This window comes from Raoultibacter massiliensis (assembly GCF_900199545.1).
GTDB lineage: Bacteria > Actinomycetota > Coriobacteriia > Coriobacteriales > Eggerthellaceae > Raoultibacter > Raoultibacter massiliensis.
The window spans coordinates 674,091-723,955 of record NZ_LT962670.1; the positions used below are offsets into that span (position 1 = coordinate 674,091).

At 58.8% G+C, this 49,865-nt stretch carries 39 protein-coding genes and 1 tRNA gene; 24 read left to right on the forward strand and 16 right to left on the reverse strand.

The window, feature by feature from the left end; translation table 11 throughout:
- The first annotated feature begins 559 nt into the window (after positions 1-559).
- A tRNA-Ala gene (locus C1719_RS02770) sits at positions 560-635 on the forward strand.
- A gap of 102 nt (positions 636-737) precedes the next feature.
- On the opposite strand, the gene C1719_RS02775 is transcribed toward C1719_RS02770, so the two are convergent.
- From C1719_RS02775 to C1719_RS02795, 5 genes are all read right to left on the reverse strand, one after another.
- Positions 738-1,838 (reverse strand): IS1249 family transposase, encoded by a 1,101-nt coding sequence (locus tag C1719_RS02775; protein ID WP_102373688.1) that lies wholly within the window; start codon positions 1,836-1,838, stop codon positions 738-740.
- 238 nt (positions 1,839-2,076) lie between these two features.
- Positions 2,077-3,417: a reverse transcriptase domain-containing protein gene (locus C1719_RS02780; protein ID WP_102373689.1), complete on the reverse strand. Its 1,341-nt coding sequence runs from the start codon at positions 3,415-3,417 to the stop codon at positions 2,077-2,079.
- On the reverse strand, positions 3,404-4,015 hold the full coding sequence (locus tag C1719_RS02785) for an SLATT domain-containing protein (RefSeq protein ID WP_102373690.1): 612 nt from the start codon (positions 4,013-4,015) through the stop codon (positions 3,404-3,406). Before C1719_RS02785 ends, C1719_RS02780 begins: the two co-directional genes overlap by 14 nt.
- Before the next feature lie 688 nt (positions 4,016-4,703).
- The gene (locus C1719_RS02790; RefSeq protein WP_102373691.1) at positions 4,704-5,321 is read right to left on the reverse strand and encodes a HEPN domain-containing protein; all 618 of its coding nucleotides are present in this window, start codon (positions 5,319-5,321) and stop codon (positions 4,704-4,706) included.
- Between the two features lie 237 nt (positions 5,322-5,558).
- Complete coding sequence (locus C1719_RS02795; protein ID WP_146007830.1) at positions 5,559-5,912, reverse strand: DUF6541 family protein; 354 nt, start codon at positions 5,910-5,912, stop codon at positions 5,559-5,561.
- A 144-nt stretch (positions 5,913-6,056) separates the two neighbouring features.
- On the opposite strand from C1719_RS02795, the gene C1719_RS02800 reads away from it, so the two are divergent.
- Positions 6,057-6,488 carry a DUF3795 domain-containing protein gene (locus tag C1719_RS02800; protein WP_180963435.1) on the forward strand — a complete coding sequence of 144 codons (432 nt, stop codon included), beginning with the start codon at positions 6,057-6,059 and terminating at the stop codon, positions 6,486-6,488.
- Positions 6,489-6,600: 112 nt separating this feature from the next.
- Here the strand turns inward: C1719_RS02800 and C1719_RS02805 are convergent, their stop codons facing one another.
- Complete coding sequence (locus C1719_RS02805; protein WP_102373694.1) at positions 6,601-8,229, reverse strand: helix-turn-helix transcriptional regulator; 1,629 nt, start codon at positions 8,227-8,229, stop codon at positions 6,601-6,603.
- A 160-nt stretch (positions 8,230-8,389) separates the two neighbouring features.
- Between C1719_RS02805 and C1719_RS02810 the strand changes: the two genes are divergently transcribed.
- The 3 genes from C1719_RS02810 to C1719_RS02820 all read left to right on the forward strand — a co-directional run bounded on the left by C1719_RS02810 (position 8,390) and on the right by C1719_RS02820 (position 15,956).
- Positions 8,390-10,669 (forward strand): molybdopterin-containing oxidoreductase family protein, encoded by a 2,280-nt coding sequence (locus tag C1719_RS02810; protein WP_180963436.1) that lies wholly within the window; start codon positions 8,390-8,392, stop codon positions 10,667-10,669.
- A 29-nt stretch (positions 10,670-10,698) separates the two neighbouring features.
- Positions 10,699-11,343 carry a 4Fe-4S dicluster domain-containing protein gene (locus tag C1719_RS02815; RefSeq protein ID WP_102373696.1) on the forward strand — a complete coding sequence of 215 codons (645 nt, stop codon included), beginning with the start codon at positions 10,699-10,701 and terminating at the stop codon, positions 11,341-11,343.
- Positions 11,344-11,555: 212 nt separating this feature from the next.
- Positions 11,556-15,956, forward strand: coding sequence for an SdrD B-like domain-containing protein (locus tag C1719_RS02820; protein WP_102373697.1), 4,401 nt, complete (start codon positions 11,556-11,558; stop codon positions 15,954-15,956).
- Positions 15,957-16,112: 156 nt separating this feature from the next.
- Here C1719_RS02820 and C1719_RS02825 read toward each other — a convergent pair whose 3' ends face one another.
- Positions 16,113-17,954, reverse strand: a complete 1,842-nt coding sequence (locus C1719_RS02825) for a flavocytochrome c (protein ID WP_245874289.1) — start codon at positions 17,952-17,954, stop codon at positions 16,113-16,115.
- A gap of 245 nt (positions 17,955-18,199) precedes the next feature.
- Here C1719_RS02825 and C1719_RS02830 point away from each other — a divergent pair, with 245 nt between their 5' ends.
- The 12 genes from C1719_RS02830 (at position 18,200) to C1719_RS02880 (ending at position 32,382) form a co-directional block, all read left to right on the forward strand.
- Complete coding sequence (locus C1719_RS02830; RefSeq protein ID WP_102373698.1) at positions 18,200-19,681, forward strand: helix-turn-helix transcriptional regulator; 1,482 nt, start codon at positions 18,200-18,202, stop codon at positions 19,679-19,681.
- Between the two features lie 371 nt (positions 19,682-20,052).
- Positions 20,053-23,178 (forward strand): InlB B-repeat-containing protein, encoded by a 3,126-nt coding sequence (locus C1719_RS02835; RefSeq protein ID WP_102373699.1) that lies wholly within the window; start codon positions 20,053-20,055, stop codon positions 23,176-23,178.
- A 195-nt stretch (positions 23,179-23,373) separates the two neighbouring features.
- Positions 23,374-24,651 carry an ammonia-forming cytochrome c nitrite reductase subunit c552 gene (locus C1719_RS02840; protein WP_102373700.1) on the forward strand — a complete coding sequence of 426 codons (1,278 nt, stop codon included), beginning with the start codon at positions 23,374-23,376 and terminating at the stop codon, positions 24,649-24,651.
- 280 nt (positions 24,652-24,931) lie between these two features.
- Positions 24,932-25,639, forward strand: coding sequence for a cytochrome c-type protein Cgr1 (gene cgr1, locus C1719_RS02845; RefSeq protein ID WP_102373701.1), 708 nt, complete (start codon positions 24,932-24,934; stop codon positions 25,637-25,639).
- A 294-nt stretch (positions 25,640-25,933) separates the two neighbouring features.
- On the forward strand, positions 25,934-26,599 hold the full coding sequence (locus C1719_RS02850) for a cytochrome c maturation protein CcmE domain-containing protein (protein ID WP_102373986.1): 666 nt from the start codon (positions 25,934-25,936) through the stop codon (positions 26,597-26,599).
- A 204-nt stretch (positions 26,600-26,803) separates the two neighbouring features.
- Positions 26,804-28,432 carry a heme lyase CcmF/NrfE family subunit gene (locus tag C1719_RS02855; protein ID WP_425439802.1) on the forward strand — a complete coding sequence of 543 codons (1,629 nt, stop codon included), beginning with the start codon at positions 26,804-26,806 and terminating at the stop codon, positions 28,430-28,432.
- Between the two features lie 43 nt (positions 28,433-28,475).
- Positions 28,476-28,922: a hypothetical protein gene (locus C1719_RS15965; protein WP_245874292.1), complete on the forward strand. Its 447-nt coding sequence runs from the start codon at positions 28,476-28,478 to the stop codon at positions 28,920-28,922.
- Positions 28,923-28,927: 5 nt separating this feature from the next.
- Positions 28,928-29,644 carry an ABC transporter ATP-binding protein gene (locus C1719_RS02860; RefSeq protein ID WP_102373702.1) on the forward strand — a complete coding sequence of 239 codons (717 nt, stop codon included), beginning with the start codon at positions 28,928-28,930 and terminating at the stop codon, positions 29,642-29,644.
- A gap of 1 nt (position 29,645) precedes the next feature.
- Positions 29,646-30,362 carry a heme exporter protein CcmB gene (locus C1719_RS02865; RefSeq protein WP_102373703.1) on the forward strand — a complete coding sequence of 239 codons (717 nt, stop codon included), beginning with the start codon at positions 29,646-29,648 and terminating at the stop codon, positions 30,360-30,362.
- Positions 30,363-30,446: 84 nt separating this feature from the next.
- A complete protein-coding gene (gene ccsA, locus C1719_RS02870; RefSeq protein WP_102373704.1) occupies positions 30,447-31,217 on the forward strand; it encodes a cytochrome c biogenesis protein CcsA in 771 nt (256 codons plus the stop codon).
- A 15-nt stretch (positions 31,218-31,232) separates the two neighbouring features.
- Entirely contained in the window at positions 31,233-31,421 is a 189-nt protein-coding gene (locus C1719_RS02875; RefSeq protein WP_102373705.1) for a hypothetical protein, read from the forward strand.
- Positions 31,422-31,569: 148 nt separating this feature from the next.
- On the forward strand, positions 31,570-32,382 hold the full coding sequence (locus C1719_RS02880) for a UTP--glucose-1-phosphate uridylyltransferase (RefSeq protein WP_102373706.1): 813 nt from the start codon (positions 31,570-31,572) through the stop codon (positions 32,380-32,382).
- 71 nt (positions 32,383-32,453) lie between these two features.
- On the opposite strand, the gene C1719_RS02885 is transcribed toward C1719_RS02880, so the two are convergent.
- Positions 32,454-33,416 carry a D-2-hydroxyacid dehydrogenase gene (locus C1719_RS02885; RefSeq protein WP_102373707.1) on the reverse strand — a complete coding sequence of 321 codons (963 nt, stop codon included), beginning with the start codon at positions 33,414-33,416 and terminating at the stop codon, positions 32,454-32,456.
- Positions 33,417-34,434: 1,018 nt separating this feature from the next.
- Here C1719_RS02885 and C1719_RS02890 point away from each other — a divergent pair.
- The 3 genes from C1719_RS02890 to C1719_RS02900 are packed head-to-tail and all read left to right on the forward strand — an operon-like array spanning position 34,435 to position 37,098.
- Complete coding sequence (locus tag C1719_RS02890; RefSeq protein WP_102373708.1) at positions 34,435-35,925, forward strand: APC family permease; 1,491 nt, start codon at positions 34,435-34,437, stop codon at positions 35,923-35,925.
- 22 nt (positions 35,926-35,947) lie between these two features.
- Positions 35,948-36,841 carry a homocysteine S-methyltransferase family protein gene (locus C1719_RS02895; protein ID WP_102373709.1) on the forward strand — a complete coding sequence of 298 codons (894 nt, stop codon included), beginning with the start codon at positions 35,948-35,950 and terminating at the stop codon, positions 36,839-36,841.
- 8 nt (positions 36,842-36,849) lie between these two features.
- Complete coding sequence (locus tag C1719_RS02900) at positions 36,850-37,098, forward strand: hypothetical protein (protein WP_102373710.1); 249 nt, start codon at positions 36,850-36,852, stop codon at positions 37,096-37,098.
- Positions 37,099-37,137: 39 nt separating this feature from the next.
- On the opposite strand, the gene C1719_RS02905 is transcribed toward C1719_RS02900, so the two are convergent.
- Positions 37,138-39,435: a bifunctional diguanylate cyclase/phosphodiesterase gene (locus C1719_RS02905; protein WP_102373711.1), complete on the reverse strand. Its 2,298-nt coding sequence runs from the start codon at positions 39,433-39,435 to the stop codon at positions 37,138-37,140.
- A 532-nt stretch (positions 39,436-39,967) separates the two neighbouring features.
- Between C1719_RS02905 and C1719_RS02910 the strand changes: the two genes are divergently transcribed.
- Genes C1719_RS02910 through C1719_RS02925 form a run of 4 tightly spaced genes read left to right on the forward strand, consistent with a single transcriptional unit; the run spans position 39,968 to position 44,808 of the window.
- Complete coding sequence (locus C1719_RS02910) at positions 39,968-42,289, forward strand: anaerobic ribonucleoside triphosphate reductase (protein WP_102373712.1); 2,322 nt, start codon at positions 39,968-39,970, stop codon at positions 42,287-42,289.
- An 8-nt stretch (positions 42,290-42,297) separates the two neighbouring features.
- Complete coding sequence (gene nrdG / locus C1719_RS02915) at positions 42,298-42,900, forward strand: anaerobic ribonucleoside-triphosphate reductase activating protein (RefSeq protein WP_245874294.1); 603 nt, start codon at positions 42,298-42,300, stop codon at positions 42,898-42,900.
- A gap of 9 nt (positions 42,901-42,909) precedes the next feature.
- On the forward strand, positions 42,910-43,698 hold the full coding sequence (locus tag C1719_RS02920) for a mechanosensitive ion channel family protein (RefSeq protein WP_102373714.1): 789 nt from the start codon (positions 42,910-42,912) through the stop codon (positions 43,696-43,698).
- Between the two features lie 27 nt (positions 43,699-43,725).
- Entirely contained in the window at positions 43,726-44,808 is a 1,083-nt protein-coding gene (locus C1719_RS02925) for a DUF2804 domain-containing protein (RefSeq protein ID WP_102373715.1), read from the forward strand.
- Between the two features lie 144 nt (positions 44,809-44,952).
- Here the strand turns inward: C1719_RS02925 and C1719_RS02930 are convergent, their stop codons facing one another.
- The 7 genes from C1719_RS02930 to C1719_RS02960 all read right to left on the reverse strand — a co-directional run.
- On the reverse strand, positions 44,953-46,026 hold the full coding sequence (locus tag C1719_RS02930; protein WP_102373716.1) for a type IV pilus twitching motility protein PilT: 1,074 nt from the start codon (positions 46,024-46,026) through the stop codon (positions 44,953-44,955).
- A gap of 17 nt (positions 46,027-46,043) precedes the next feature.
- Entirely contained in the window at positions 46,044-46,535 is a 492-nt protein-coding gene (locus C1719_RS02935) for a S4A5 electrogenic sodium bicarbonate cotransporter 4 (protein WP_102373717.1), read from the reverse strand.
- Positions 46,532-46,930 (reverse strand): hypothetical protein, encoded by a 399-nt coding sequence (locus C1719_RS02940; RefSeq protein ID WP_102373718.1) that lies wholly within the window; start codon positions 46,928-46,930, stop codon positions 46,532-46,534. Before C1719_RS02940 ends, C1719_RS02935 begins: the two co-directional genes overlap by 4 nt.
- 2 nt (positions 46,931-46,932) lie before the next feature.
- Positions 46,933-47,457: a DUF4860 domain-containing protein gene (locus tag C1719_RS02945; RefSeq protein ID WP_102373719.1), complete on the reverse strand. Its 525-nt coding sequence runs from the start codon at positions 47,455-47,457 to the stop codon at positions 46,933-46,935.
- Complete coding sequence (locus C1719_RS02950; protein WP_245874297.1) at positions 47,454-47,729, reverse strand: hypothetical protein; 276 nt, start codon at positions 47,727-47,729, stop codon at positions 47,454-47,456. Before C1719_RS02950 ends, C1719_RS02945 begins: the two co-directional genes overlap by 4 nt.
- Positions 47,730-47,786: 57 nt before the next feature.
- Entirely contained in the window at positions 47,787-48,839 is a 1,053-nt protein-coding gene (locus tag C1719_RS02955) for a type II secretion system F family protein (protein ID WP_102373721.1), read from the reverse strand.
- Between the two features lie 54 nt (positions 48,840-48,893).
- Positions 48,894-49,865: transglutaminase-like domain-containing protein (locus tag C1719_RS02960; RefSeq protein WP_102373722.1), on the reverse strand; the 972-nt coding region annotated here is incomplete at its 5' end.

Genomic DNA, 49,865 nt, shown 5'->3' on the forward strand with positions numbered 1-49,865 from the left:
GGCTCGGCCAGCGCGACGGCGATCTCGCCGCGCCGCGCCTGATCGACCCATTCCGCCAACAGCCTGCGGGACGGCCAGCCCGGACGCCTTCCGGCTTCCGCGGCCGTCAAGCCGCTTGCAAGGAACGCCTCGACGATCTCCGTCTTCTCTTCTCTGGAATACATGGTGCGGGCTCCTTTCCGGACCGGAATCCGGTCCAACTTTTTGTCCGCACCCCCTCTGCACAATTTTGGCCAGATTCATACAAGCTCGCGTCTGTATTGTTGGCATTCGAAATCTAGAAAAGCGGTATCGCCTCAATGAGCAGGGAAGATGATGCCATGCGCTTCGGGGCAGGGTCGCGCGAAGGCGATTTCTGCTGCTCGAGATGCTTTTGCTTGTATGAATCTGGCCAAAACTGTGCAAAATGATGGCAGAGCTCTTCTCGACGGCGGGTATGCACCTCGCTTTTTCGAAGCGAGGCGAGAGCTGGAAGCTCTTTTCCGAAGAAAGCGTGATTTCATTTGACAAACAGGCGCGTTGCGGGGAAAATACTTTCTCGCGCAATGCGCACTTTCGTGGGGATGTAGCTCAGCTGGGAGAGCATCACGTTCGCAACGTGGGGGTCGTGGGTTCGAATCCCATCATCTCCACCACGGAAACTTGATCGGGGCCGGAAGCGCTGCTTCTGGTCCCGATTTTTAATGCTTATACCATAAGTTGGGTTATAGGACAAAAAGTGTGTCCGATCCTATTATTCACCGATGGTATTCAACCGCTGCGTAAAACTCTCCCCAGGCCACTCCCGACTCGTACTCCTCGGGCGCCCCGTCGTCCCGCCTCTTGGGCTTGGAGGCCATCGCGAAGAGCCCCGCGACCTCGTCGTCGGTGGGCATGACTCGCAGTATCTCCGCTGCCGGCAGCGGAGCCTCGGCGTGCATGTAGCACCACCAGAACATCGCCTTGACTCGCCGCATTCGCGAGAGGCCCCGATGGTTGCGGACCATCTCGCGGAGACGCGCGTTCACGCCGCCCTCGATCACGTTGGAAGTGGAGTCCCACTCGCCTCCGCGCTCCTCGGCTATCTCGATGAACGTGAAGAGCGTCCCCGTTTGGACGAGGCCGTTGAGAGCCCGCCGCGCCTTCCTGAGCTCGCGGTGGACGTATTGCCTCTTTCCGTCCTTGAAGGCGAACTCGCGCAGAAAGGACTCCCACTTCGCGCACCATTCCGCGTACCCTGCGAGCCACTTCGCGGCCGCATCGGCGTCCCTGGCCTTCAGCAGGTCCCTGGCGAGGCCGTAGAGCTCCTTTCCCGCTTGGAGCTTGGGGCGGGAGGTCGTACATCTCCTGACTTGGCGGAACACGTGGAAGGTGCATCTCTGGATGCGGGTCTCGGGCCACATCGCGCGGGCGGCTTTCGCAAACCCCGGCCCTCCGTCCGAAACCGCCATGACGGGAGGCGCGAGCTTCGCCATGAGCGCCGCCCACGCGCCCGAGCACTCGCTCTCGGCCAGGTGCCATGCGAGCACGTGCTCTTTGGTGCAGGCGATCAGCACGACGAGGCCCGAGACCCAGATCCCGTCGAGGAACACCACATCGCAGACCTCGCCAGTGTACGAGGGCAAGGGCCACGTCTCCCAGAATCTCTCCGCTTTCCTGCGGAACGTCCTCGAGGAGCATCCGAAGTCGCCCTGGGTGCGCTTGGAGAAGAGCCACGCGAGGAAGGTCGATAGCGCCTTGGCGGAAGCATCGATGCGGTGCGTCATGGACGCGCCGCATCTCCGTCTCTGCGCGCCTGCGCTCGTCCTGCCGTTGCGCTTCATGGCGCCGCCGCATGCGGTGCACTTCGGGTTATCCATCGGCCGCTCCTGTCCAAGGCGAACTTTTTCCTTGAAAAAGCTACCTCGAGCAGGCGTGTCAAGAGAAGATTGGACACACTTTTTGTCCGGGTGAGAAGTTGGGCCGAATCAACTTTTTGATACGATTTACCTATCCTGAACTGGGAAAATAACCCTTATCCAGACACACTTTTTGTCCTATAACCCCATAAGTCGCATGAGCTTCGGTTGTTTTCGAAAATCTATATAGCCTCTCGGGCTAAGAAATTAGCCCGAGGTCTTTTTCGAGCTGGTTTGCCATACTTCTAATTCTCCGTGAGTATAAAAGATTTACCGTTGCGTCGTCTAAGTCATCCCATCTTTCTGAAGGGAATAATAGTTTTAAATCTCGAATCTTAACTTCTTTGGGGGCGTTCATATCGTAAGTTGGAATATATTTGGTCCGATTTGCCTTGTACTTAATCTCATAAAATGCTTTTTTAAAACACTTTATATCTTGTTGGATTGGCAAATCGTATCGGACTATCAATTTGGTAACGAGCGAATCGAGATGACACAAAAGGCCTATGTCGTCGATTCGAGAATAGTAGTGAAGCCACCCATATCGTTCGAAATTGGTCCCATCTTCCGTAATCCGACAACCTGTTATCCTGTTGTTAACATGGTGAAGAAGGCTGGCAGGATCAGGAACGCCGCGCATTTTTCTCAACTTATCATCAAGGGTTTTCTCAAGTCGCTTCACCGTTGATGAACGAACGGTTAAACATCCTGAAGGTTTGAAAACGTAACCCAAATAATCAAGGGAATCAATTGTAAGGTCTACGAGACGGGTTTTTTCTTCATTGATTGTCAAGCCGAGTTTATCTATGGCCTCTTCAAACTTCGACTGCACCGTTTTTGCCTCGTCGTCGGAGCAAAAAAGCAGTATGTCATCTACATATCGAAAATATGAGACGCTGGGAGCTTTCGCAAAAACAGTATCGAGGCTCTCGACAAAAATATTTGCAAGTCTATTCGATATAGAAAGACCTTCCGGAACGCCTTCGTAGCGTTGCCCTGAGGCCTTCTCTCCGAGAGTAGAAGATGGTGTCTTGATTGCTGCTTCGATCAGCCGTAACACCTCGTTTTTACGAATGCGTTTGCGAATCGTCCGCATGAGCTTGTCATGTGGTATGGACGAGTAAAACCTTTTTATGTCGATCTTGAGGCATCGTGAATATTTGCCTGACTCGACGCATTCTCTGACTCCTTCTACAACGAGTTGCGGTTGACAGGTTTTGCATGCAATACCATAGACATCGTCAAGTACCTGCGACAGTGCTGCAAAAACAAGCCTATCTCGTACCGTTGGAATGTTGAGTTCCCGAGGGATGCATCCCCTCCCTTTTGATGAAAGCAACAAACGATAGGGTGTAAACTGAAAAGAGAAATTCCCTACTTTACGCAGTATGGTCGATATCTCACGGTCGAGGTCATTCGCAAAGCGTACTGGTGTAATGCGATCGAGGCCAACTGCGTGTCCGCCAAGCACTCGTTCGAAGAAGGTGCGTCTTAAGGAAGTTTCAGTAAAATGTACTCGGTAAGCTTCAAAGGCACGCATGTTCCACCGCTGTATATATTATGGATGTCAAGGCTATTAGCATGATAGGGCATCCGTATACAAACACCTCCAACCATCGGCTTCTAAAGCGTTCTAATGGCTTTCTTCCATCGCCCAACTCGTCTTTGGGTAAATCTGATTCAATTTCAACCTGCTTGAAACAGCTCGTAACAAAATCAGTTGTCGTATGGTTTTCCGTTCTCATGAGAACTGAGATGTACGCCTCGCCTATACGATCGGCTCTTTTATCGATATCCTCGTCTTCCGGAACGCTGTCAAGCTCGAGCCAAAGTTTCTGCATTTCTAAATAACTAGACCTCATCTCAAATGCTCTTGAACCGTAGTCTTGCAATGAAGCAAACACGGTTACGATTGTCAGCATGACTGCGAGCGCGATCGCCAGAAAAGACACTAGTTGGAATTCTGGAAAACAAAACGATAGCAGCGAAAACAGAACCATCCAACATGCGTAATAAATGTTCGCGCGTTTGACAAGCTGATCGTATCGCACCAGTCTTCGCTCCGCCTCGATATGAGAGAGTCTCGACTTCGAAATGATCTCAGGTAGATATTCTCTTTTTGGAATTGCCTGCTTCACTGTTCCTCCGTCTAGGGGCAGCGTCGAAAACCTAACCAATACCCCTCTCGGAGTCTTCAAGGTGTAAAACCATAGCTTACCGATATCGCCAATAGGCAATCAACGCAATAAAGAATAAGGAAAATCTCATTTACGTTGACGCTACCCCATATAAAATTATACAACCATTACCGCGAGTCGTGACGGTTTCTTATTGGTTGGCACGATTGCTCTTCAAGGAGGACTCATCACCATTTTAGTTACTAAACTTTCGGGATGTTATACGTACCCTTTGGGAGAGCGTCGCGTTCGCAACATGGGGGTCGTGGGTTAGAATCCCATCATCTCCACAGCGATAAAAGTGAGTTCAGACAGCGAAAATTGTCTGGCTTCGTTTTTGTTTTACGATCTACTTTTGACCAGGATTTGCCGAAATTGTATCAGCAACCTATTTGGTAATAATTGGTTTTTCGGCCCGGGGAACGCTTTTCAGATCGGAGTTGTGGGTTTTTCGTGGACGACTTTCGTCAGCGCCAGGTAGCGCCGATTTTTATGCTGTAACGTTTGCTGAACCAGTCGATGCGTTGTATGCCAACAGGCTGGTATCTGCTGAGTCGAGAGACATGCGCAAATATGAATGTATGAATATTCATATATTTGCAAACGCCGATGTTTGGATTGGTTGGAAGGCCGCGGACGAGGTCTTCGGCTATACGCAGACAAGTTCTAGCTGTTTGACGAATGAATTCAAGTAGCAAGCCGTTTGCTCGTTGTCGATGAAAAGGGGTCTATCCTGGGTGTATTGCCCGCCCTTCTTGTCTTTGGGATATCGAAGGTCGAAGCCGGTGCCGTCGATATCGGAGAGCGCCTTCACGAACAGACCCATGTTTTCGATCGCCTGATGGTCTTCCACTGTTCTCTCGGCGGGAACCATGGAGAGAAAATCTTCCCAAAGCCTCTTGAGGTCGTGGGTGGCGGCTGGGTTGCCGCCTTTTCTCCTGATCGCGCGTTTCAGCGTAAGCTCCATGCAGTGACGGGTCATGTAGAGGACGGGCAATGCGTAGGAATAATTGAAGAAGAATTGCCCCTCTGGTCTGTTCGTATCCTTGCGGCCCTCCCGCGCCAGAACCTTCACTGCTTGCAAGAACGACTTGATGTACTCTTTCTCGAACGAATCGTCCTTGAAGTATTCTTTGGCAAAGCAGGAGAGGTTCAGGAGGGAGAAGTTGGGTATTGTCGGATCGCTGAACGCTTCCATCTGCTTCTTCACCACGCTCTCTGGTTCGTATCGCGGAAAGATACGCTCGCTGAATACCTTTTCCGTCATGCTGCGAAGCTCCTAATCGGTGCTGCCGTTAGTTAGGTACTGAGCATTTTACCATCGGTGGCGAACCGCCGGTGCTGCCCACCCCGAAAGGCAGAAGATGGGTTTTCGTAAATTCGTAAATATGAACTTATGAATTTATGCAAGTTCGCAAATAGGAAAATAAGAAAAGGCATCCGCCCGGCATGATGGGGTTTGCGGCGACGCGCTCAATCCGTCCAGACGTCGGCTTGCCTGTTGTCAGACGGCGGGCAGAAGCCGGTAAAGCCGCATGCCGTCCTGTTCGGCCACGAGCTCGAAGCCGGGCGTGCTCTCATCAATCCTGCTATTCGGGCCCGCAGGGGCGTAGTCGATCTGGTCGAGCTCGCTGAAGCGCGTCGTCGTGCTCTCAGCATCGCTCATCTGCATCACGTAGGCGAGATCGAGCCGTGCGGCCGCCGCGCGCACTTCGGCGGCATCGGACCCTTCTTCCCTGTATTCGGCGATGGCTCGGGAGAAGTCTGCCTGGGCGGAGAAAAGAAGCTGCGACTTGTCCAGGTTCGCGGCTGCGAACGATGCTCTGCTTCGCAGTTCCGCACGCATCTTTGGGTGCATCCCGGAGATCGGTGCTGCTTCCAGGGCGGGAAAAGCCGGGAGGGCTTCTTGCATGCTTGCGCGGACGATCCTGTTCAAGCGCATCTGCCTGTGGTCTAATGAGAGGACTATTGGGCAAACTGAGGATTATCGGGAGTGTCGAACGTGGATAAGAAAGACTGCATCGCGCCCTGCGGGTTGGACTGCTTCAACTGCAGCTGGTTCGAAGCGAATCTGACTGATGAGTTCAAGCGGAAAGAGGCCGAGCGGCTCTCCCTTTCGTTTGACGAGGTCGGCTGCAAGGGCTGTAGGGGCGAGCAAGGGAAATGCTATTGGGCGCAAGGAGATTGCGCAACGTGGTCGTGCGTCGAAGGAAGGGGCGTCGCCTATTGTTTCGAGTGCGACGAATTCCCTTGCGGTTTGTTGGCTCCTACGGAAAAGGGATCCGATTATCCCCACAACATGAAGATCTACAATCTGTGCCGAATGAAGACCCGTGGCATAGAGGCCTGGATTGAAGAGTCGGCTCTCATCCGCGAACGCTATTACGAAGGCGATTTCATCGTGGGCCGCGGCCCCGTTCTCGAAGGCGAATAGCGAACGGCGCAGGCAAAAGAAGCCGGCCTTGCCGGAAGCCTGGATCGACGAGACGGCGTAGGCGGCAGGCATCTTTTCGCTTGCGTGCAAACCTTCGCTCTGGCTCGCTTTCCTATCCTTTCGTTCGGTTCGCCGCTCGAAGCTCGTCTGCCCGTGCGTCGACGATGCTCATGAGTTCTTGCTGCGCATGCACGTCGAGCTTGCGATAGATATTGCGTAGGTGCGATTTGGCCGTGTCTCTCGATATCACGAGCTGCTCCTGCACGAATCCGAGGTTTCTCCCGTGCGCAAGCAGCATGAAGACTTCGGTTTCCCGAGGCGTAAGCTTCGCTTCGGTTGCCACTTCGTCGCATGCTAGCCTGAATGCGCCTTTTGAGAAGGATGTGGCGGCGGGCTTCGCGTCGCCCAGATCTTCCCAGATAGGGTTGCCTTTGATGAGGATCAGCCCGCACATCATGAGCACGAAAACCGCCAGCATGCACATGTCGGTTCCGTTTACGCCGAGCGCGTTTGCGCCCATGCCGGAAAGGTAGCCGACGGCTTGGCCTGCCAAAAGCAGGAATCCGACGGCAGAGAAGAACACCGCTTCTTGCGGGCGTCGGTCGGAAACAAGGTGCGAGCAAAGCGTTTGGACGATGGCGAATACATAGAAGTATCCAGCGGTGTAGAGGATTTCGCCGATGACGAACAGATCGCCTGTCATCTGCGTGCCGTTTTGGATGATGCCTCCATTAAAGGAAATGACGATGAAGGCGAGCGCCATAAACGGGATGCCTATCTGGTAGATGAGCCGCCGATAATTCAGATGCAGGAAGTATGCGGTAAGAAGCAGAAGGGCGAGTGCCAGCAAAAACCCGAGAATGCTGCTGAACCCAACAAAGTCGAGGAACCCCAGGGTACTGAAAACGTTTGCCATCTCGCGCCAGATGCAGAATTGTGCAGAGCATTTGACGATGGTCACCGATTGAAAGATGAAATGCCACAATCCGATTGCGGCACCTTGAAGGAATACCGTGCACAAAAGACGCCAGGGCATAGCCCGAAACGCCCCTTCCCCCCCTGCCTTTCCATGAGCGTCCTTTGCGTCGGCGTCTTGCGCGGCGAGGTTCCGGGTGTCGGAATTGCCGGCACCCTCTTCCTCTCGGCCTCGCGGACGCTTTTTCGTGCTCTTGCTTCCAAGTGTTTTTCCTTCTTCTGATCTTCGGGGAAGCGTAAGCAGAAGTGCGGCGCTTCCGAGCGGAACAAGGGCAAGCAGCATATCCTGCTTGCTCGCATCGAGCAGGAATATGACGATAGCGCCAAGCGAAGCGGCCGCAAGCGCAAGCGAGGCGATCCTGATGACCCGTCTCGAATCGTACTGGGCGATACGGGGGCTCCACGAAGCGAAGAGCAGAGCGGCAAGCGCCCCCGAACAGATGCTTGCGATCGGTTGCATGAAAGCAGACGGGATGTTCGGAACAAACGAGGCGATTGTCACAATGGCGAAAGCCGCCGTGGCGGTTTGCGTGATCACGTTGATGCGTCCGCGCAGCAGCCATGCGATCGCGAAGGTTGCGAGCGCGGCGGCGATGATGATGCTGCGGTCGTCTAGCAAGACGGCGGAGCCGGGTGTGCCCATGGCTGCGCCCAGGGGCTTGACGAAGAGGAACCAAAGCCAATTACAGAACAAGCCGTAACCGAGCCACAAAGGCCAATCGTTCAGAAGCCCGCCAAACGGGCCTGCGCTTCGTTTTTCCTTCATTCCCGTATCCCCCCTTGTGCCCAGTATACGACATACGGGGGCGGGGAGGTCCACCAGGAGTGTGGAAAACGCGTCTCACACCGCTGGTGTGATGTGCAAATATCGGGCTCCCGTAACGTGTGCGCTGTCCGATCAATCAGATAGGGTGGAAGGGGAAAGCATGGAACTGACAAGACGACAATTCGCTGCGCTCGCATCGTCGGCGGCAGGTGTTGCGGCACTCAGTATGGCTGGATGCAGCCCGAACAAAGACAGCGGGAAGCCCGAGGAGGCAGATGCCCACGAGCCTTACGTATCGCCCATGACCGACGGCGAGATCACCAAGGTTCGCACGGCATGCGGCAACTGCCATAACAACTGCGGTATGATTGCCAACGTGAGGGATGGCGTGATCATCTCGCTCGAGGGCGATCCCGAGCATCCGCACGGCAAGGGTTCTCTGTGCCCGAAGGGGCAGGCGTTTCTCGACGTGGTCTACGCGCCCGATCGCGTGACCAAGCCGCTCAAGCGTGCGGGGGAGCGCGGTGAGGGCAAATGGGAAGAGATGGAATGGGATGAGGCTCTCGACTACATTGCCGAAAAGCTCACTGAAATCAGGGACACGTACGGTCCCGAGTACCTTTGCTACAGCAACGGCGCGCCCGTGCAGAACATCGTGCGCAACGCATACTGGGAATTCTATGCGCGCTACGGCACGCCCAATCAGGCTGCCGTGCCCAACCTGTGCTTCGTGCCGCGTTTGGTGGCGCTGAACACCACGTACGGGTTCCGCAACGAGGATGACTACAACAACGCCGATCTCATCATCTTGTGGGGCGCCAACCCGTTCGCATCGATGCGTCCGAGCTCGTTTATGTGCTACGAGAAAAAGGGCTGCCTCTCGTCGCTCATCGACGCGATGGAGCGCGGTGTCAACCTTGTGGCGATCGATCCGGTGTGCTCCGAGACGGCAAACAAAGCGACCACGTGGATTCCCATTCGCCCCGGCACCGACGGCGCGATGGCGCTTGCCATGATTCACACCGTTATCAAGGAAGATCTCTACGACCATGACTTCGTGGAGAAGTGGTGCCAGGGATTCGACGAGCTGTCCTCGTTTATCGAGCAGTACTCACCTGAGTGGGCTGAAGGAGAGACCGGCGTTCCCGTGCAGACCATCGCCGATCTTGCCCGCACGTACGCCACCACGCCGCGGGCGACCATCCACGATGGAAACAACTTCGCGCTGCAAACGAATTGCGTGCAGGCGACGCGGGCCATCGCGATTCTGGAGTCGATCACCGGCCATATCGACGTGGAGGGCGGCAACTGCTGCTTCCCCGATGTCATCGGCAATCCGAAAGCCGTGGAGATGGGCAACTCGGCAGGCATCAAGACCACGGTCGCCGTCGACAAACCTCCGCTGGCGGCCACGTACAATCCCATGCTCGCAGCGGGCATGCCCGCAACGCTTCGTGCGATCGAGACCGGCGAGCCCTACGTGCCGAAGGCGATGATGATGTACCACACCAACGGTGCGATCACGCAGGCGCAACCCCAGCGGACGATCGAGCTTCTGCGCAATCTGGACTTCATCGTGGTGAACGATCTGTTCATTACCCAGACGGCGCTGCAGTTGGCAGACGTGTTCATTCCCGATTGCACGTTTCTCGAGCGCTACGACTATCGTACGTATCCGTCGGCCGAGGGTACGGTGGTGACGCTTCGCCAGCAGGCGATCGAGCCGCGCGACGGCATCATGAACACCTACGACTTCGAGTACGCGCTCGCCGAGCGCATGGGATTCGCCGAAGGATACCCATGGACGAACCAAGAGGAGTTCATCACGTACGCGCTCACTCCCTCGGGACTCACATTCGAAGACCTCAAGGCTAATCCGACGCAGATCGTCGGCAAGCACGAATACCGCAAGTACGAAACGGGTGGACTTCGTCCTGACGGCGAACCTGGCTTCAACACGCCTGACGGGAAGGTCGATCTGGTCGATCTCGCGTTCAAGAAGAACGGTTACGATCCGCTGCCCGCCTACGTGCCCCCGGCGGCATCGGCTTCCACGAAGCCCGAGGTGGCGGCAGCTTACCCGCTGATCGGCATCAACAGGCGCATCGTGTACTACGCTCACTTCAAATACCGCAACAACCCGTACCTGCGCGAGAACCGGCCCGATCCCGTAGTGCTCATGAACCCCGTCGACGCGAAGGATCGCTCGCTTGCCGATGGCGAATGGATCAAGCTCACCTCCCTTTTCGGCGAGGCGAAGTTTCTGCTTAACGTCTCGGAGCGCGTCATGGCTGGCGTGCTGTGGGTCGACGGCGGCTGGGGAGATCCGTGGGCCTACGAAGACAGCAACCTGAACGCGCTTGTCGACGGCACGGAGCTCGATCCCGTATCGCAATCGCCTTCGCTTCACTCGTTTTTCGTTGAAGCAAGCAAGGCATAGGACTCGCAGGAAGAGGAAAGGAATCAGCGATGAGCCATTATGGAATGACGATAGACCTCGACCGTTGTGTGGGATGCAGGGCGTGCTCGGTCGGGTGCACGATGCATAACGGGCTTCCGAAAAACGTGAGGTTCAGCTATGTGAACGAGCAGGAGTCGGGAACGTTTCCCGATGTGAAGGTGGATTATTTGCCGCATGCGTGCATGCAGTGCATCGATCCGATCTGCATGTCGGTCTGTCCGACGGGGGCAACCTACCAGACCGAAGAGGGGGTCGTGCTTATCGACCAGGAGGTCTGCATCGGATGCGAAAGCTGCGTGACCGCATGCCCCTACGGTGCTCGCAAGCTCATGGTTGAGGTCGAACCCAATCACGATGAAGGCATGACGGCCTATGAAGAGACGGTGTTTTCGTACCACAAAGCGAACACCACAGGGAAATGCACCTTCTGTTACGACCGAGTGGCGCAGGGCGAACTGCCGGTTTGCGTGGCCACCTGCCCGGCCCACGCTCGCCGTTTCGGCGATCTCGACGATCCTGAATCGGATGTGGCGAAGGTCCTTGCCGACGGCAACGCCCATACGATCTTCGAAAGCCAGAACATGCAGACATCCGTTTACTATATATACGAAGGCGACCTCGATATCGACGCTATGTTGGGGGCGGGAAAGTAAGCTCGCCCGATTGCATCGGGCCGGGTTGCCGGTAAAGAAAAGCTCTGTCCAAGTAAAGCAAGGCCCTGTCGGAACGGCGAAAAGTCGTTTCGGCGGGGCGGCTGTGGTTTTTGCCACCTTTGTGATGACAAATCTCGAAGAATGTATATAATCTCTTCCATAATTATAGAACCTCTTATATAAATCAAGGGGCTCGAGGATGAGGAGAGAGTATGATCGGGAATGCCCAGTCTTCGCGGGGGACGAGGAAACTGTTCGCCCTGTTCGTGGCAATTTGCCTGCTGCTATCGCTGATACCCGTGTCCGGCTTCGGGTTTGCCGAAAGCATGGATGCGTCCGCCGCTTCCGGTTCTGCCGAGTCGGTCCCGGCCGACGGCGAAACACAGAGTGATTCGCCGAAGGGCGACGACGTCGCTGCGACCGACGAAAACGCAGAGCGGTCCGGCGATGATGATGCGGCAAGCGATGGGGCGGGTCCATCGGACAAAGCGGCCATGGCGGCGCCCGAGTCCGAAAGTGCGGCGGCGAGCGATGGCGGCATCGGCCTTCTGGCAGGCGAGATCGCCTACCTGACCGGTTCGGTAACCACGACGCCCGTCGATCCGCTTTCGGGTGCGAGCTTCAAGATGGTCATTGAGCTGAACAGCAACAGCGCCGGCGGCTCAACGACCGAGGGACTGCGCGACACGAAGGTATCTTTCAAGATTCCCGCCAACGTCGAAATCCAATCGCTTCCAACGACCAACGGGCAGTATACGGTCGAGCCCGCAAATCCGCAGCCAGGTGATACGGTGACCGTCTCGTACAAAAACGAGATCTCGGTCGGATCGCTGCAAAAGCTCGAGTGCTGGTTCCGCTTCCCGGCGGGCGTGAGCCTTCCCAGCGAGTCGTTCCAGCCCGAGATCAAGCTTGAGGCATCGAACGCGTATTCCCATACCATGACGCCCGACGAGGCGAATCCGACCAACCTGCCTCTTGGAACCGTCATGCAGGTGACACCTCAGGACATCAACCCGATCTTTCTTCATACGGCGGAAATCGATTTGATGCGCGAGGCGCACTTGGGCGGCCTCAATCAGAACGGCGCGTCGGTGAAAATCGAGTTCCCAGGTGATGCGGAAGTTCTTTCCGTCGTGTACAAAGGGGTCGAGTACGCGGTGGTCGACGATGGGGCGGGCGGCAAGGTGGCAACCGTGCCCATAGGAACGCTTAACGTGGGCAACCAGGCAACCAAAGAGAAGATCACCGTTTTGTACAGCTACCCGCCGATGACCTCGCCGGGTACCACCGATTACGAGATCAAGGCCACCTATACGGCAACGCGGTTCGATGGAACCCCTATCGCGGAAACGGGTTTCATCAACGAGACGGTATCCCATCAAAACGGCGGCTCCGATGCCAATGCCTTCTTCATGAAGCACGCAACCTACCAGGTGTTTAGAACGGGAGGCCAGGCGCTTACGTTCGAGCTCGACTACACGCCCTACGCCGACATGAGGGACGCGACGCTCACCGACGATCCGATACGCGCAGGGGAGGCTGATTTCTTCGATGCGGTCGAGTATCGAACGGTCACCTGGACGCCGTACGCGATCCTCGATCCTGTCAACGGGCAAACCGTCAGGACGCAGATGCTCTACCAGACGAGCGCGAACCCGGGCACATGGCAAAGCGCAGGCGAACCGAGTGCAGTGGGACAGATCAGCGTTGAAGGCCTGGCGCTCGATCCGGGCGATTACGTCACGCAGGTTCAATTCAAATTCTTCGGCTCGAATGGAAGCGAAGTGCCTGCGGGCTCGAGTCCGGTGAAAATCAGAATCCTCTCCACCACAACCGATGCGATAACGACTTCGGGAACCTCGTACGACGATAACAAGCTTACCAATGGCGCCTACATGACTGGCGAGATCCGTTTCCCAGGCAACTCTTCGTACGTCTCTATCGAGGACGAGGGCGTGAAGAACGCACGTACCGCCGAGACGAACGTTGTGGCGAACAATCCCCAGGTGGGTATCGCGGGGCACGAAAACCCCCTGTCGCCCAACCCGATTATCCCCGGCGAAGAACTCACGTACAGCATCCGCCACTTCATATACAACTCGGTGCTGCGCGATGCGACGTCGTATCTGATCGTCGATCCGAACATCGAGATCCTCGACGTGGCGCTCGACGACCGGTTTCCCGATGCCACATGGTCGGTGACGAAGGCCAGCAACGGCTACCAGCTCGTCAAGGTCGAATGGAACGGCGACATCACGAGCGCATGGACGCAATACGGCATCAGCCTCAAGGGCATCGCGAAGCCGGGTATCGGGTCGAACGCCTACTTCCGCTACCTCGTTGCAAGCGACGATCCGACGCAGCAATACACCAACGGCGGTGAGGCGACGAACTGGTGGCTCAACGTGCTCCCAGCCGACTGGGCGATCATTGATGCGATTCCCGGTCAGTCCTACGGCGCGACGTTTCGGCAGGGATACCCTGTCGACAATGGGTTGGGGATGAACCCCCTCAAGCTTGCATCGACTGATGGGACCGATTACGCGCTCACGCAGGCGGTCGATACCTCGTCGGCACCCAAGACGGGCTATTACTCGCTCGACATCACGAATCCCGAATCGACGAATCTCGAGGAGGTGCGCGTCATCGATATGCTGCCGACTCTCGGCGACGTGATGGCCCTGAGCGACAACGCGAAGAAGAGCACGGTTGCGCTGCAGGTCGACGGTATGACGCTTGCCGATGGCAGTGCGCTGCCGTCTTCGTGCGAGCTGTATTACTCAGAGGATGCGACGCCCGCCACGAACCGCATCGAGCTAACTGACTTTTCGGCACTGTCGGGGGCTACGTGGATTCCGTGGGATGGAATGTCTTCTCTGCCTCCTACCGCGAAGGCCGTTAAGCTCGTGAAGACCGACGGATTGCTCGCGACCGAGTCGTTCGGCATGCGCATGCAGGTAACGCTTCCCCAAAACGACGGCGGTAGCACGCTTGTCGCATGGAACACCATGTCGGCGGGCGGAAAACATGCGGGCGGCTACATCGTTCCCGGAGAGCCGCACAAGTCCGGTTTCTATTTGAGTGAGAACGGCGCCACCGAGAAGCTCGCCGGCATCCTGTGGGAAGATACCGACGGAAACGACCTGCGTGACGCGGGCGAGCCCGTCTTTTCGAACAAGGCCGTGCGCCTCTACGATTGGGATGACAGCTTGGTCGCTCAGACGACAACGGATGTTGATGGGCGCTACGAATTCACGGGACTGCTTCCCGAGCGCTATCGCGTGGAAGTCGACATGCCCGCTAACCTCGAGCTGTCCGACCATCGGGTTGGTTCCGACAAGTCGGTCGACAATGATTTCGTTCGCAGCGATACCTATCGGGCGAGCGCGACGGTGAACCTTGCCACCGAAACGAATCCCCTCAACATCGACGGCGGTTTCTACGCGAAGGCGAGCGTGGGCGATTACGTTTGGGAGGACGTCAACGAGAACGGGTTGCAGGAATCTCACGAACCTGGGTTCGCGGGTGCGAAGGTGACCTTGTACCGCATGGTCGACGGTTCGCCGGTGCAGGCGGGTTCGATGACGACGGGCGATGGCGGGCGCTATGCGTTTACGGGCCTTAAGCCCGGTACCTATAAGGTAGCGGTCGATGCGCTTGACGATTACGTCCCGGCCGCGCATGCCGTCGGCGGCAGCGGTGCTGAAAACGATTCGAAGCTCAAGGACTCGTGGGATACCGAGGAGTTCGCCCTCGAAAGCGGCGATGCCCGCACCGATGTCGACGCGGGTCTTGTCAGGGCGCTCGATGGCACGGTGAAGCTCGTCAAGGTAGACGAGAACGGCGATCCGCTCGCCGAGGCCACCTTCGGCATCTGGGCCGACGGTGCGAACACCGAAACCGATCAGCCGCTTAAAACCGTGGAAAGCGGGTCTGACGGGGCGGTCGAGTTCGCGGACATGCCCGCAGGAAGCTACATCGTCAAAGAGACGGAGGCCCCCCATGGCTACGAGCTCGATGGTGCGGAGTACCCTGCCGATATCGTGAGCAACTCGCAGCTTTTGGTGGATCTCGGCGAGATCGAGAACGTTTTGAGCTTGGGATCGATAGCGCTGACCAAGACCGACGGAGAAGGCGCGCCGCTCGCCGGCGCCACGTTCGGCATCTGGGATGGGGCGGATGATCCCGAGGCGGACGATCCTCTCGATACGGCCGAAAGCGGGTCTGACGGGTCGGTTGTGTTTGCCGATATGCCGCAAGGTTCGTATCTGGTGCGCGAAATTGCGGCGCCGGACGGTTACGTGATGACCGACGAGGCTTTCGCCGTCGAACTGGACCGCTCTACGCTTTCGTTTGCCATCGGGCAGGTTGAGAACCAGAAAGAAGAGGTCGTCGACCCTGACCCTGACCCCGATCCCGACCCTGAAGACCCGAGCGCGCCGACCGATCTCGGCGATCCGTCGAATCCGTCGAACGGCAAGAAGCCGGCTTCCGGTGCGGCGTCTGCAACGGGGGACGGCGTAGCGGCTGCGGTCGGCATTTTGGTTGCCGTGGCCCTGGCGGGAGCGCTCGTTGCGGCACTCGCGCTGGGACGCAAAGCGCATCGCAGGTAGCGGCGGGCGCCCGCGCTGTTGCGGGCGCCTAAGCCGATTGTCCGATTTCTCTCGGCCTCCGCTGGCGAGCTGCCTCTTGCGGCGAGCGGGCGCGGGCGCATGCCGTCGGGCCGATCCGCATCGGCCCGACGAACGATCAGGACGGCTGGTCGGCCTCTATGCGCTTGCGTTCGCGGCAGCCTGCTTGCCCGCAACTCTGCCGAATGTCATGCAGTCGGCGATGGCATTTCCGCCGAGGCGGTTGCTGCCGTGGATTCCACCCGTGCACTCGCCGCATGCGTACAGGTTTTTCACCGGGGCCCCCGTTGCGTCGAGCGCATGGCATTCCACGTCGATTTTGATGCCGCCCATGGTGTGGTGAACGGTCGGCACCTTTCTGCACGCATACCAGGGTCCTTCCGTCAGCTGCACGTCGGCAGTGTTGCCCGCCTTGAACCCGAATTCGTCCTCGGCTTCTCCGGCAACGACCGCATTGTAGGCATCGATGGAAGCTTGGAGCTTGGCGGCGTCCATTTTTGTCTGTTCTGCCAGGTCTTCGATGGTCTCGCCTTTGACGATGTGCCCGAGGGAGAGCATATTCTCGATCGTGGCGCCGTTTGCGTCTGGTTCGGTTTCCGAGGGGTAGCGAACTGTGTTGACGACGATCCAGTACGTTGATTCCGGTTGCGCGAAGATGGCTTCGCACAGCTTGTCGCGTTCGGCTCCCTCGTTGACAAAGCGCGAACCCTCCTTGTTGACGAAGATGCGGTTGCGGCCCGAGGTGCGGATATCCTCCATGAGCCCCGTGCCCGGTGTCCCGCAGGGGTGCAGCTGTATGTCGGATAAGCCCACGAGCTCGACGCCGGCGCCTTCTGCGAGCTCGAGGCCTTCGCCTTGCGCGCAGGGCTTGATGTTGGTGCACCCGATGGTGTCGTCGAGCTTGACGCTCGACCAGACGCCCGTGTTCACCTTTTGCCGGTATTCGACATTGGCTCCGAATCCGCCGGTTGCGATGATGACCGATTTCGCTTCGACGGTCACGGGCTTCTCGCCGCGGAAAGCGGCCTCGACGCCGACGACCGCGCCGTTCGAGTCGGTTGCGAGCTTCGTTACCTGCATCTCGTTAAGCAGGGTTATCTTGTCGGGATTCTTCTCGATATAGGAAACGAACGAGCGGATGTAGGTGTTGCCCGAAGGCGTGGCGGGGTAGTGGCTGCGCTCGCCGAGGGAACCGGTGGCCGATCCAACCTCGTCTTTGAATTCGACGCCAAGCTCCTCCATCCAATGGACGGAATCAAGGGCGTTGTCGGTGAGGTAATGGACCAGCGTCGGATCGCCGAGGTTGTGGCCGCCTTCCATCGTCGAGTTGTAAAACGTCTCGATCGAGTCTTCGATGCCTTGTTTTTCCTGACGCTCCGGATCGACCGCATTGAGCGCGCCTTCGGAAACGTTCGTCGATCCGCCGGTGATGCCGCACTTCTCCACAACGACGACCGTGGCGCCTTCCTGCGCCGCAGATATGGCCGCGGCAAGGCCGGCGCCGCCGCCTCCGACCACGCATACGTCAGCCGTGTAGGTGTCGGCGATCTCTTCTTCGGGGGCCGCTTTTCCTTCGAGGTCCTTAAGCGCGCCGGCCTGGTCGGCGCAATCCTTGACGCCTTGCAGCAGGCTCATGCTCGAAAGGGTCGCTCCGGTTACCGTGTCGCAGTTGAGCGTTTGGTATTCCATCATCTTCGAAGCGATCTCTTCAAGCGCGTAAGCGCCCACGCCGAGCGATTCCTGGCTCGTACCGGTGTCGATTGCAGTGATCGCCGTATCCGAGAACGTCACATCGATGGTGAACGGTGCGTTATGGCCGACCACGTCGGCGCTGTATGTGCCGGCGATCCAGCCGGCTGAGGCCTTCTCCTCGGGTTTGGCGGCGCATCCCGTCAAACCGAATCCCATCAAGCCCCCGTAGATGCCGAGCAGTGCGGCTCCCTGCACGAACGTTCTTCTGCTCATGCTCCCTGACATCATCTGCCTCCTTCCGCCCACTTTCCCTGTGGGCACCGTTTCTTCGCTGGACTCGCGTGATCGAGCCGCTGCGAGCTTAGGTGCCGCTGCGGTGCGCTGCTAGGCTCGAAAGGTATCCTGGCGGCGTCCAAAATGTACCTATTTGCAAACCTGCAGGTAAAACGGCTGTCTTCTGAGCAGCGATCTGGGGGATGAGCCGAAAGCGCGGTCGGCGAATGCTATAATCCCTTCTTCGGGAGGAGGTGTGCATGAGGAAGCAACCACAGCGGTCCGGTGCCGATCCCGATCTGCATACGGGGTCGTTTTCTGATTTCAAGGCGGTGTTTCTGCCTGGCCTATCCGTTGCGTTTTTCGGCATGGGCCTTATGCGGCTGTGGTACCAGTACAACTTCTACAACCTTCATTTCTCAGCCGATTACGGCCATGTGACGGTGGGCGCCAATATCGTGCGGGTCGGCGTGATCGCGCTTCTCTTGTTCCTGTCGTACAGAACGAAGTTTTCGCACGGCACGAAATCCTTGTTCGTGTGGTCGGGCTTAGTGCTCATGACCTTATCGGGCGTGTTTTACCTTGTGGATCTGTTTTTCGGAACCGTGACCTTCGAGGTTGCGCGTTTCGTGATCGGGGGGATGGGCCTTGTTGGCGGCGAGATCATCTGGGTGTTCTTTTTGCAAAGGCTCAAGCCCGGCGAAGCCTTCCTCTACGCTGCCGGCGGATTGGCGCTTTCGTGCTTGCTGTCGCTGGGAGCCGGCTACCTGAGTGCCGAAGTCGTCGGCATACTCAACCTGTTCATACCTGCCCTTTCGGTGATCGCCTACTGGCAATCGATGGCGGTTTTGGATAAGAGGGGCGATCCGGCGGCGGAGCAGTGCGATACGGCTTACAGCGATCGTTATCGCCCCTACGTCGTTCAGCTCGTCATCGCCTTTCTCCTGTATGCGCTTTTGCTCGGGCTTGCGCTCGGCTACCCCGATGGTCGGATCAGGGAGCTGTCTCAAACGGTGCGCTCCATCCATCAGCTTCTCGTGATAGCCTGCATTGCCTTTGCTGTTTGGTGGGTGCTCGTGCGGGGGAGGGGCTTCAGCTTGTCGGCGTATTGGGGTTTTGAAAACGCCCTCATGATAGCCTGCATAGGTTTTTTGATGAGCGGCTGGCCGGGATCCGAAGAGGTGGGGACGTTCTTCGCTACCAATGCGATAACCTGCTTCTACATTCCGCTCGTTTTCTTCATTTCCCTCATAGGAAGGCATTCGCGCAAGGAGACCGCTTTGATATATGGGTTCGTGTACGGCGGCGCGCTGCTGGCGATGAGCATCGGGCGGATCATCGTATACATGGTGGGCCCGACGCTCGATCATGCGCTCTGGTTGCTTATCTGCATGGCCTTTGTGGTTTTGATCGAGATGGTCCTGGTGCTTCGCCCCCAGCCGCAAATTCGGCAGCCGCTGGCTTACGAGCTTAAAGCGCTTCCCGACGCCTTGCCCCCGATAACCGTCAACCTTGAAGAGGAGAACGACCCCTTCGAGCTGTTCGGCAGCTCGTTCGGCCTCAGCGCAGTCGAAGTGGATATCGTGCGGCTGATCGCCCAGGGCAGAAGCCGAGGCGTTATCGCCAAGCAGCTGAGCTACTCCGAAAACACCGTGCGCAACTACACGCGCAACATCTATCGAAAGGTTGGCGTTCATTCGAAGCAGGACCTGCTCGATGCGATCGACGGATTTGGCGGCTAGGGCGGCGCAGCGGGACGGCTGAGCCGGCCAAGGCGGTTAAGCGGCCTAGGCGTATGAGGCGGCGAGTGACCGATGCGGCGCTCGGCCGGGACGGCGGCAGACCCGCGCGGCGCCAGTTGTTTTGCGGGTCGCATCAGGGCGTATCAGCCGATCTGCCTGCTTGCTTGCGGTACCGCATTGTCGCGCAAATTGCGGGCTGATGGATGTGCTGTATCTGCAAAAAGGAGAGGTCTCTATCGAAGAACTGCCTATGACCTGCGATTAGCATGAAGTTATAAATTTTCTTTCCGTCCAATGGTGTGTCGTTTTCTCATGTATGTGCAATATGTTATTTTGTAACAAATTACATAGCAAATAAGGACGCGACATACATGAAGAAAACTATGGAAAGATACGGCACGAAGACGGCGCCGCGGCGTGCGCTGGCGATTTTTCTGGCGTTTGCGCTGGCTTTTTCCTTCACGGGAATCACAGGCGCAGGCGGAATGGTCGCCACAGCCGAGGCGACGGATTCTTCCACGGCGCCCGGTGCGTCGAAAGCGGACGAAGCCCGGCCTTTCGAGTCGAATGCGGAAGATGCTGAATCCGAATTAGGGGGCGGCGAAAATCCGGATGCGCCGAGCGAAGCGGGGCAGGGTGCGGCAGAAGGGGGCGACCTGGAAGACGCCGACGGTTCTGCTGGAGACGAAAACCCCGCCGCAGGTTCGGATGAACCCTCTGTCGGCGAGCTGCCGTCTTTCGATGCGCCCGCCCGGGGCGACGAGGGGATTTCGTCCCAATCTCTCGATGACGAGGGCGAAGGTGACGAGATCTCCCTGCTCTCGACGCTCGAGGCGAACGACTTCGCATCGTTGAGAGCGGCGATCTCCAGCGCTTCGTCGGGTGAAACGGTTTCACTCAAGGCCGATATTCTCGTTACGGCTCAAATAAACCTGGGCTCGACGGCAAAGAGCATCACGATCGACGGTTCGAACCCGGACGGTGACGACTACAAGCTTATCCGCGACTCCGGTTATGCGGGCTACTTGATTCGCGTCGACAACGGCAACGGCCTGACGCTTTCCAATGTGACTATGGACGGGCAGGGCATTTCGGGCGCGCGGGCGCACGTCTATCTGACGAACGGCAGCCTTGTGCTCGGCTCCGGCTCGGTTTTGGAGAACGGCCGATCGGTTGGCCACGGCGGTGCGGTGAACGCGATAGGCGGGAGCGTTACGGTGCAGGGCGGGGCGGTGGTTCGAAACAACACCGCCGTTTCGAGCGGTGGCGGCATCTATGCGAACGGCGGAACCGTGTCGTTGGAGCCGGGCTCTCTTGTAACCGGCAACAGTACGAACGGCGATGGCGGCGGCATCAACGTTTACAACGCGACAGGGGCCTCGTCGGTAGGGTTTTCAATGGCGGCGGGCGCAACGGTGAGCGGCAACCGCGCAAACAACGGCGGCGGTGTGGTCGTGCGCTTGATGAGGTCCGATGATTTCGCGACGGTCGACGGCACGATTTCGGGCAACAGCGCGGCGAACCACGGCGGCGGGCTTTACCTGAACCCCCGCAATGCCCAGGCGCAATCGCTCAGCCTTGCCGGTACGGTTCTTGAGGGAAATTCTGCCGACGGTGCCGGAGGCGGCCTCTATGTCGCCAGCAGCAAGCCGGTTGATTCCCTTGCGCTTACGGGCGTTGCTGCCTCGTCCAACACGGCCAAAACGGGCGGCGGCATGTTCCTGTACCACCGGGACGCTCCGCAAACCTACGATCTCACGGTGGTCGGCTCGCAATTCTCGAATAACACCGCTACCGATAACGGCGGCGGCCTCTATGCGGCATCGGATGGCGCTTTGGACATGACCGTTCTCGGTACGACTGTCAACGACAACAGCTCGGGCAGCCAGGGCGGCGGCCTATGGGCCATCGGCCGTGCGTACTCGGCGAGTTCTTTGAGTATCGGCGACAACTCCGTGGTATCCGGGAACGAATCCGCAAACGGGGGAGGCGTGTACTACCGCACGTTGTTCGCCGCCTCCACGTTCACGCTGTCGGGTGGATCGAGAGTCGAGGGCAATACGGCGAGTGCATCGGGCGGCGGCATCCTGCTGCAGGGTTCGAGCGCGTTTACCGCTGAGGCGGGCAGCCTTGTGCAGGGAAACAAGGCCATCAACGGCGGTGGCGTGTTCGCTTCCGGCTCATCGGTCGATGTCGCCGGTTCGGTGATCGGCAACGAGGCCTCGAGCAGGGGCGGCGGCGTTCTTGTAACCAACGAGGGCTCGCTTTCGGTGCGGAGCGATTCGCTCGTTGAGCGCAACGTCGCCTCGGATGGCGGCGGCGTCGCCGTCGTCGGGTACGCGCAGGGCGCGATTGCCGGCACGATCGAGAACAACAAAGCAAGCCAGTACGGCGGCGGCGTGTACGTGTCTAACGCGACGTACGACGTCAATGCAGGCTCGATCGCGGGCAACTCGTCGGAGACGGGCCTCGGGCACGATCTGTGGGTCGCCCCCGCGTCGGCTGCGGGCAGCGCAGCCGACGGCGGCATCGCCAACCTGCGTGTAGGCGATGCGGCGTTTACCGACAGCGCGGATCGCGACAAGGTGCTCATCGGGGCAGGCACGTCGGGTTCGATCAACTTCCTCGAGAGCTTTGCCATGAAGAATCATCTGCTGCTGCAGAACGCGGGTGCCGATCGATCGACGGCGTCGGTGGCGCTTGGCAAAACGTTGACGCTATCGGGCAAGCTGACGCTCGGGGTTGGCGACGGCATGATGTCGCATCGTTTGACGATCGATCCCGATGGCGGATCGGTGCTGTACAAAAACGATGCCGAAGCCGAAGGCGTTGACGTTTTGACCGGCGAAGTCGTTGCGGATATGTATGCGATGCCTCGAAACGCTGCATCGGTCTACCTCCAATGGCCCGAGGCCGGTCCCGATCGCGTCGGCGAGTCGTTCAGGGGCTGGAACGACGATGGCACGATGCTTCCCAACCGCGGCGTCGGCTCCATCGAGGTTTCAGGCGATACGACGGCAACGGCGCTCTGGGGCGAGTTCTCCGTTCGGTACTTCGACGAGGACGGTGCGACGCCGATCACGGGCATCGAGCCGACATCGTATGCGTTCGGAGCCGAAGAGACGGCGTTGCCCGCGCCGACGAAGGACGGGTATGCGTTCGTCGGGTGGTACGAAAGCGCCGATCATTCGGGAAGCCCGGTGACGTCGTTCTCGAACGCCGATCAGGAAGATAAGGCGTACTTCGCCAAATGGAAGGAGATGCCCATCCCGCCCGGTCCCAACCCCGACCCCGATCCCGGCCCGGAGCCCGACCCCGATCCGGCGCCCGTGCCCGATCCGTCTTCGGATACGGGAGGTACGCGGTTGCCGGGGCCTGCCGCATCAGGCAAGGGCATGGCGGCTACGGGGGATTCGCCTCTCGCGCTTGTCGGCCTCGGTGCGTTGGCCCTTCTCGCAGGCACTGCGCTTCTCTTCGTGAAACGCCGCAACGGCTAGCGGTGCGAACGCATCAAGCGTAGCGGACTGTCAAACGCCGGACCCTCGGGTCCGGCGTTTTTGCGTCTGAACCGAGAATAAAGGGTTTTCCCCTAGTTTTGACTCGTGCAAACTCCCATGACGTAACGTCGCCGCCGTATCCCCTGCCGAATGTGTGTATATTTCGTGATGGGAGACGACGAAAGGAGAGGATATATGAGAAAACGCAACAAACTCGCCCTCTGGTTGAGCTCGATGTGCGCTATCGCGTTGTTCATGGGCCTGGTAGCCTGTGCTCCGCAGGCAGACAACTCGGCCGATCAGAACAAGGGCACCGACGAGCAGAAAGAGGAGCCGAAACAGGTTGAGACCCCCACGCCAGACGAGTTCGGGGTCGTAACCGCCGAGATGTGGAAAGGCATCTATCCCAACGAGTACGCAACGTACATGGAAAACGAAGCGAACTCGCCCGATTCCGGCAAGCACAACTACCTCGAGCTGTACCCTGCGCTCAACACGATGTACAAAGGGTACGCCTTCGCCTTGGGCTATGACGAGGCTTCGAGCCACCTGTATTCGCTCGAGAGCGTGAAGAACTCGCCGAGAACCATCGAGAAGGAGCAGCTCGCCAACTGCATTAGCTGCAAGACCCCGCAGTTCACCAATATGGTGAACACCGAAGGCGAGCAGGTGTACACCGAGAAGTTCAACGATCTCATCAACGAGTTCACCGAACCGATCAGCTGCGCCAACTGTCATGCGAACGATCCCCAATCGCTTACCGTGGGCAACCAGTTCTTCGTGAGGGCCATAGGCGACGATGCCAAGAACGTTCCCATGGAGGCTCAGGTTTGCGGGCAGTGCCACAACGAGTACTACTTCAACCCCGAGACCAAGGCGACTACCAATCCGTATACGGGCACCGATGCGATGACTCCCGATGCCATCCTCGCGTATTACGACGAGCTGGGCTTCAAGGATTGGGAACATCCGGACACGGGTGCTGCGATGATCAAGGTGCAGCATCCCGAGTTCGAGACGATCTACGGCGGCAAGCAGACTCAGATGGCGAAGAACGGCTACAGCTGCTCCGATTGCCATATGGGCACTACCACTTCCGATGACGGCACCGAGTTCGTATCGCACAGCTGGACGAGTCCGCTCGAGAACGAGGAGCTGTTGAACGGCGACTGCAAGAACTGCCATGCCGACCTGAAGAAGCAGGTTGCCGATTGGCAGGCCGAGGAGGAAGAGCGTGTAACGGCTATCAGCGAGAAGATCGAGGACATGATCAACAAGATCGCCGAGCAGAAAAACGCCGGTACGCTTTCCGACGATCAGCTGGCAGAGCTCCAGAAGCTCCATCGGACGGCGCAATTTTATTGGGATTTCGTGATGGTTGAAAATAGCGAGGGAGCCCACAATCCCGACCTGACCTTCGAAACGCTCGATAAGGCCGAGGCTGCCGTCGACGAAGCGCTGGCCATGCTGTAAACCATGCATCTTTGAGTCTCTCCTAATGGGAGGGAGGTCCAACGGGCCTCCCTCCCGCGCAATTACCCCGCCAAGATTGGATATTTTTGCCGTTTCACTCGAAAAAGTGGGGCGTTTCGGGCTAATTCCCCCTAAATGGGTGATAGGTTTTTAAGGTCTTGTCGGATACCATTCCTGTGGTAAAGTGCTTTTGTTTCGTATTGCGGTGCGTTTTGCTGCAATGCCGCGAGGGGCACGACAATGTAAGCGAGAGAAAATGTAGAAAGGGGGTAAAGAAGAGATGAGCGAAGAAGAATCCAAAGTGGAAGCCGCCACTGAAGAAGAAACCGTAGCGACTCCGGAGGCCGCTCCGAAGAAGAAAAAGAAGAAGTGGCCTATCGTTGTTGGCGTTGTTGTGGTAGTTCTCATAGCAGCTGGTGCCGGCTTCTGGGTTTGGCACGAACAGCCTAGCTTCTGCAGCGCCATTTGCCATACTCCGATGGACCCGTACGTCGAAGGCTTCGAGCAGGAGCCGGGTACCGCCGGTGTCGATAAGTACGGCAACGAGGTGTCTAACACCAACGCCATGATGGCGGTTGCTCACAAGATCTCGAAGGACGAAGGCGGAGCAGGCACCGATTGCCTCGGTTGCCACGTTCCGACGCTCGGCGAGCAGATCTCCGAGGGCATGAACTGGATCTCGGGTAACTATCAGTATCCGCTCTACGAGCGCACTGATGAAGATCTGGTCGAGGCTCGCGGTCTTGAGGCCGACGAGTTCTGCCTCAACGAGGGCTGCCACAACCTGACTCGTCAGGATCTGATTGCGGCTACGGCTGACATGGAGCGTAACCCGCACGTTGCTCAGCACGGCGAGATCGCCTGCACCGAATGCCACAAGGCACATCGTGCATCGGTGAACTACTGCTCGCAGTGCCACAGCGATGCCGAGATTCCGGACGGCTGGCTGACGACTGCTCAGGCCAACAAGCTTGAGGGCGTAGCGTAGTTTACGAGAATTTAGCCGCCGCTCGGTTTTCGGGCGACGGGCTGTGAGCCGAAAGGCAAACGGCGAAGACAATTGCATATGCAAGAGGGAGCCCGCCAAGCGCATCTCGCGATGCCTTGACGGGCTCTTTTCAAGAGCTGGGAAGCTCGATGGAATACTAAGACGTTCTGTGCAATACGCTCGAAAGGGCAAACTCGCAGAATCATTCGGTAAATACTCTGTTTTCCTCGCGCGTCGCGCTTCCCAGAGTAAAAAGGTGTTAGACAATTGACGAGGTTATTCGAGGAGGCGAACGTGAACGCGAAAACGAAAAAGCGTATGGTTGTAGTAACCGGTGTAATCGTCATCGTGTTGATCGTCGTACTGGCCCTTGTGGGCGGTTCGACGGCGGCGAAGTCGATTTCCGTAGCGCAGGCTGCCGATGGCAGTCATGCTAACGAACGTGTGCAGGTTTCCGGCAATGTGGTGGAGAATTCCTTCGAGACGACCGGGAACATGTTGACGTTTGCTATTTACGATCCGGAAGGCGATTCGTCCGTCCAACTGCCTGTGAGCTTCGAGGGCGGCGTGGCGGCAACGTTCGGAAACGACGTGACGGCTATATGCACCGGCAAGATCGATGAAAACGGCGTACTGCAAGCAACCGAACTGGTGACGAAGTGCCCGTCGAAGTACGAAAACGCATCCGATGCTTTGAGCGTTGCGAGCCTGCTCGACTATGGCGAGAGCGTGTACGACAAGCCGGTCAAAGTTGCCGGTACGGTGAAGGCGGGAAGCCTCAAGGCCGCAGGCCAGGGCGATCGCTTCATCCTTGTCGACGCATCCGACGGCACCGAGATGGCGGTCCTGTTCGACGGGGCCCTGTCCGACGAGATCGCGGATGGGTCATCCCTCGTGCTGACCGGCTCGCTCAATTCCGATTCGAAGTTTAGCGCGACCGACGTTGCGCTGGAAGGATAATACATGTCGACATACGGTTTGATCGGCCTGCTTATCGCCTTTGCTGGCGTAGCAGTATCCATTGTGTGCCTGCTCGTCGGGCATCTGATGGGCCGCAAGCGCACGAGCGGGTTCGTCGAGACGCTTACTTGGGGAGGATACATCGCCTCTATCCTTTCCGCGGTGGCGCTCACGTTCTGCTGTGCTCTGCTCGTGTTCTGTTTCATGACGGGCGATACCTCCATCCAATACGTCGTTCAGAACCACAGCGACGCCTCGGGCACGCTCGGGTGGCTTTACAAGCTTTCCGGCCTGTGGGGCGGCCGCCAAGGTTCGCTTCTGTTCTGGGCATGGCTGATCTCGGTGTTCAACGCCGTTGTGGCTATTCGCTCTATGAAGAAGATGGATAAGCTCGACAACATGGCGCTGCTCGTCTCCCAGATCGTGCTGGCGGCCTTTGCGGGCGTGCTGCTGTTCTCCGAGTCGAACATGCCCTTTACGGCTATGCCTGCGATGTACTTCGACTCCACAGGCGCGCTTACCAACGGCGCTCAGATCTGGGGCATGAACGCGCTTCTCGAGCACTGGGCCATGGCTATTCATCCGCCTACGCTGTTTATCGGCTACGCGGGTCTCACGATCCCGTTCGCGTACGCCATCGCGGCGCTCATCGTGAACGATCCCTCGAAGGCGTGGGTCGAGCGCAGCTCCCGTTACGCCATCTTCTCGTGGCTGTTCCTCGGCATCGGCATCGGCCTCGGAGCCGTGTGGGCCTATGTCGTGCTCGGTTGGGGCGGCTACTGGGGCTGGGATCCGGTCGAGAACGCGAGCTTGCTCTCATGGCTCGTCGGCGTCGCCCTCATCCACAGCTTCACGGTGTACCGCCAGCGCGGCGCGTTCAAGCGCTGGAGCGTGATGTGCGCCTGCATCACGTTCGCATTCGTCATCGTGGGCACGTTCATCACCCGCTCGGGCCTCGTGCAGTCGGTTCATGCGTTCGAGGGCGATAGCGTCTCGCTCGTGCTGTTCCTGGCTCTCATCGTCTTGTCGGTGGTGGCCGGCATCATCGGGCTCGTTATCCGCTGGAAAAGCTTCGGCCCCTCGAAGGGCGGCGAGGATTCCATCGAGAACATGATGTCCAAAGACGCCGCATACTACTTCAACAACGTCATCATGGTCGTGTTCGCGTTCCTGCTCGCGTACCTGACTATCTCCTCGGCGCTGCCTTCGTGGCTGCCGTTCGGCGGCCAGGCGCTTTCGGCGGGCACCTACAACACGATCGCCCGTCCTCTCGGCATCATCTACTGCATGATCCTCGCCGTCTGCCCGCTGCTCTCGTGGGGCAAGACCGAGGGCAAGCAGTTCTGGAAGCGCGCCCGCGTTCCCGGTATCTGCGCGCTCGTGCTGTTCGTCATTCTCATGGCGTACTTCCTCATGTACCTGCTTCCGAGCTACGATGCCATGGTGGCGGCGGGTGGAAGCACCGCGGCGAGCGTGACCGATTACGGCCCGTCGTGGTACTACAACGGGATGGCCGTTGTCGGCTTTATCGTGGCGAGCCTTCTGTTCTTCAATTCGCTCTTCATGTTGGGTCGCGGTCTGCGGGCTTACAAGAAAAAGCACGGCAAGAACGTGTTCGCCTCGCTGTTCGGCATGTTCAAAGACCATGCGGCCACCTATGGCGGGTTCGTCGCCCATATATCGATGGCCATCATCCTCGCGGGCCTCATCGGATCGTTGATGTTCGTGAACGGNGGTCGAGTACCTGGAGTACGATCCCGAAACCGGCGGCACCAACGACGAGTTCGTCATCCAGGATTTCACGCTCAAATACACCGGCAACTCCATCGATGAGCTCGAGAACGGTACCGATATCCTTTATACGCTCGAGTTCGATGTGTACAAGGGCGAGGAGTTCGTGGGCCATGTGGCCCCGTCGGTCCAGCTTGTTTCGACCACTCAGCAGCAGAAGCTGCTCGCGAGCGTCATCGGGTTTCCGACCGAGGATCTTTTCGTCGTGTACCGCGGCGTGAACACCGACGGCGATTTCGCGCTCGACGTGCGCGTGAACCCGTGCATCTCGCTTGTGTGGGTCGGTTTCGGCCTCATGATGGTCGGCATCCTCATCGCGCTTATCGGCAAGCGCAAGCCCGTCAAGAAGGGCAAGCCCGGCGAGATCGATCCCGGTGACGGGAACGGATCCTCGGGAGGCGTGGTCGCCGTTTTGGAATCGGTCGAAGTAACGCAAGGGGCCGATGGCTCGGTAACCGTCGTATCCGAAGAGGTCGTCGTAACCGAAGACGCCTCAGATGCGGATGCCGAACCCTCTGGAAAAGAGGCGTAGGCACCGTGGGCGACGCTGCCATAACAACCTCGAAGCTCTCGAAGGTCTTCGGGAACCGTCGGGCGGTCGATAATGTGACCTTCGACCTTCCGCAGGGCGCGTTCCTCTCGATCTTCGGGCCGAACGGGGCGGGCAAGACTACGCTTCTTCGCGTGCTCTCCACGCTGTCCCGTGCGACGTCGGGCAGTGCGACGCTCATGGGAATCGATATCAAGGAGGAGCCCGATAAGGTGCGCGACCATATCGGGCTCATATCCCATAACTCCATGCTCTACATGGATCTGACCGCCGAGGAGAACCTGCTGTTCGCAGCGAACCTCTACGGGGTGGAAAACCCCAAGGAGCGCGTGCTCGAACTGCTCGATGCCGTCGAGCTCAAGCATCGGCGCCTCGATACGGTGAGAACCTTCTCGCGCGGTATGACCCAGCGGCTTTCCATCGCGCGCGCCCTCATCCACGATCCAGACGTCGTGTTCCTCGACGAACCGTATTCGGGTCTCGATCCGCATGCAGTCGAAATATTCGACGGCCTGATCGAGCAGGTGCGCGAAGGTCGCACTTTCGTCATGGTGAGCCATGATTTGCAGAAAGGGTTTTCCATGTGCACCCACGCACTCGTTTTGGCGAAGGGCCGCATCGTCGCGTTCGACGAGAAGGAGAACCTCGATTTCGAGGAGTTCTCTCGGATATATCGCGCGACCGTCGGCATGGGGGTGGCTTGACATGGGCGTTTCCGTTACGCGTCCTTCGACGTTCTCTCAATACAAGACCCTGCTGATGAAGGATCTCAAGCAGGAGTTCCGCACCAAGGAGATGCTCACCTCCATGGGTATCTACGCATTGCTGGTGCTCGTGGTTTACGGAGCTGCGCTTGCGCAGACGGCTCAGGTCTTCGATATCCTGCAAATGAGCGGCGGTCTGCTGTGGGCGCTCATCGTGTTCACGTCGCTTCTGGGTTTGAACCGTTCGTTCACGGCGGAAAAAGAGCAAGGGTGCCTTGAGGGAATCCTGCTTGTGCCGCTTGACCGCTCGGTGGTCTTTCTGGCTAAGGCCACGTCGAATCTTTTGTTCCTGCTGGTCGTCGAGATCATCACGGTGCCGTTGTTCTACTTTTTCTTTCTCACCTCCACAACGCCCTCGGACAGTTTCTGGCTCATAATCGTGCCCCTTTTCGTGGGGACGATCGGCGTTGCGGGCATCGGCACGTTGCTCTCTACGATCACCATCAACACGCGCGGGAAAGACGTGATGCTCGCCGTGCTGTTCATCCCGCTCATCTTTCCGCTGCTCTACGCCTGCGTTTCGGCAACGACCGCGGTCATCGTCGGCGGGGAAACGTACATGGACACGTTCACGATGTCGCTTGCGCTGGCGGGCGGCTACGATGTGATCATGGTTTTGCTGAGCTGGGTTCTCTACGATTTCGTCATCAGCGTTTAGGGGTACAATGGCGGGAAATCCGCTTGTCTACGGGGTGGAAGTAAGACGCGGCTTGCCTGCCGCGTAAAGGAGAAAAGGAGTGTTATGGCCGAAAAAGCTAAAAGGGCTGTCAAACTGCCCGAGTCTGGCCAATGGCCCGATCGGGTCGCACCGATCGCACTCGGTGTGGGCGGGCTGCTTCTCGTTATCGGGTTCCTGATGGCGTTTCTGTACGCTTCGCCGGTGAACGGCGCGGCGGTCAGCGAGCCTGTGCTGGTTGGCGATCAGATGGTGACCAACGTCCAGCTGCTTTCGCAGAAGATATTCTACTTCCATATGCCGGTCGCGCTCGTTTCGTTCGTGGCTTTGGCGTTTGCCGGATACTATGGCGTCCGCTTCCTCATGACCAAAGAACAGCGCTTCGATACCTGCACGTCGATCTGCATGGAGATAGCGCTTCTGTTCGTCGTCTGCACCATGATCACGGGCGAGATGTGGACCCGCTTCGAGTGGGGGCTTTGGTGGACATGGGATCCGCGCCTGACCACCTACCTCATCCTCATGATCATCGTGATCGCGTACTTCATCCTGCGCAACGCCATCGACGATCCCGAGCGCCGGGCGACCTACGCTTCGGTCATCGCCATCATCGCGCTTGTCGATGTGCCGATCTGCTACATGGTGACGCGCGTTATCCCGTCGAGCATCCACCCGGTGGTTTTGCGCGAAGGCGGCATGACGGGCGATATGGGCATGACGGTCGGTGTCGTGATGCTCGGTATGGTATTGCTCGGCTTCGCCTTGTACCGCATGCGCTTTCGCCAGGTGAGGCTCACGCAGCGCGTCGAAGCCATCAAAGAGCAGCTCGAAGATTAGGGAAAGGGAAAACCAGTGAACGAAATTCTCGTTGAAATCTATAGCACCGTTATTCCGTCGGCACCGTACATCATTGCGGCGTATGCGCTGCTTCTCGTTGTTTTATTCGTGTACGCGTTCATGATCATGCGCGGTACGAAGAAGGCAGAGGCGCAGATCGCGGTCCTCGAAGAGGCTTTAGCGGAGAAGAACGCAACCAAATAATCGCTGCAGCAAGTAGTGATACAATCGACCGATGCACCCTGCCGTATGGCTCGGCATCGGTCGATTTCTTTATTTCGCAGGGGCGTCCGTCGCACGGCGGCATAGGGCCCGTCGACATTCGACAGGACGCTTGAGATCGAGGAGGAACATGAAGGCTCTCATTCCCGCCGCAGGCATGGGCACGCGCTTTCTGCCCGCAACCAAGGCGCAGCCGAAGGAAATGCTGCTGGTCGTCGATCGACCGGCTATCCAATACGTCGTCGAAGAAGGCTTGGCATCATCGGCCGACGAAGTCGTTATCATCAACAGCCGCGAGAAGCGGGCGATCGAGGATCACTTCACGCCCGCCCCTGAACTCGAAGCCGCGCTGCGCGCCAAGGGCAAGGATGCCTTCGCCGATGCGGTTGCGCATGCGGGAAACCTCAATGTGAGCTACGTGTATCAGGACGAACCTCTCGGCTTGGGCCATGCTATCCGCTGCGCGGCGGAAAAGACCGGAGACGAAGCGTTCTACGTGCTCCTGGGCGATGTCCTCGTACCCGATAACGCAATGCTTCCGCGCATGAAGGAGATATCGGACGAGCATGCGGGGGCGAGCGTGATCGCCGTCGTGCCCGTGCCCGACGACCAGGTCAGCAGGTTCGGCGTTATTGCGGGTTCCGAGGTTGCCGCGGGCGTGTGGAAGGTCGATTCGCTTGTCGAGAAGCCAGCGCTCGAAGATGCGCCGTCGAACCTTGCGGTGTTCGGGCGGTACCTTTTGAGCCCGCGCGTCATGGAGCTTCTGGCTGATGTCGAGCCCGGCGTGGGCGGCGAGATCCAGTTGACCGACGCGCTCGATGCGGTGCTGCAAGAAGAGGAGATGTACGCACTCGTTATCGATCCGGCCGATGGTTTCGATACCGGAACGGTGGAAAGCTGGCTCGAGACGAACAACATCCTGTTCAAAAGGGCGCACGGGTAGGGCGTTGCGTCTGCGCGTTCATTTTTACTCCAGGGGCCGATGCGGCGTTTCGCATCGGCCTCCGTTTTTGCTTAGCTCACGACGTTTTGCGGGTGTCCTTCGATAAACGCGCGGATATTGGCGAACACCGTGTCGAGCAGCCGCGTGCGGGCTTCGTGGGTCGCCCAGGCGATATGCGGCGTGATGACGATGTTCTTATCCTTCGCATCGAGCAGGGGGCTGTTTTGGGTCATGGGCTCCACTGCAACGACGTCGGCCCCGAATCCGCTGAGCTTTCCTGCAATCAGAGCGTCAGCGACGGCCCGTTCGTCTACGAGCGTTCCGCGGGCCGTGTTGAGCAGCATCGCGCCGTCTTTCATCTTCGCAATCGCTGCGGCATCGATGAGGCCGTTGGTTTCGGGGGTTGCAGGTGCGTGAAGCGTGACGATATCTGCTCTGGCAAGCAGCTCGTCGAACCCGACTTGCCGGCAATGCTCGTTTTCGCAGGCGGGCTTTGCCGAACGGCTGTTGAACAGCACGTCCATCCCAAAGGCGTTCGCCACGCGGGCAACCGCCTGCCCGATGCTTCCCATGCCCACGATTCCGAGCGTTTTGCCCGCTATTTCGACAAGCGGGTAGTCCCAGTAGGAAAAATCGATGCTGCGCACCCATTCTCCGTTCATGACCCCGCGCGAGTGGGCGCCTACATGGAGGCAGAGCTCGAGCAGCAGCGCGAACGTCATCTGGGCCACATCCGGCGTGGAATAGGCGGGTACGTTGCACACCGTGACCCCGCGCCTTTGCGCGGCATCGAGATCGACCACGTTGAAGCCCGTTGAGGTGAGGGCGATCAGTTCAAGGTTGGGAGCGGCGTCAAGCGCGGCTTCGTCCCAGGTGATTTTGTTCGAAACGGCTATGTTCGCATCCGCTACGCGAAAGGCGACTTCGTCGGGTGCGGTGCGGTCGTACAGGGTGACCGATCCGAAGGCTTCGAGCTGTTTCCAGCTGAGATCACCGGGGTTGTTGACGTAGGCATCTAAAACGACGATGTTCATACCGGTCCTTTTCGGTTGGCTGCATGCGACTGTGATTCTCTGCCGAAATTGTAGCACTTGCAGACTACGCCTACCGCTATGGAGACATGCTCTGCTGCAGCATCGGAGGTGCGTTCGTCTCGGATGCCGTATGCCGAGCGCGAAACGCGGCGGTCCGATCGGCTTGCAGGGCGAGGGGTGAAACCAAATGCGCCTAGAAAAAGGATCGACCCGGGGGAGAGGGGAGCTCCACCCGGGCCCACAAGGAGGGGATGATACGGTGCCTAGCACCGCTACTGCTTTATGAGGGGTAAAAGCAGTGCAAACTGAAGGGGGGATGAACCTTCTTTGTTTGCGTGATGCCAGTATAAAATCCCATCTTGCAGACGGTATGTGCGACGAGTGTGCGAATTGTGAATTGGATATCAGGACGGTAACAAAGGCCATAAAAATGCTATTTAAACTGGGAAAACACCATTCAGAAGTTTCGTTGATGCTCTGGTTTTGCCTGTGAAGGAACCGTGAAGCCCCTCGTTGGCGCTCCCGATCGGTCGGTTGGCGGCGACGAGCGGTTCCCGCTGGTTTTGCAACGGCGCGTTCTTCCGCTGCCGGGCTTATCAATTGGTCCTGTCGCCGATGGACCCTTTGGCGGGCCCGCCGTTGCCGTCGAAGCGTTCGGCGGTCTTAGGTTGCCGTCGCACTTTGATTTGCCTTGAAAAAAGGATCGGCCCGGGGGAGAGGGGAACTCCACCCGGGCCCACAAGGAGGGGATGATACGGTGCCTAGCACCGCTACTGCTTTAATGAGGGGTAAAAGCAGTGCAAACCGGAAAGAGGGGAGCTTTCCGTTTGCTGGGTACAGTATAAAAGTTAGCATTGAAGAACATATGCATCAGCCGTGAATGTCTTGTGGATTGGCGGCTAAATTGCGGTTAACGGCTCCCTCATCTGGGGTATGTCGATATCTGTTACCGCTCACCCCTTAAATCGTTGCGCTCGCGTTGACTAATTGCGCGCGTGATACGCGTATAGTGTCACCCATGAATTATTCGAAAAGACATACGCCCGAAGCAGGTCGCGCCTCCTTGCCCCCGCAAGGCGAAAACGAGGCGGCGCGGCTATCGGCGACCGCCCAGGCGCCTGCAGCCGCCCAACCGCCCGACGCTGCACGTCCGGTTGAATCACCCCAGCCGCCCGCTCAGAAGAAGTACGGCTTCTTCACGGCTCTGGCGATGATCATCGGAATCTGCATCGGCTCGGGCATCTTCTTCAAAAGCGATAACGTGCTCGCCGCAACCGGGGGCAGCATCGCTCTGGGCGTAGCCGTGTTCTGCCTGGCGGCTTTCGCCATCGTGTTCGGGGGCATCTCGTTCAGCGAGCTCGCCGCCCGCACCGAGGGTCCCGGGGGCCTGATCGCCTATGCCGAAACGTTCGTCGGCAAGCGGTTCGGGGTCGCGGTCGGCTGGTTCACGATCTTCGGTTACCTCCCCTCGATCGTCGTCGTGGTTTCCTGGGCGGTCGGCATCTACACCTGCATTCTGTTCGACATCGATGCGGGCATCGGCCTGCAAATGCTGATCGGCGGGGCGTTCATGATCCTGTGCTTCATCTGGAACATGCTGGCACCGCGGTTCGCGGGGGCCTTCCAGAACGTGACCACCGTCGTCAAGCTCATACCGCTGCTGCTCATCGCATTTTTCGGTCTGGTGTTCGGCGATCCTCTCGCGGGGCTCTCGCAGCATGGCTCCGCGGCGGCGGGGGCTTCTCTCGCGTGGATCGCCGCAATCGGGCCGGTCGCGTTTTCTTACGACGGCTGGATCGTTTCGGCGGCTATCGCGCCAGAACTCAAAAATGCGAAGAAAACCCTTCCGATCGCGCTTGTGGTCGCGCCCATTATCATTTTGGCCATCTACGTCGGATATTTCGTCGGGGTATCTTCGTTTCTCGGCCCCGATACCGTTGTCGCCATGGGCGACGGCCACGTGTTCTACCTTGCCGAACAGCTCTTCGGCCCGCAGTTCGCCCGCGTTGTCGCCGTTGGCGTGGTCGTTGCCGTCATGGGTACGGTCAACGGACTCACGCTTTCGTTCGTCCGTATGCCCTATGCGCTCGCCCTCTCGGGCGACATACCGTTCTCGCGTTACGTCGGCCGTCTGAGCCGCCGCTTCGGCATGCCGATCGCATCGGGCGTTCTGGCGCTTGCGGTTTCGGCGTTCTGGGTAATGCTCCATGTGGTTACGCAGACCGCCGGCCTGCTTCCCAACTCCGACGTCTCGGAAATCACCATCGCATCGAGCTACATACTCTACATCGTCTTGTACGTGCGGGTATTCCTTTTATGGCGGTCGGGCGAGATTCGCAGCCGTTTCAAGGGCGTTGTGGCCCCCGTGTTCGCAACGATCGGATCCCTTTTCATATGTATAGGTTCTATGCAGAATCCGGCGTTCTGGAGCTGCCTTGCGGCAAGCTTTGCCATCTGCGCGGCGGGCGTTGTGTATGATAGGTTCAAGCACAAACCGACCGACAGCTGAGGCGAACCCGAAGGAGTGTCGAATGCCCGATATCGAAATGCGGTTCAACAGGGATATGCTCGTATTGTCTGCACCGGTGGACGAGGTGCTCTCTCGGCAGGGCGTCGATATCGAGCACGACCGCGAGTTTTTGAGCCTGATCGAACCCGAAGCGGTTCGGGAGGCGTATCGTTTGGAATCGGTGGCGGGAGCTCAATGCCTCGTAACGAATACTGCGGGAATAACCGCGGCGCGGCTCGCCCATGTGAATATGGAGGACCGCCCGCTCGAGCTGGCCGAGGCATCGCTGACGGTGCTGCGCTCGCTGCGCCCCCAGCATATCATCGCCGAGATCGGCCCGACGTATCTGCCGATCGACGCATCGAGCGCAACGTCGTTGAAGCAGAATCGCGATCAGTACGCCGATGCCGCGCGGGCATTCGGCGCAAGCGAGTACGATGCGCTGTTCCTGAACGGCATGGTGAGCCTGCCCGACGTGCAGTGCGCCCTCATGGGCGTGCGCATGGTCTACGACGGTCCGGTGTTCGCCTCGATCGACGTCGAGGCGGACGGAACGATCTCACGGCGCGATCAGCCGATCGAGGAAGCGGTTTCGCTCATGGCCGAATATGGCGCGAGCGTCGTCGGGTTTGCAACGGCGGCCCCCCTCGATGAGACGGTCGAGCTTGCCAAACGCGTCCGCGCCATCTGGGACGGACCGCTGCTCGTGCAACTTGCCGTGCGGAAGCATGATCCCAAACAGGGCGTCGCAACGAAGGAGAACCCTTACTACTGCCCCGATGTCATGATCGAAGCGGCAACGAAGCTCCGTGGCGCAGGCGTTCAGTTCTTGCGCGCAACCGGCGCCGCCACGCCCTCCTATACCGGTGCGCTCGTCGCTGCCAGTGCGGGCTTCGATGTCGTCGCCCAGGCGTAGGGATCTCCATGGCGATTGAGAAGAGCCCCGATTACGGCGTCATGCAGAAGCTCGTCGACGATCTGTTCGCCAGCGAAGAGTTCGTGCGGCGCCTTGATGCGGTGCTGATGGCCGAAGCGTACGATCTGCCCGCCGATCTGCTTGAGGTGGTGCAGCTTCTGCCGCCCGGTACGTACAACCGCCAGCGTTTGTGCGATCAGATCAACTCGTCGATCGCAGGGCACGGCTGGGGTTTCGTGTACGGCACGGTCGAATAGGCTCGAACGGGTTTTTGCCACCCGGTCTGTTCGAGCGGTCTACGCGAGATCGTCCTGAGCCGGTTCGAGATGTTTTTTGGTGAACTCGTCGGCAGGTACGGGTCGGTCGAAGACGAATCCTTGGATTACATGGCAGCCCCATGCTTTGAGCTGCACGGCTTCGCTTTCCGATTCTATGCCTTCGGCGACGGTTTCGAACCCGAGGGCGTCGAGCAGTCGGATGACCCCGGTGAGCGTGGTGCGGCCCCGTTCCGAATCGATCGATTCCCCGAAAAAGGCGCGATCGAGCTTGATCGTATCGAAGGGCACGTCTTTAAGTATCGAAAGCGCCGAATACCCCGTTCCGAAATCGTCCATGGCAACCTTGAAGCCGCGCTGCCTGAGTTTGCTGGCCGTCTCGACCAGCTGTACCGTACTTTCGGCCACGATGCTTTCGGTCAGTTCGAGCTTGATGAAGCTGTGGGGGATGCCGTAGGTGTCGACGATCTTCTCTATCCTGCCGATCAGGTCTGCGCTGAACAGGTTCTGCCTCGAGAGGTTGACCGAAACGGGCACGCAGCGCAACCCCGCGTCCATCCATTGCCGCAGCCTGATGCAGGCTCGTTCGAGCATGTAGCGATCCACTCGGTCGACGAACCCGTTCTTCTCGAAGATGGGAATGAACTCGTCGGGCCTGACCAGGCCGAGCACAGGCGAGTTCCAGCGCACGAGGGCCTCCGCTCCGCAGAGCACCGGCCTGTCGCCCCGGATGTCGTACTGGGGCTGGAAGTAGGCGACGAATTCCTCTTTGAGCAGGGCGGTCGACATGATGCCCTCGATGTGGCGCGCTCGCATGGCGCAGGCGACGTTCTGCTCGTCGTAGAAGATGATCCTTTTGCCGGCATGGCTTTTCGTCTGGCGGAAGGGGATGGCCATATCCTGTGCGATCAGGTTGACGTCCTTTTCCTCATCTGCGGTGGAGAGCCGGTATGCGCAGCATTGGGAGACGATCTGGTAGTGCGTTTCGTCCGATCCGATTGCCGAATCGATGCTGTCGAGAAGCGAAAGCAGGCGGCTTTGGGTTTCGTCGGGCGTTTCGGTACGGATGAGCATGAGAAAGCGATCGCCCGTCAGGCGCGCCAAAAGCTCGGCCCTACCGAGGCTGCGCGTAAGGATCTCGGCGACGGATTTGATGAGCGAAGAGCCCTTCTCGTACCCGAAGATCGTGTTGTAGAGAGAAAAGCCGACCAAGTTGAACAGCACGAGGGAGTGCTTGCCGTCAAAGAGGTCGGAGCGAGCGTTGAACTTGGAATCGAAGGCGAGCGCGTTGTCGATGCCGGTGAGGTCGTCTTCGAGTGCGGCGTGGGCAAGCGCTTTCTCGCTGCGGTTTTTGGTTCTGAAGACGACGGCCATCAGGACGATCGCCGTGCATGCGATGAAGACGGCCATGACGATCGAGGCGAGCAGGACGGTGCGGTTCTTGGCTTCAAGGTAATCGCTTGGCAAAACGACGTCGATGAACCAATCGTTGATGCCGATTGGCTGGTAAACGATGAAGCGCGACGACCCGTCGTCGCCTGTGACCGTGGTCGATCCCTTCCAGCCGCCGGCGAGATCCTCCTTCATCTGCTCGAAGGATCGGGCCTGTATGTCGTCCTGCCCGATCGCATCCGTGCCGCCGTAGGCGTTTTCGCCAGTCGAGCGGAACAGGATAGTTCCTTCCGAGTTGATTATGTCGATGTGCCCGTGGCCTTCGAAGAGGCTTGCGTCGATCGTATCCGAAAACGCTGCCACCGAAAGCGTGCCCACGAGCACGCCGATGGGATCTCCGCCCCGATGCTTCACATCGTACACGGGTACGGCGAACACGATCCCCGGTTCGCCCTCCCACGAATCTTCAAGGGGTTCCGACACGTAGTTCTTACCGTCAAGTGCCGCTTGAACGTATGCGCGGTCGGCGTAGTTGTTCTCGGGAAGCACGCCGATTCGGCTGTCGTAGCCGATGCCGTCGCCCTCGGAGTTCACGAGTCCCACGCGCATGAACGCGCCCGAGTCGACCATTTCCCGAAAATGCTCTATGAGGGAATCGGAGTCTTCGATGTTTTCGGCGACGACGAAGGCCGACGCCCCATGGAGCACGCTGAGCTTGTCTTCGATCACGGCGTTGACGCTTGCGCTTTCGACCTCGGCTATTTCCTGCATGAAAAGACCGAGCGACGATTTGAGCTCTTGGGAGATGACGCCGATGCATCCGAAGAGGACGACTGCGATAACCAGGAGGCCGACGGCGAAGGCGAAGAGGGTCGTTGTGGCGCTGTTGCGCGGTAGGGCCGTGTCGGGCGCTTTGCGTGCGGGCATATTCTGCCGAACCTCCGAATGGGTTTCGCATGTGCGTATATCGGGTGATTGCGATTGTATCAGAACAAAGCGAATATATGCGAAAACGGGTTCGCGATGAAATTTTTAAGGAGCGCCGGTGTTTGGCTGCACCGCCTCCGTTGCCGTTTTCCCGCTTATGATACTAAAAGTATGCCATTTTCCAGCGGCATCGCATTTCGACGATAAAAACACAAGCCGAAAAATTCGGTAAGATATTCTTAAACAATCCGATTCGTAACCATTTTCCTCTTGCCTAAACGCATTCGCCAAGCTACCATATATCCACGTCCGAGGGGATGAAGAACACAATATATTGTGGAAAAAACGCTCATAGTTTGTGGAAATCTCTCGGAAAACTGGAAAGCTCGTGGAAAACTACTTGACAAGGCCGAAGGCGCATCCGGATCGGCCTGGTGGCACGCCACTGCTCGGTGGCTGCGCTGTGCTTTGCGTGCAGCGCGGTTATTTTTTGCGCATCAATACGTACATTGCTATCAGATAAGGGAGCGACATGGTTACAACAATCATCAAACGCGACGGCCGCACCGCAGAGTTCAAGCCCGAGAAAATCGCCGAGGCGATCGAGAGGGCGTTCGAAGCGTGCGGGGCCATGCAGGATCGTGCGGTGGCCGAAGAGATCGCTGCGAAGGTTGTTGACAAGATCGAGAGCGGCGCCATCGAAGGTTCTCCCACCGTCGAGGGCGTGCAGGATCTCGTGGAAGAGTCGCTCATCGAAGCGGGTTTCGTGCAAACGGCGAAGTCCTACATCCTCTACCGCGCCGAGCGCAATCGCGTGCGCGACGTGAACAGCCGTCTCATCAAAACCCTCAAAGACATCACCTTCTCGAAGGCCTCCGATTCGGATATGAAGCGCGAGAACGCCAACATCGACGCCGATACCGCCATGGGCACCATGCTCAAGTACGGCAGCGAGTCGGCCAAGCAGTTCTACGAGATGTGCGTCATCGACCCGAAGTTCGCGCGCGCTCATCGCGAGGGCGATATCCATATCCACGATATGGACTTCTACACGCTTACCACAACCTGCTGCCAGATCGAGCTCAAGAAGCTCTTCAAGGGCGGGTTCTCCACGGGCCACGGCGTGCTGCGCGAGCCTAACGACATCGCCAGCTATGCGGCGCTCGCCTGCATCGCCATCCAATCGAACCAGAACGACCAGCATGGCGGCCAATCCATCTGCGATTTCGATTACGGCCTGGCCGAAGGCGTTCGCAAGACCTATCGCCGCCTCTACAAGAAGCACCTTGCCGAAGCGCTCGATCTTCTGACCGAAGTGGGGGACGTGAAGGCGTACACCGAGGAAATGCTCGGTCGTGTCGAGGGCGAAACCAAGACGTTCGCCTCGCTTGTCATGGATGCCACGTTCGCCGCCGCCGTGCGCACGGAGCTCGCCGCCGCAGGCGTTTCCGAGGCTGTGGCCGAGAAGTCCATGGCGTATGCCGAGAAGAACGCGCTCGCCGATGCCGATCGTACGACGTTCCAGGCCATGGAGGCTCTCATCCACAACCTCAACACCATGCATTCGCGTGCCGGCGCGCAAACGCCGTTCTCTTCTGTGAACTACGGCATGGACACCTCTGCCGAAGGTCGCATGGTCATCAAGAACATGCTTCTCGCAACCGAGCAAGGGCTAGGCTCGGGCGAAACCCCCATCTTCCCCGTGCAGATCTTCCGCGTGAAGGAAGGCGTGAACTACAATCCGGGCGATCCGAACTACGATCTGTTCAAGCTTGCCATGCGCTGCTCGGCAAAGCGCCTGTTCCCCAACTTCAGCTTCCTCGATGCGCCGTTCAATGCGCCGTACTACAAGGGAACCCCCGAAACCGAGATCGCCTACATGGGCTGCCGCACGCGCGTCATGGGCAACGTCCACGATCCCGAACGCGAGGTGACGCCGGGTCGCGGAAACCTGAGTTTCACCTCGGTCAACCTGCCGAGGCTCGCCATCCGCTCCAAGGGCGACGTCGATCTGTTCTTCGATCTGCTCGATGCCAAGCTTGCGCTTGCCGTCGGCCAGCTTGACGAGCGCTTCCAGATTCAGGCGCGCAAGAAGGTGTACAATGCGCCGTTTCTCATGGGGCAGGGCGTGTGGATCGATTCCGAAAAACTGAAATCGACCGACGAGCTGCGCGAGGTGCTCAAGCACGGCACGCTTTCCGTCGGGTTCATCGGCCTTGCCGAAACTCTGAAGGCTTTGACGGGCAAGCATCATGGCGAATCGCCCGAGGCGCAGAGGCTCGGCCTCGAGATCGTCGGCCATATGCGCTCGTACCTCGATGCCATCTCGCGCGAGCGTCAGATGAACTACACGCTTATCGCCACGCCTGCCGAGGGTTTGTCGGGCCGGTTTGTCCGTATGGACCGTGCGCGCTACGGGGTGATCGAAGGCGTAACCGATCGCGATTACTACACCAACGGCTTCCATGTGCCGGTGTACTGCGAGATCAACGCGTTCGACAAAATCTCCCTCGAGGCGCCCTACCACGCGCTCACCAACGCGGGCCATATCTCGTATGTAGAGCTCGACGGTGATCCCACTGAGAACCTCGAGGCGTTCGAGGCTGTCATCCGTCACATGAAGAACAGCGGAATCGGCTACGGCTCGGTCAACCATCCGGTCGACCGCGACCCGGTCTGCGGCTACAACGGCATCATCGGCGACCGCTGCCCGAAGTGCGGGCGCACCGAAGAGGAGCACGGCGTGCCCTTCGAGCGCATCCGCCGCATCACGGGATACCTCGTGGGCACGCTCGATCGTTTCAACGACGCGAAACGCGCCGAGGAATCCGATCGCGTGAAGCATGACATCTAGGCCGCTCGATGGCGATAGAAGCTAGCGAAACCCCCGTTGGGAGCATGGTTCCCGACGGGGGTTCCTCTCAAGAACCTGCCACCATCCGCCTGTACGGAACCGCCGTCGATTCCATCGTCGACGGGCCGGGGCTGCGATTCGCGGTGTTCGTTCAGGGCTGCACCCACGCTTGTCCCGGGTGCCATAATCCCGAAAGCCAGCCGGCGTGCGCGGGCACCGTCGAATCCATCGATTCCCTCGTTGCCTCGATCGAGGCGAACGGGCTTGTGGGCGGCGTGACCCTTTCGGGGGGCGAGCCGTTCGAGCAGTGCGCCGCATGCTTGGTTTTGGCCCGCAGGCTCAAAGAGCGCGGCTACGGCATCTGGATATATTCGGGATATCTGTACGAAGATCTGCTCGAAGGAAGACCCGATCCCCTTGCGCCCGATCTGCTTTCATGTTGCGATGTTCTCGTCGACGGCCCCTTCGTCCAAGAGCTCAACTCCTACGACCTCACGTGGAAAGGCTCGTCGAACCAGCGGGTTATCGACCTTGCCGCCAGCCGTGCGGCAGGGCGCGTCGTTTTGTGGCAAACGAGTGACAGTTTTCCCGAAGTGCCCGCATCTTGGTAGCATAGGGGTATGGAACAAGATTTCGACAAACTTGAATCGTTCGTCCGCAGCGAATGGTTTATCACGGCTCTTTCGGTCGCGGCGATCCTTGCGATCACAGCGCTCGTTTCATGGTTTGCCACCAAGTTTCTCCGCAAGCTGCTCCAACAGGATAATTCGCTTCTGCCTTCGAGTTCGATCTTCGTCAACATAGCCCGTGCCGCCGTGTGGATACTCGGCGTGTGCGTGATGCTTGCCACCTGCTTCAACGTGAACGTGAGCGCGGCCATCGCGGCGCTTGGCGTCGGCGGCATCGCCATTTCCCTCGGGTTTCAGGATACGATCTCGAACCTCATCGGAGGTTTGCAGGTCAGCCTCATGAAGATCATCCAGCCAGGCGATAACATCGAGGTCAACGGCGAAACCGGCGTGGTGAAAGACGTCACATGGCGCCATACCACTATCGTGAACCCTCAAAACGAGACGGTCATCATCCCCAATTCCATCATAGGGAAGAACGCGTTGACGAAGCTCCCGCCCACCACGCTTATCACGATCAAGTTCGTCGTATGCTCCGACGGAAGCGACCTCGATACGGTGGCGGCAGCCATCGAGGCGGCATGCGACAAGGCGGCCGGAGCCGTGACGAGGGTGACGCAGAAGCCCAAGGCGATATTCACCGAAGTGACGGGCTTGGGATTTTCGGGTAAAGTAACGTTTAAGGTAGCGAGTTCGTCGAAGGCGGGGGAGGCGAACGACGCGGCTGTTCGCGCCATCGCGCCGATAACGCGCTCGTCCGAAACCCGGCAGAGCGCGTAGGCCGGGCATACGACTAGGAGGAAGCCCATGCAGGAACACCGTATCGTTTCACAAGGACCTCTCCATAATGCCGACGGCTCGCTTGCCGAGCCGGGGTATGCCACAGCGCTTCTCCTCAATTACAACCGGTTCAAGGTTCGGGCTCCCAAGCATCGGATCAAAGAGTGGGATTATTATCTCGTTAACGACGACGAGTACGCCGTTGCGCTCACGGTGGGCGACTTGGGCTACATGGGGCTCATATCGGCTTCGGTTGTCGATCTGGTTGAATGCTGGTACAAAACGACGAGCGTCATCACTCCTTTGCCGCTTGGCCGCTTCGGCTTGCCCGAGCATTCGTCCGAAGGCGTAACCGAATTCGAGAACAAGCGCGTCCACCTTCGGTTCGAAGCGAAAGGCGGCACGCGTACGCTCCGGGCGCGTTTCGATCGGTTCGACGGCGACGAGCCGCTTCACATCGATGCGGTGCTTGATGAGGAGCCGCGCGACTCGATGGTCATCGCTACGCCATGGGCCGAAGATCCGAAGGCGTTTTACTACAACCAGAAGATCGTCGGCATGCGTGCCCAGGGCAGCTTCAGGAAAGGGCTGCTCGTCCATGGGTTTCGACCCGACGATTCGTTCGGCCTCCTCGATTGGGGCCGCGGGGTTTGGACGCGCGACAACACGTGGTTCTGGGCGGTGGCTCAGGGGTGGCAGGACGGCAAGGGCAACCGCACGGTCGGCTCGCATCGGTTCGGTTTGAATCTCGGGTACGGCTTCGGCGATACGTCGGCGGCGTCTGAGAACATGGTGTTCGTCGATGGCGTGGCCCACAAGCTCGGCCGCGTCGATTTCGGCATCGCGGATCGTACCGGCGCCTCCGAAAAGAACGTGGAGCGCAGGTTCGATCTTATGGCGCCCTGGCATATGACCGATGACGAGGGACGGCTCGATCTTGTGTTCACCCCATCGGTCGACCGCAAGGATTACATAAACCTTGCGTTGGTGATAACCGATCAACACCAGGTGTTCGGCACGCTTTCGGGCAAAGTCGTCCTCGATGACGGCACCGAGTTCGTTGTGGCGGGCCTGCACGGTTCGGCCGAGGTCGTGCGCAACAAGTACTGATGCTGGCCGGGGGTTTCCGGCTGCAAGCGCTGACGGTTCGAGGCTTCATACGGCAAGTGCCGGCAAAAGGCGAAGCGGCCTGGGCAAAAAGGCTGTCGCATTCTCGGCCCCCTTTCGCCTGCAAGGCCCTATGCGGCCTCGAGCCTACAGCCCTTCGGCTGTAAACCGAGTCGCCAACGCTTCTTGGTGGATGCTGTACTGCAGAGCCATTTCCTTCGCAACGCGGCCTTGCTTCACCAGTTCGAACAGGCTCTGGTCCATGGTCCTCATGCCCTCTTTGCCGCATGAGGCAAGCACGCTGTCGATTTGGTGGGTCTTCTCTTCACGGATGAGATTGCGGATGGCCGTGTTCGTTACCATGATCTCGAACGCCGGCACGGTCTCGCCGTCGACGGTGGGCACGAGCTGCTGGCTGACGATTGCGCGCAGAACCATGGAAAGCTGGATGCGGATTTGGCGTTGCTGGGTCGGCGGGAAGGCATCGATTATGCGATCGACGGTTCCTGCGGCGCCCGTGGTGTGCAGCGTGGAGAACAGAAGCTGCGCCATCTCTGCAGCGGTGACGGCGGTCCCGATGGTTTCGTAATCGCGCATCTCTCCGAGAAGAATGACGTCGGGAGATTCGCGCATAGCGGAGCGCAGCGCTTCGCCGTACGAGGCGATATCGGTGGGCACCTCGCGCTGGGTGACGATGCAGCTGCCGTGCTTGTGCACGTATTCGATCGGGTCTTCCATCGTGATGATGTGGCCCGTGCGCTCGTGGTTCAGCCGATCGATGATGCAGGCGAGCGTAGTCGATTTGCCTGCACCTGCAGGACCGGTGATCAGCACGAGCCCTTTCTGGAACTGTGCGCAACGTAAAACCTCTTCGGGGATGTGGTAGTCGGCGGGATCGGGCAGCCCGAACGGAATCACGCGGATGACGGCACCGTACGAACCGCGCTGGCGGAAGATGTTGGCTCGGAAACGGCCGACACCTGAGATCGCGAACGAGAAATCGTCGTCGTGGTTGCCGTTGTTTGCAAACAGGCTCATGTCGCGCCTGGAAACAGCGTAGATGGCGCGGACGAACGCCTCGGTATCGTCGGGCGTGAACGGCGCGTCGTCAAGGCGAACCTGGCGACCGCTGATCTCGTAGGACATCGGCAGCCCTGCGATGATGAAGATATCGGACGCTTTGGCATCGACCATCGTTTTCAAGAGTTTTTCGAGTTCCATCGCTTCTCCTAGCCTTTCTATTCGGCACCCGTCCACAGGGTTTCCGGGGCACCCTCGCTGGTTGAGGGGGTGGTTGCCTTCCATTGCTCTATGCTGTATTCGAGGCGGGCGTTTATGCCGAGCTCGATGTCGAGCGTTCTGCCGCTCGGCGAGGTGAACGAGGCCGAGACGGTGGCTTCGTCGATGGAAGCGGCTGCCTTCGTGTCGCCATCGACCGCCTGCACGGCAAGATTCGGCAGCTCGCGTTCAAGTGAGGCCATAGCTTCGCTTTGCGAGCTTTTCGCATAGCGCTCCCTGGCAAGAAAGCCGTCGAGTGCAGCCACGAATTTCTGGGCGGATGCTTCGTTTTCGTAGGTGTCTTCAGTGAACGAAGCCTGCCGCGCGGCGACCGCGTACGTTGCCTGAGAAGTCGTGACGGCAAGCACTGCCATGACGGCAAGGCACAATACGATGATCAACGTGAGCAGGCTGATGGGGCCGATGCGCACGGAGCCGCGCCGTTCGTTCATCGCTGCACCCCGCTTTCGTAGCGCGCCGTTTCGAGCCGGTACAGCTCGGCGCCGTTGGAAAAGACGACGATGGTTGCCCGGTACAGCGTGCCGGCATCGGTCCTTTCGGGTTCGACCGTGCAGGAAACCGAAAGCCCGTCTTCGGTTTCGGTGGTTCCGCCGGCCTGTTCGGGATCGGCGCTGAAGCGCTCCGCGGCATTGGCGGCAAGCACGACGGCCCTCGAAAGTTCTCTGCTTTCGATTCCTTGGACGCTAGCCGCGCCGAACAGCTGCATGAAAACCGCGATCGATGCGAGGAAGAACGCGAGCAGTATAAGCGCCTCGATGACGAAAGCGGTTCCATGCCACGATGATCCTTTGCGGGTCGAGCGCGAGGCGCTCCGGTAGATGCCCATGGTTAGGCCTCCGAGACGCTTCTCAGCGCAACGTCGGCGCTGCCCTGGTCGGTCGTGATGGTGAGAAGCCCGTTGCCGTAGGAGAAGTCGAAAACATCCGATGGGCAGATGACAACTGCTTTTTCGGGGGTGTAGGCCGCATCGGCAAGCGCGTACTCCTCAACGATGTTGCCCTCGTGGCGGTAGATGCGCGTTTCATAGGTGCCGCTGTCGAGCCGCTCGACGAGAACGAGGGATCTGCCTTCCGGACCCGTTCCCGCCGCGATGGCGTCGGCGGCATCGTTGGCCCTCACGTTGTTGGCAAGAAGGGTAAGGCCCAGCCGTGCTTCGTCGGCTCCCGACCTGATATCGTTGAGGTTACGGTAGACGTTCGTGCCTGCAACGACGGCAAGCAAAAGCGCTATGACGAAGAGGGCGAACAAGAGAGCCGTGAACATATGACCCGACGAACCTGCGGCCTGCGGTCTTTTCGCTTCGGAAAAGGGGGCCTGCGAGAGGGCTTTCGTGATGTCAGTGCGTTTCGTCATCGCGGCACCACTACGACGCTTGGCGCGACGTTGTCGGCGAACGCTTCGTAGGTGACTATGTACTCGTCATGATTGATGGCGAGTCCGTACGAATCTTCCAGATGCTGAAGCGAGGCGGGGTAGGAGCCCTCGATGGCGCAGCACTGCATCGCGGAATCGAGGATGGCGTTGCGTATGGATGCAGCCCCCTGTTCGCGCAGGTTCGCACAAGCGGCGTTGTATCCGAGCCAGCAGACTGCCGCGAGCGCCACCGCGATTACGGCAGTCGCCATCATTCGCCTGCGACGGCGGGAGATCATTGCCGATGTCTGCTCGTGATACATGGATGCCTACCCGATCGAGCTCATGATGCCGATGAGCGGCAGCATGACCGAGACGAGCGTTGCCCCCACTGCAATGGTTAAAAATGCTGCCAGAGCAGGCTCCATGCTATCGATTACCCGATCGATCTGCACGATCGCATCATCGAAGAACGTCGAAGACAGGCTATCGAGCACTTCGTCGGTGCTGCCGGATTGCGTACCTATCTTGAGCATGCGGGCGTAGACGGGTTCGAGCACGTTGTTGTCGCCGAGTGCCTGGGCGAGGCTTTTGGCATTGTCGAGATCGATCATCGAGCTGTAGGCCGCCTGCAGCTTCGCTTTGAGCTTGGGATGATCGACCATTTCAAGCGCGTTCTTCATCGTCGTGTCGGCATCGACGCCCGAGGCGGTGTAGGTTGCCATGACGGAAGCGAATCGGCTGACCGCGAGCTGGTACATGGCGCGGCTGGTAAGGGGCAGCTTCTGAAAGGCGCCGATTACGAAATTGTGTCCCGAAGCCGTGCGGCTTGCGATGGCCCCGACAAGCGCGACGATCGTGCAGGCGAGCACGATGGCCAGGGCTATCCAGCCGATCAGCAAAGAGACGTTCACCGAAGAGAAGGAGCCTGCCGTCATGCTTCCGGATAGGCTTTCGAACACCTCGATGAAAACGGGGAGGATCACCGCGACCGTAAAGGCGAGGATGACGCTCATGATGCACAGAAGCGCGGCGGGATAGCTGATGTTCGAGCGGATGCGTTCGAACAGGCGGTTTTCCTCGTCGTAGTACACAGCCAGGCTGCGCAGCACGTTTTCGAGGCGCCCCGATGCTTCGCCGGTTGCCACCATGTCGACGGCATAGCGGGGGAACGATCCCGCATCCTTCATGGATTGAGCGAGAGGCTTGCCGGCGATGAGCCCCGCGTACACCTCGTCGCAGCTGCGTTTGAGCGTTGTTGCGCCCATGTTCTCGCCGAGCATGTGAACCGCTTCGTCGGTCTGGATGCCGGCCGAGAGCATTATGGCGATGCTCTCGCAGAAAGAGCTCAGAGCACTGCTTTCGAGCATGGATGCTGCCATGTAGATACGCTCCTCACCTGTTGCCATCGCTCTCGGGCGATGCACCGCTCGTTGTCAGTACGTATAGCGGTCGGTGTAGGTTGTCCCATCTCCGACATATCCGCTCGCGCCGCCTGCGGCTGCGAACGTAAGGTCTATTCGAGTCCAAGTGTTCGACTCAACGATTACCTCCGCACTCACCCAACTGCCATTAAGATATACCAAATTCCATGCATGGTAAATACCATCAGGGGATACATATCCTGTGATTATTTTGCAGGGAATCCCAAGGCTGCGAAGCATTGCAGCAGCTAAAGAGGCGTAATCGAAACAAATGCCCTTGCCTTGAGCAATAGTTGAATCAGGGTCGGGAACGTAGCCGGTGGCATCGGCGAGCGCGATGGCCTTCTCGGTGTCGTAGGCGATGTTGTCCACGATCCACTCGTAAACCGCACGCATGACGTCGCCCTCGTTGGTCGCGCCGGCGGCAAGTTCTTTCGCTTTGGCGACGCAGGCGCTCTGGTCGGTGTAAGAGCAAAAGACGTTCGGTCGCAAAAACGGCTCGAACTCCGAATCGAGCGTTACATCGGCTGCGGTCGAGTAAAGCTCGACGTAGTTGTTGCCGCTCGTGTTCTGCATGACGCGAAAGGTGTAAGCGCCATCGCCCATGTTGAGCGGGCAGACAAGAGGCGCCCCGTCGCCGTCCAAATCGTAGTTGTAGCTCATATCGCCTTGGATTACCTGGAATTTGAGTCGGCTTTCGCTTTCGGCGGATGCCGCGACGTATCCCTGCGCAAGCGACGAGGTGTCGATGACCGCTCCGTTTTCGCCTGTAGCGGCAGAAGCATCGAAAGCGGCGGTCGCCATGGTGGGGATCTCGTAGGCGGGTCCATTGGTCGTGCCGTCTGCATTCGAGGCGCTGCCGGGTGTCGCGGCATCTTCGGAGTCGCATGCCGTAAGCGAGGGGAGGGCGGCAAGTGCAAGCGATAGCGCAAGCAAGAGGGCGAGCGTCGTCCGCCCTGCCGCGCGAGGCGCCCGGCGCGCCGG

Bases quoted from the DNA above. Each gene is read 5' to 3' on its own strand.
- C1719_RS02775 (WP_102373688.1), bottom strand. From the start codon at position 1,838: ATGGATAACCCGAAGTGCACCGCATGCGGCGGCGCCATGAAGCGCAAC.
- C1719_RS02780 (WP_102373689.1), bottom strand. From the start codon at position 3,417: ATGCGTGCCTTTGAAGCTTACCGAGTACATTTTACTGAAACTTCCTTA.
- C1719_RS02790 (WP_102373691.1), bottom strand. From the start codon at position 5,321: ATGACGGAAAAGGTATTCAGCGAGCGTATCTTTCCGCGATACGAACCA.
- C1719_RS02795 (WP_146007830.1), bottom strand. From the start codon at position 5,912: ATGCACCCAAAGATGCGTGCGGAACTGCGAAGCAGAGCATCGTTCGCA.
- C1719_RS02805 (WP_102373694.1), bottom strand. From the start codon at position 8,229: ATGAAGGAAAAACGAAGCGCAGGCCCGTTTGGCGGGCTTCTGAACGAT.
- C1719_RS02810 (WP_180963436.1), top strand. From the start codon at position 8,390: ATGGAACTGACAAGACGACAATTCGCTGCGCTCGCATCGTCGGCGGCA.
- C1719_RS02815 (WP_102373696.1), top strand. From the start codon at position 10,699: ATGAGCCATTATGGAATGACGATAGACCTCGACCGTTGTGTGGGATGC.
- C1719_RS02820 (WP_102373697.1), top strand. From the start codon at position 11,556: ATGATCGGGAATGCCCAGTCTTCGCGGGGGACGAGGAAACTGTTCGCC.
- C1719_RS02825 (WP_245874289.1), bottom strand. From the start codon at position 17,954: ATGATGTCAGGGAGCATGAGCAGAAGAACGTTCGTGCAGGGAGCCGCA.
- C1719_RS02830 (WP_102373698.1), top strand. From the start codon at position 18,200: ATGAGGAAGCAACCACAGCGGTCCGGTGCCGATCCCGATCTGCATACG.
- C1719_RS02835 (WP_102373699.1), top strand. From the start codon at position 20,053: ATGAAGAAAACTATGGAAAGATACGGCACGAAGACGGCGCCGCGGCGT.
- C1719_RS02840 (WP_102373700.1), top strand. From the start codon at position 23,374: ATGAGAAAACGCAACAAACTCGCCCTCTGGTTGAGCTCGATGTGCGCT.
- cgr1 (WP_102373701.1), top strand. From the start codon at position 24,932: ATGAGCGAAGAAGAATCCAAAGTGGAAGCCGCCACTGAAGAAGAAACC.
- C1719_RS02865 (WP_102373703.1), top strand. From the start codon at position 29,646: ATGGGCGTTTCCGTTACGCGTCCTTCGACGTTCTCTCAATACAAGACC.
- ccsA (WP_102373704.1), top strand. From the start codon at position 30,447: ATGGCCGAAAAAGCTAAAAGGGCTGTCAAACTGCCCGAGTCTGGCCAA.
- C1719_RS02880 (WP_102373706.1), top strand. From the start codon at position 31,570: ATGAAGGCTCTCATTCCCGCCGCAGGCATGGGCACGCGCTTTCTGCCC.
- C1719_RS02885 (WP_102373707.1), bottom strand. From the start codon at position 33,416: ATGAACATCGTCGTTTTAGATGCCTACGTCAACAACCCCGGTGATCTC.
- C1719_RS02890 (WP_102373708.1), top strand. From the start codon at position 34,435: ATGAATTATTCGAAAAGACATACGCCCGAAGCAGGTCGCGCCTCCTTG.
- C1719_RS02895 (WP_102373709.1), top strand. From the start codon at position 35,948: ATGCCCGATATCGAAATGCGGTTCAACAGGGATATGCTCGTATTGTCT.
- C1719_RS02900 (WP_102373710.1), top strand. From the start codon at position 36,850: ATGGCGATTGAGAAGAGCCCCGATTACGGCGTCATGCAGAAGCTCGTC.
- C1719_RS02905 (WP_102373711.1), bottom strand. From the start codon at position 39,435: ATGCCCGCACGCAAAGCGCCCGACACGGCCCTACCGCGCAACAGCGCC.
- C1719_RS02910 (WP_102373712.1), top strand. From the start codon at position 39,968: ATGGTTACAACAATCATCAAACGCGACGGCCGCACCGCAGAGTTCAAG.
- nrdG (WP_245874294.1), top strand. From the start codon at position 42,298: ATGGCGATAGAAGCTAGCGAAACCCCCGTTGGGAGCATGGTTCCCGAC.
- C1719_RS02920 (WP_102373714.1), top strand. From the start codon at position 42,910: ATGGAACAAGATTTCGACAAACTTGAATCGTTCGTCCGCAGCGAATGG.
- C1719_RS02925 (WP_102373715.1), top strand. From the start codon at position 43,726: ATGCAGGAACACCGTATCGTTTCACAAGGACCTCTCCATAATGCCGAC.
- C1719_RS02930 (WP_102373716.1), bottom strand. From the start codon at position 46,026: ATGGAACTCGAAAAACTCTTGAAAACGATGGTCGATGCCAAAGCGTCC.
- C1719_RS02935 (WP_102373717.1), bottom strand. From the start codon at position 46,535: ATGAACGAACGGCGCGGCTCCGTGCGCATCGGCCCCATCAGCCTGCTC.
- C1719_RS02940 (WP_102373718.1), bottom strand. From the start codon at position 46,930: ATGGGCATCTACCGGAGCGCCTCGCGCTCGACCCGCAAAGGATCATCG.
- C1719_RS02945 (WP_102373719.1), bottom strand. From the start codon at position 47,457: ATGACGAAACGCACTGACATCACGAAAGCCCTCTCGCAGGCCCCCTTT.
- C1719_RS02950 (WP_245874297.1), bottom strand. From the start codon at position 47,729: ATGGCGACTGCCGTAATCGCGGTGGCGCTCGCGGCAGTCTGCTGGCTC.
- C1719_RS02955 (WP_102373721.1), bottom strand. From the start codon at position 48,839: ATGGCAGCATCCATGCTCGAAAGCAGTGCTCTGAGCTCTTTCTGCGAG.